The 57,671-nt window shown below is 59.7% G+C and carries 51 protein-coding genes (2 of these 51 cut by a window edge); 34 read left to right on the plus strand and 17 right to left on the minus strand.

From position 1 onward, the window contains the following. The 13 genes from GHO32_RS02800 to GHO32_RS02860 all read left to right on the plus strand — a co-directional run. Positions 1-646: the 3' portion of an ABC transporter substrate-binding protein gene (locus GHO32_RS02800; protein WP_153334338.1), read on the plus strand. 323 nt of this gene lie to the left of the window's left edge; the window shows 646 of its 969 coding nt (coding positions 324-969); its start codon lies off the left edge, out of view; the stop codon is at positions 644-646. A gap of 53 nt (positions 647-699) precedes the next feature. Further along, on the plus strand, positions 700-1,551 hold the full coding sequence (locus GHO32_RS02805; protein WP_153334340.1) for a proline/glycine betaine ABC transporter permease: 852 nt from the start codon (positions 700-702) through the stop codon (positions 1,549-1,551). Then, on the plus strand, positions 1,548-2,378 hold the full coding sequence (locus GHO32_RS02810) for a glycine betaine/L-proline ABC transporter ATP-binding protein (RefSeq protein WP_371924522.1): 831 nt from the start codon (positions 1,548-1,550) through the stop codon (positions 2,376-2,378). Before GHO32_RS02805 ends, GHO32_RS02810 begins: the two co-directional genes overlap by 4 nt. Positions 2,379-2,395: 17 nt before the next feature. Beyond that, entirely contained in the window at positions 2,396-3,940 is a 1,545-nt protein-coding gene (gene hutH, locus GHO32_RS02815) for a histidine ammonia-lyase (RefSeq protein ID WP_153334345.1), read from the plus strand. 20 nt (positions 3,941-3,960) lie between these two features. Beyond that, complete coding sequence (gene hutI, locus GHO32_RS02820) at positions 3,961-5,160, plus strand: imidazolonepropionase (protein ID WP_153334347.1); 1,200 nt, start codon at positions 3,961-3,963, stop codon at positions 5,158-5,160. 11 nt (positions 5,161-5,171) lie between these two features. After that, the gene (hutG, locus tag GHO32_RS02825; RefSeq protein ID WP_368668426.1) at positions 5,172-5,978 is read left to right on the plus strand and encodes an N-formylglutamate deformylase; all 807 of its coding nucleotides are present in this window, start codon (positions 5,172-5,174) and stop codon (positions 5,976-5,978) included. A gap of 236 nt (positions 5,979-6,214) precedes the next feature. Next, complete coding sequence (gene pip / locus GHO32_RS02830) at positions 6,215-7,186, plus strand: prolyl aminopeptidase (RefSeq protein ID WP_048386416.1); 972 nt, start codon at positions 6,215-6,217, stop codon at positions 7,184-7,186. Next, positions 7,183-7,620: a D-aminoacyl-tRNA deacylase gene (gene dtd / locus GHO32_RS02835; protein ID WP_153334349.1), complete on the plus strand. Its 438-nt coding sequence runs from the start codon at positions 7,183-7,185 to the stop codon at positions 7,618-7,620. Before pip ends, dtd begins: the two co-directional genes overlap by 4 nt. 288 nt (positions 7,621-7,908) lie before the next feature. Next, positions 7,909-9,597: a glucan biosynthesis protein G gene (locus GHO32_RS02840; RefSeq protein ID WP_178113835.1), complete on the plus strand. Its 1,689-nt coding sequence runs from the start codon at positions 7,909-7,911 to the stop codon at positions 9,595-9,597. Continuing rightward, entirely contained in the window at positions 9,590-12,142 is a 2,553-nt protein-coding gene (mdoH, locus tag GHO32_RS02845; RefSeq protein ID WP_153334353.1) for a glucans biosynthesis glucosyltransferase MdoH, read from the plus strand. Before GHO32_RS02840 ends, mdoH begins: the two co-directional genes overlap by 8 nt. A 304-nt stretch (positions 12,143-12,446) precedes the next feature. Continuing rightward, entirely contained in the window at positions 12,447-13,244 is a 798-nt protein-coding gene (locus tag GHO32_RS02850; protein ID WP_048366741.1) for a transporter substrate-binding domain-containing protein, read from the plus strand. A gap of 109 nt (positions 13,245-13,353) precedes the next feature. After that, positions 13,354-14,313 (plus strand): amino acid ABC transporter permease, encoded by a 960-nt coding sequence (locus tag GHO32_RS02855; protein ID WP_371924553.1) that lies wholly within the window; start codon positions 13,354-13,356, stop codon positions 14,311-14,313. Continuing rightward, complete coding sequence (locus GHO32_RS02860) at positions 14,306-15,040, plus strand: amino acid ABC transporter ATP-binding protein (protein WP_048366739.1); 735 nt, start codon at positions 14,306-14,308, stop codon at positions 15,038-15,040. Before GHO32_RS02855 ends, GHO32_RS02860 begins: the two co-directional genes overlap by 8 nt. 81 nt (positions 15,041-15,121) lie before the next feature. Here the strand turns inward: GHO32_RS02860 and GHO32_RS02865 are convergent, their stop codons facing one another. The 10 genes from GHO32_RS02865 to ubiE all read right to left on the minus strand — a co-directional run bounded on the left by GHO32_RS02865 (position 15,122) and on the right by ubiE (position 22,961). Continuing rightward, positions 15,122-16,687 (minus strand): methyl-accepting chemotaxis protein, encoded by a 1,566-nt coding sequence (locus GHO32_RS02865; RefSeq protein ID WP_153334355.1) that lies wholly within the window; start codon positions 16,685-16,687, stop codon positions 15,122-15,124. Between the two features lie 234 nt (positions 16,688-16,921). After that, entirely contained in the window at positions 16,922-17,632 is a 711-nt protein-coding gene (locus GHO32_RS02870; RefSeq protein ID WP_368668428.1) for a 16S rRNA (uracil(1498)-N(3))-methyltransferase, read from the minus strand. Beyond that, positions 17,629-18,441: a twin-arginine translocase subunit TatC gene (gene tatC / locus GHO32_RS02875; RefSeq protein ID WP_048366736.1), complete on the minus strand. Its 813-nt coding sequence runs from the start codon at positions 18,439-18,441 to the stop codon at positions 17,629-17,631. The genes GHO32_RS02870 and tatC overlap by 4 nt, the downstream gene beginning before the upstream one ends. 4 nt (positions 18,442-18,445) lie before the next feature. Beyond that, the gene (tatB, locus tag GHO32_RS02880) at positions 18,446-18,862 is read right to left on the minus strand and encodes a Sec-independent protein translocase protein TatB (protein ID WP_153338213.1); all 417 of its coding nucleotides are present in this window, start codon (positions 18,860-18,862) and stop codon (positions 18,446-18,448) included. Positions 18,863-18,872: 10 nt separating this feature from the next. Next, positions 18,873-19,151, minus strand: coding sequence for a twin-arginine translocase TatA/TatE family subunit (locus GHO32_RS02885; RefSeq protein ID WP_048366734.1), 279 nt, complete (start codon positions 19,149-19,151; stop codon positions 18,873-18,875). Between the two features lie 23 nt (positions 19,152-19,174). Next, complete coding sequence (locus GHO32_RS02890; protein WP_153336168.1) at positions 19,175-19,507, minus strand: phosphoribosyl-ATP diphosphatase; 333 nt, start codon at positions 19,505-19,507, stop codon at positions 19,175-19,177. After that, positions 19,500-19,901, minus strand: coding sequence for a phosphoribosyl-AMP cyclohydrolase (gene hisI, locus GHO32_RS02895; protein WP_153336169.1), 402 nt, complete (start codon positions 19,899-19,901; stop codon positions 19,500-19,502). The genes GHO32_RS02890 and hisI overlap by 8 nt, the downstream gene beginning before the upstream one ends. A 62-nt stretch (positions 19,902-19,963) precedes the next feature. Further along, entirely contained in the window at positions 19,964-21,571 is a 1,608-nt protein-coding gene (gene ubiB / locus GHO32_RS02900) for a ubiquinone biosynthesis regulatory protein kinase UbiB (protein ID WP_048366731.1), read from the minus strand. Continuing rightward, entirely contained in the window at positions 21,568-22,191 is a 624-nt protein-coding gene (locus GHO32_RS02905; RefSeq protein WP_153336170.1) for an SCP2 domain-containing protein, read from the minus strand. Before GHO32_RS02905 ends, ubiB begins: the two co-directional genes overlap by 4 nt. Continuing rightward, entirely contained in the window at positions 22,191-22,961 is a 771-nt protein-coding gene (gene ubiE / locus GHO32_RS02910; protein ID WP_048366729.1) for a bifunctional demethylmenaquinone methyltransferase/2-methoxy-6-polyprenyl-1,4-benzoquinol methylase UbiE, read from the minus strand. The genes GHO32_RS02905 and ubiE overlap by 1 nt, the downstream gene beginning before the upstream one ends. Before the next feature lie 110 nt (positions 22,962-23,071). Between ubiE and GHO32_RS02915 the strand changes: the two genes are divergently transcribed. After that, positions 23,072-23,347, plus strand: a complete 276-nt coding sequence (locus tag GHO32_RS02915) for a polyhydroxyalkanoic acid system family protein (protein WP_123751062.1) — start codon at positions 23,072-23,074, stop codon at positions 23,345-23,347. Positions 23,348-23,477: 130 nt separating this feature from the next. Further along, positions 23,478-24,221 carry a phasin family protein gene (locus GHO32_RS02920; RefSeq protein WP_153336171.1) on the plus strand — a complete coding sequence of 248 codons (744 nt, stop codon included), beginning with the start codon at positions 23,478-23,480 and terminating at the stop codon, positions 24,219-24,221. A 98-nt stretch (positions 24,222-24,319) separates the two neighbouring features. Here GHO32_RS02920 and GHO32_RS02925 read toward each other — a convergent pair whose 3' ends face one another. The 6 genes from GHO32_RS02925 to GHO32_RS02950 all read right to left on the minus strand — a co-directional run bounded on the left by GHO32_RS02925 (position 24,320) and on the right by GHO32_RS02950 (position 31,769). After that, a complete protein-coding gene (locus tag GHO32_RS02925) occupies positions 24,320-24,697 on the minus strand; it encodes a gamma-butyrobetaine hydroxylase-like domain-containing protein (protein WP_153336172.1) in 378 nt (125 codons plus the stop codon). Between the two features lie 69 nt (positions 24,698-24,766). After that, positions 24,767-26,101: an ATP-dependent protease ATPase subunit HslU gene (hslU, locus tag GHO32_RS02930; protein ID WP_153336173.1), complete on the minus strand. Its 1,335-nt coding sequence runs from the start codon at positions 26,099-26,101 to the stop codon at positions 24,767-24,769. A 68-nt stretch (positions 26,102-26,169) separates the two neighbouring features. Beyond that, complete coding sequence (hslV, locus tag GHO32_RS02935) at positions 26,170-26,700, minus strand: ATP-dependent protease subunit HslV (RefSeq protein ID WP_048366724.1); 531 nt, start codon at positions 26,698-26,700, stop codon at positions 26,170-26,172. A 205-nt stretch (positions 26,701-26,905) separates the two neighbouring features. Then, positions 26,906-27,601, minus strand: coding sequence for an SPOR domain-containing protein (locus GHO32_RS02940; protein ID WP_123751065.1), 696 nt, complete (start codon positions 27,599-27,601; stop codon positions 26,906-26,908). 1 nt (position 27,602) lies between these two features. Then, positions 27,603-29,339 (minus strand): arginine--tRNA ligase, encoded by a 1,737-nt coding sequence (gene argS / locus GHO32_RS02945; RefSeq protein ID WP_153336174.1) that lies wholly within the window; start codon positions 29,337-29,339, stop codon positions 27,603-27,605. A gap of 210 nt (positions 29,340-29,549) precedes the next feature. After that, on the minus strand, positions 29,550-31,769 hold the full coding sequence (locus GHO32_RS02950) for a primosomal protein N' (RefSeq protein WP_262125979.1): 2,220 nt from the start codon (positions 31,767-31,769) through the stop codon (positions 29,550-29,552). A gap of 224 nt (positions 31,770-31,993) precedes the next feature. Here GHO32_RS02950 and rpmE point away from each other — a divergent pair, with 224 nt between their 5' ends. The 4 genes from rpmE to GHO32_RS02970 all read left to right on the plus strand — a co-directional run bounded on the left by rpmE (position 31,994) and on the right by GHO32_RS02970 (position 36,020). Next, positions 31,994-32,218: a 50S ribosomal protein L31 gene (gene rpmE / locus GHO32_RS02955; protein ID WP_048366720.1), complete on the plus strand. Its 225-nt coding sequence runs from the start codon at positions 31,994-31,996 to the stop codon at positions 32,216-32,218. Between the two features lie 5 nt (positions 32,219-32,223). Next, positions 32,224-33,060, plus strand: a complete 837-nt coding sequence (locus tag GHO32_RS02960) for a thermonuclease family protein (RefSeq protein WP_153336175.1) — start codon at positions 32,224-32,226, stop codon at positions 33,058-33,060. Positions 33,061-33,230: 170 nt separating this feature from the next. Beyond that, positions 33,231-34,499 carry a malic enzyme-like NAD(P)-binding protein gene (locus tag GHO32_RS02965; RefSeq protein WP_048366718.1) on the plus strand — a complete coding sequence of 423 codons (1,269 nt, stop codon included), beginning with the start codon at positions 33,231-33,233 and terminating at the stop codon, positions 34,497-34,499. Between the two features lie 204 nt (positions 34,500-34,703). After that, a complete protein-coding gene (locus tag GHO32_RS02970; protein WP_178113831.1) occupies positions 34,704-36,020 on the plus strand; it encodes a lipase family protein in 1,317 nt (438 codons plus the stop codon). Positions 36,021-36,091: 71 nt separating this feature from the next. Here GHO32_RS02970 and GHO32_RS02975 read toward each other — a convergent pair whose 3' ends face one another. Further along, on the minus strand, positions 36,092-38,515 hold the full coding sequence (locus tag GHO32_RS02975; RefSeq protein ID WP_371924558.1) for a penicillin-binding protein 1A: 2,424 nt from the start codon (positions 38,513-38,515) through the stop codon (positions 36,092-36,094). Between the two features lie 207 nt (positions 38,516-38,722). On the opposite strand from GHO32_RS02975, the gene pilM reads away from it, so the two are divergent. From pilM to gspD, 15 genes are all read left to right on the plus strand, one after another. Then, positions 38,723-39,694, plus strand: coding sequence for a type IV pilus biogenesis protein PilM (pilM, locus tag GHO32_RS02980; protein WP_368668429.1), 972 nt, complete (start codon positions 38,723-38,725; stop codon positions 39,692-39,694). Then, entirely contained in the window at positions 39,694-40,260 is a 567-nt protein-coding gene (locus GHO32_RS02985) for a PilN domain-containing protein (protein ID WP_048386385.1), read from the plus strand. Before pilM ends, GHO32_RS02985 begins: the two co-directional genes overlap by 1 nt. Next, positions 40,260-40,871 carry a type 4a pilus biogenesis protein PilO gene (locus GHO32_RS02990; RefSeq protein ID WP_123751072.1) on the plus strand — a complete coding sequence of 204 codons (612 nt, stop codon included), beginning with the start codon at positions 40,260-40,262 and terminating at the stop codon, positions 40,869-40,871. The genes GHO32_RS02985 and GHO32_RS02990 overlap by 1 nt, the downstream gene beginning before the upstream one ends. A gap of 5 nt (positions 40,872-40,876) precedes the next feature. Further along, entirely contained in the window at positions 40,877-41,407 is a 531-nt protein-coding gene (locus tag GHO32_RS02995) for a pilus assembly protein PilP (RefSeq protein WP_153336178.1), read from the plus strand. A gap of 12 nt (positions 41,408-41,419) precedes the next feature. After that, positions 41,420-42,781, plus strand: coding sequence for a type IV pilus secretin PilQ (locus GHO32_RS03000; RefSeq protein ID WP_153336179.1), 1,362 nt, complete (start codon positions 41,420-41,422; stop codon positions 42,779-42,781). A 4-nt stretch (positions 42,782-42,785) separates the two neighbouring features. Continuing rightward, entirely contained in the window at positions 42,786-43,304 is a 519-nt protein-coding gene (gene aroK / locus GHO32_RS03005) for a shikimate kinase AroK (RefSeq protein WP_048366711.1), read from the plus strand. Positions 43,305-43,397: 93 nt separating this feature from the next. After that, positions 43,398-44,498, plus strand: a complete 1,101-nt coding sequence (aroB, locus tag GHO32_RS03010; RefSeq protein WP_048366710.1) for a 3-dehydroquinate synthase — start codon at positions 43,398-43,400, stop codon at positions 44,496-44,498. Positions 44,499-44,508: 10 nt separating this feature from the next. Further along, a complete protein-coding gene (locus GHO32_RS03015; RefSeq protein WP_123751075.1) occupies positions 44,509-46,086 on the plus strand; it encodes an AAA family ATPase in 1,578 nt (525 codons plus the stop codon). Between the two features lie 332 nt (positions 46,087-46,418). Further along, positions 46,419-50,867, plus strand: coding sequence for a glutamate synthase large subunit (gene gltB, locus GHO32_RS03020; protein ID WP_153335333.1), 4,449 nt, complete (start codon positions 46,419-46,421; stop codon positions 50,865-50,867). Positions 50,868-50,900: 33 nt separating this feature from the next. Then, entirely contained in the window at positions 50,901-52,319 is a 1,419-nt protein-coding gene (locus GHO32_RS03025; protein ID WP_153335334.1) for an FAD-dependent oxidoreductase, read from the plus strand. A 194-nt stretch (positions 52,320-52,513) separates the two neighbouring features. Then, the gene (gene hemE / locus GHO32_RS03030; RefSeq protein WP_153335335.1) at positions 52,514-53,581 is read left to right on the plus strand and encodes a uroporphyrinogen decarboxylase; all 1,068 of its coding nucleotides are present in this window, start codon (positions 52,514-52,516) and stop codon (positions 53,579-53,581) included. 390 nt (positions 53,582-53,971) lie between these two features. Then, a complete protein-coding gene (gene gbpA / locus GHO32_RS03035) occupies positions 53,972-55,387 on the plus strand; it encodes an N-acetylglucosamine-binding protein GbpA (protein WP_256665525.1) in 1,416 nt (471 codons plus the stop codon). 82 nt (positions 55,388-55,469) lie between these two features. Then, positions 55,470-56,006 (plus strand): cytochrome b, encoded by a 537-nt coding sequence (locus GHO32_RS03040; protein WP_153335337.1) that lies wholly within the window; start codon positions 55,470-55,472, stop codon positions 56,004-56,006. Between the two features lie 60 nt (positions 56,007-56,066). Continuing rightward, the gene (locus tag GHO32_RS03045) at positions 56,067-56,597 is read left to right on the plus strand and encodes a type II secretion system protein N (protein WP_256665526.1); all 531 of its coding nucleotides are present in this window, start codon (positions 56,067-56,069) and stop codon (positions 56,595-56,597) included. A 9-nt stretch (positions 56,598-56,606) separates the two neighbouring features. Continuing rightward, a protein-coding gene (gene gspD, locus GHO32_RS03050; RefSeq protein WP_153338214.1) for a type II secretion system secretin GspD crosses the window boundary here: on the plus strand, positions 56,607-57,671 show its 5' portion. The gene runs 849 nt beyond the window's last position; 1,065 of the gene's 1,914 nt are visible here — the first part of the coding sequence; the start codon lies at positions 56,607-56,609; its stop codon lies beyond the right edge, outside the window.

The raw sequence follows: 57,671 nt of genomic DNA on the forward strand, positions 1-57,671 counted from the left end.
CGTCGGCGCTCCGGTGGTGGGCGCAGTCGAAGGTTGGTACGTGCCGCGCTACGTGATCGAAGGCGATGAGAGCCGCAAGATCAAAGCCAGTGCACCGAACCTCAAGTCGATCGCCGATTTGGCCCAGTACGCCTCGGTGTTCAAAGACCAGGAAGAACCGAGCAAGGGCCGCTTCTACAACTGCCCGGCGGGCTGGACCTGTGAGCTGGACAACAGCGCCATGCTCAAGGAGTACGGCCTGGACAACAGCTACACCAACTTCCGTCCCGGCACCGGCCCGGCCCTCGATGCGGCCGTGCTGTCGAGCTACCGCCGTGGCGAGCCGATCCTGTTTTACTACTGGTCGCCAACCCCGCTGCTGGGCAGCGTTGACCTGGTCAAGCTGGACGAGAAACCCGGTGTCGACAAGCACGTAGACATCAAAGTGGGCGTCTCCAAAACCTTCAGCGAGCAAGCACCGGAACTGGTCGCGGTGCTGGAGAAGGTCAATCTGCCGATTGATCTGCTTAACCAGAACCTGGCCCGCATGAGCAAAGAACGCATCGATTCGGCAACACTGGCCAAGCTGTTCCTCAAGGAACACCCGGAAGTCTGGCATGCCTGGGTCGATGAAGACGCTGCCAAAAAAATCGAAGCGGCGCTATGAAAGCGGACGCTGTAGCTGTGGATAACGTCCCTTTCATTTGATCGAGAGTCTTTATGTTTCCTGAACGTTTTACATTCTCTGTAGCGGACTGGGTCAACGGCTGGGTTGACGCGCTGGTGACCAACTATGGCGATGTGTTCCGGCATATTTCCGATACCTTGCTGTGGGCCATCGTCAACCTCGAAACCGTGCTGCGCATGGCGCCGTGGTGGCTGGTGCTGGCCATCGTTGCGGGCATTACCTGGCACGCAACACGCAAGGCAACGACCACGGCGGTGATTGTCGGCTTGCTGTTTTTGGTGGGTGCCGTGGGCTTGTGGGACAAGCTGATGCAAACCTTGGCATTGATGCTGGTGGCTACCATGATTTCGGTGCTCATCGGCATCCCGCTGGGCATTCTGGCGGCGCGCAGCAATCGCTTGCGCGCAGTGCTGATGCCGGTGCTCGACATCATGCAAACCATGCCCAGCTTCGTGTATTTGATCCCGGTGCTGATGCTGTTTGGTTTGGGCAAAGTGCCGGCGATTTTCGCTACCGTGATCTACGCTGCGCCGCCGCTGATTCGCCTGACTGACCTGGGCATTCGCCAGGTCGACGGTGAAGTCATGGAAGCCATCAACGCCTTTGGCGCCAACCGCTGGCAGCAACTGTTCGGCGTGCAACTGCCGCTGGCGATGCCGAGCATCATGGCTGGTATCAACCAGACCACGATGATGGCGCTGTCGATGGTGGTGATCGCTTCGATGATTGGCGCCCGTGGCTTGGGCGAGGACGTGCTGGTGGGCATTCAAACGCTCAACGTCGGCAAAGGGCTGGAGGCCGGGCTGGCAATCGTGATTCTGGCGGTGGTGATCGACCGCATTACCCAGGCGTATGGCCGCCCACGGCATGAGATGAGCAAATGAACATGACCACGCCTTCCAAAATTGAAGTCAAAAACGTGTTTAAGATTTTTGGCAACCGCTCCAAAGAAGCGCTGGCCTTGATTCAGCAGCACAAAACCAAAGACCAGGTACTGGCCCAGACCGGCTGCGTGGTGGGGGTCAATGACCTGTCGCTGAGCATCGGCACCGGTGAGATCTTCGTCATCATGGGGCTGTCGGGCTCGGGCAAATCGACCTTGGTGCGTCACTTCAACCGCCTGATCGACCCCACCAGCGGCGCAATCCTGGTGGACGGCCAGGACATCCTGCAATACGACATGGAAGCCCTGCGCCAATTTCGTCGCCACAAAATCAGCATGGTGTTCCAGAGCTTCGGTTTGTTGCCGCACAAGAGCGTGCTCGACAACGTGGCCTACGGCCTCAAAGTGCGCGGCGAAAGCAAAGCCCTGTGCGCCGAGCGCGCCTTGCACTGGATCAACACCGTGGGCCTCAAGGGCTACGAAAGCAAATACCCGCACCAACTGTCGGGCGGCATGCGCCAGCGTGTGGGGCTGGCCCGGGCCTTGGCCGCCGACACCGACATTATCTTGATGGACGAGGCGTTCAGTGCCCTCGACCCGTTGATCCGCGCCGAAATGCAGGACCAGTTGCTGGAGCTGCAAAAGACCCTGCACAAAACCATCGTGTTCATCACCCATGACCTCGATGAAGCGGTGCGTATCGGCAACCGGATTGCGATTCTCAAGGACGGGCGGCTGATTCAAGTGGGCACGCCCAAGGACATTCTTCATTCCCCGGCCGATGATTATGTGGACCGTTTTGTTCAACGCCGTGCCGTGGCCGTTTAGCGTTAGAAAGGTGAGCGATGAGTAACGTACAGAATGAAGCAACAGTGATCGACGCCGTGATCATCGACAACGCCCGCCTGCGCTGGCAAGACGTGGTCGCGGTTGCCCGGCATGGCGCGCGGCTGGAGCTGTCGGCGCAGGCCTGGGCGCGCATCGACAACGCGCAGGCCATCGTGCAGCGCATTGTCCAGAGCGGCGAACGTGCCTACGGCATCAACACCGGCCTGGGCGGTTTGAGCAACGTTTCGTTGCAGCACGAGCAACTCAGCGCCCTGTCACGCAACACCTTGCTCAGCCATGCCTGCGGCGTCGGCCCGGCACTGAGCAATGAACAGACCCGCGCGATCATTTGCGCGGCGGTCATTCAATACAGCCAGGGCAAATCCGGCCTGCACCGCCAGGTGGTCGAAGCACTACTGGCGCTGCTCAACCACCAGATCACCCCGCAAGTACCGTCCCAGGGTTCGGTGGGCTATTTGACCCACATGGCGCACATCGGCGTCGGCCTGCTGGGCGTGGGCGATGTCAGCTACCGTGGGCAGATCGTCCCCGCGCAGCAAGCGTTGGCCGCCGAAGGCTTGAGCCCGGTGCAATTGGGTGCCAAAGACGGCCTGTGCCTGGTCAATGGCACGCCGTGCATGACCGGCCTGAGCTGCCTGGCGCTGGCCGACGCCGCGCAGGTGTTGCAATGGGCCGATGTGACCGGCGCCATGAGTTTTGAAGCGCTGCGTGGCCAGATCGACGCCTTCGACCCTGAGATCCTCGCGCTCAAGCCCCACGCGGGCATGCAGCAGGTTGGCCGCCACGTGCGCCGCTTGCTGGCCGACAGCGAAGTCATCGCCAGCAGCAAAGGCGTGCGTACCCAGGACGCCCTGAGCTTGCGCTCCATCCCGCAGGTGCATGGCGCTGCACGGGACCAGTTCAATCACTCGGTGGTGCAGATCGAGACCGAGCTCAACTCGGTCAATGACAACCCGATGGTGCTGGGCACGCCCGACGCCTACCGGGTGGTCAGCCAGGCCAACCCGCACGGGCAGTCCGTTGCACTGGCCGCCGACGGGCTGGCCATCGCCATGGCCGAAATCGGTTCAATTGCCGAGCGCCGGCTCGACCGTCTGATCAACCCGCATGTCAGCGACCTGCCGGCATTTTTGGTCAGCCAGCCGGGCGTCAACTCGGGAATGATGATCACCCAGTACGTCGCCGCCTCGCTGTGCGCGCAAAACCGCCAGTTGGCGCAACCCGCCGTGCTCGACAACTACGTGACCTCGGCCCTGCAGGAAGACCACTTGAGCCTGGGCACCAATGCCGCGCTCAAGCTGTTGCAAGTGCTGGAGAACGCCACGCAGGTGCTTGCCATCGAGTACTTGCTGGCCGCGCAGGCGTTTGAGTTCCATCAGCCCAAGCACTTCGGTGCCGGTACCCAAGTGGCCTGGCGCTTACTGCGCGAACACGTAGCGCCTTACGATCAAGACCGCTGGCTGGCCCCTGACATTGCCAAGAGCGCGGCGATCCTCAAAGACCCGCGCGCGTTGCAGCCACTGGCCGCTTACCTGGCGTGAGTCATCAAGGGAGTGATGCAATGAAAACGCTTTGGCAACACTGCAATGCCGCGACCATGGCCAATGGCGCGTATTCAATCATCGAAGACGCCGCCATCGTGACCCGCGAGGGCTTCATTGAGTGGATCGGCCCGCGTCAGCAGGTCCCCGCTGGTGAATACGGCCACACCATCGGCCTGGACGGCGCGTGGGTCACGCCGGGGCTCATCGACTGCCACACCCACACGGTGTTTGGTGGCAACCGCAGTGGCGAGTTTGAGCAGCGTCTGCAAGGCGTGAGCTATGCCGAAATCGCCGCTGCCGGGGGCGGCATCGCCAGCACCGTGCGCGCCACCCGTGCCGCCAGCGAAGACGAGTTGTTCGCCAGCGCGCGTCAGCGGTTGCTGAATGTGCTGCGTGACGGTGTGACCACGGTCGAGATCAAGTCCGGTTATGGCCTGAGCCTGGAGAGCGAGCGCAAAATTTTGCGGGTGATTCGCCGTTTGGGCGAAGAATTGCCGGTGACGGTGCGTAGCACCTGTTTGGCGGCGCACGCTTTGCCGCCCGAGTACAAAGACCGGGCAGACGATTACATCGAGCACATTTGCGCGCACATGCTCCCCGCACTGGCCGCCGAAGGGCTGGTAGACGCGGTGGATGCGTTCTGCGAGTACCTGGCGTTCTCGCCGGAGCAAGTCGAGCGGGTGTTCAAGGTGGCGCAGCAACTGGGCTTGCCGGTCAAGCTGCATGCCGAGCAACTGTCGTCGCTGCATGGCTCAAGCCTGGCGGCGCGGTATCAGGCGTTGTCGGCGGACCATCTGGAATTCATGACCGAAGAAGACGCTGTTGCCATGGCTCAATCCGGGACCGTCGCCGTGCTGTTGCCGGGGGCGTTCTACTTTTTGCGCGAAACCCAGTTGCCACCCATGGAGGCCCTGCGCAAACACGGGGTAAAAATCGCCATCGCCAGCGACCTCAACCCCGGCACGTCGCCGGGCCTGTCGTTACGCTTGATGCTGAACATGGCCTGCACCCTGTTCCGCATGACCCCCGAAGAGGCGCTGGCAGGCGTGACTCAGCACGCCGCCACGGCCTTGGGCCTGGGCGACAGCCACGGCTCGCTGGAACCCGGCAAAGTGGCCGACTTCGTCGCCTGGAACATTGATCGCCCGGCAGACCTTGCGTACTGGTTGGGCGGGGATCTGGACAAACGCGTCGTGCGCAACGGCGTTGAGCTTTAGGAGAACAGGCTGTGGATAAGGTTCTGACATTCAAACAAGGCCGCGTGCCGTTGCTGATCAGCATGCCCCACGCGGGCATAAAACTGACCCCGGCGGTGCAGGCGGGCTTGATCCCCGCAGCGCAAAGCCTGCCGGACACGGACTGGCACATCCCCGCGCTGTACGAATTTGCCGCAGAACTGGGGGCCAGCACCTTGGCGGCCGAGTATTCGCGGTTTGTGATCGACCTCAACCGCCCCGAAGACGACGCGCCCATGTACGTGGGCGCGACCACCGGGCTGTTCCCGGCCACGCTGTTTGACGGCGTGCCGCTGTTCCAAGAAGGGCAAGCGCCATCCAGGCAAGAGCGCGCGACTTACCTGGAACGCATCTGGCGGCCGTATCACCAGACCTTGCAGCAAGAGCTCAAGCGCCTCAAAGAGCAGTTTGGCTACGCGTTGCTGTTTGATGCGCACTCCATTCGCTCGCATATCCCGCACTTGTTTGAGGGGCGTTTGCCGGATTTCAACCTGGGCACGTTCAGTGGCGCCAGCTGTGCGCCGCAACTTGCGGGTGATCTTGAGGCTATCTGCGCCGAACACCCTGCTTATCGTCATGTGCTCAACGGGCGCTTCAAGGGTGGCCACATCACCCGGCATTACGGCAGCCCGGCGGACAACATCCATGCCGTGCAACTGGAATTGGCCCAAAGCACCTACATGGAAGAGTTCGAACCCTTCACCTACCGCGAAGACCTGGCGGCGCCGACGCAGGTGGTGCTCAAGCAATTGCTGACACGGATGATCGAGTGGGGTCAGGAGCGCTACGTGAAGGATTGATGGTCTGAAACCTGTGAGGTGGGAGCGGGCTTGCTCGCGATCCAGGCAACGCGGTCCGGCAGGCAGGTCGCGTTGATCCTTTTGCGAGCAAGCCCGCTCCCACAGGATTCTGTCCGGTCTTCAACAGGATTTTTATAACCCCATGCTCATTACGCCAATCGGGTTTATGATGCCAAACGGCACTATTTCTTGAAGTCCCCACCAGGGATGACCTCAACCCTCCCGCGGAGTGTGTAATGCAGACCTTGTTCCCGCAGATCAAACCCTACGCCCGGCACGATCTTGCTGTTGATGGGCCGCATGTCTTGTATGTCGACGAAAGCGGTACGCCCGACGGCCTGCCGGTGGTCTTTGTGCACGGCGGGCCGGGGTCGGGATGTGACGCCAACAGCCGCTGTTATTTCGATCCGGGCGTGTACCGCATCATTACCTTCGATCAGCGCGGCTGCGGGCGTTCGACTCCGCATGCCAGCCTGGACAACAACACCACGTGGGATCTGGTCGCGGACATGGAGCGGATTCGTCTGTTTCTGGGCATCGACAAGTGGGTACTGTTTGGCGGCTCCTGGGGCTCGACCCTGTCGCTGGCTTACGCGCAAAGCCATCCGGATCGGGTCCATGGCCTGATTCTGCGCGGTATCTTTTTGGCCCGCCCGCAAGAAATTGAATGGTTCTACCAGGCCGGTGCCAGCCGTCTGTTCCCGGATTACTGGCAGGACTACATCGCGCCGATCCCGCCGGAGGAGCGCGACGACTTGCTCGGTGCCTTCCACAAGCGCCTGACGGGCAATGACCAGATCGCGCAAATGCATGCAGCCAAGGCCTGGTCGACCTGGGAGGGCCGCACCGCGACGCTGCGCCCCAACCCGCAAGTGGTTGAGCGCTTCTGCGACCCGCACCGGGCGCTGTCGATTGCCCGCATCGAATGCCATTACTTCACCAACAGCGCGTTCCTTGAGCCGGATCAACTGATCCGCGACATGCACAAAATCGCCCATTTGCCGGGCGTGATCGTGCATGGCCGCTACGACGTGATTTGCCCGCTGGACAACGCCTGGGAGCTTCACCAGAACTGGCCGGGCAGCGAACTGCAAGTGATCCGCGAAGCCGGCCACGCAGCCTCTGAGCCCGGAATCACCGATGCCTTGGTACGGGCTGCCGAGCAAATGGCTCGCAGCCTGCTCAACTTGCAGCCGGACGAAGCATGAAGGGCCTGCTGCAACGCGTAAAAGGTGCGCGGGTAGAGGTGGGCGGGGAAATTGTCGGTTCGATCGATCAGGGTTTGCTGGTGCTGTTGGCCGTCGAACCCGACGACACCGAGGCCCATGCGGCCAAAATGCTGCACAAGCTGCTCAATTACCGGGTGTTCAGCGATGCCGAGGGCAAAATGAACCTGTCGCTGAAGGATATCGGCGGCGGCTTGCTGCTGGTGTCGCAATTTACCCTGGCCGCCGACACCAAAAGCGGCTTGCGCCCCAGCTTCTCCACAGCGGCGCCACCCGCAATGGCCGAGGCGATGTTTGAGCACGTCCTGGCCGAAGCCAAACGCCTGCATCCGATGGTCGAATCAGGCCGTTTTGGCGCCGATATGCAGGTGCATTTGGTCAATGACGGCCCTGTGACATTTCTGTTACAGATCTAAAACCTTGAAAATCTGTGATTTCGTCAGAAAACATTAAGTTTTAGTTAGAAATACTTGGCGACAATAGATGCGTTGTAACGCGGGCTACTAGATAATCCCCGACTACCATAGAGACTAATCCGACACGTCAGGGGAATCATTCTTCCATACGACGGTCGGAACAGTGCTCGCCAACCCGGCATTTAGATCGCTGGCCGTTGGTTTCATCATCTGTTTTCGGCGAGGTTGCTCGTGATTGTTAGTCCATTAAATGCACCAAAAAGGTCTGCCAAGCGGTTACGCAACGCACTGGTGACGGGCTCTGCGCTCTTTTGCTTGCTCGGTGCGGGTCAACTGTGGGCCTTCAGTCTGGATGACGTAGCGGTTCAGGCTAAAGCCCTGGCCGAACAGAAATACCAAGCGCCGCGCAGCAATCTGCCAAACGAATTCCGTGACATGAAATTCGCGGACTATCAAAAGATTCAGTTCAAGCGCGAGAAGTCCCAGTGGGCGGGTGACAAGACCCCGTTCAAGCTGTCCTTCTATCACCAGGGCATGCATTTCGACACGCCGGTGAAAATCAACGAAGTGACCGCCGACAAGGTTGAAGAGATCAAGTACGACCCGAGCCGTTTTGATTTCGGCGACGTCAAATTCGATCCTAAAGCCACCGAGAACCTCGGCTGGGCCGGTTTCCGCGTCTTGTACCCGATCAACAAGGCTGACAAACAAGACGAAATCATGACCATGCTGGGCGCGAGCTACTTCCGCGTGATCGGCAAAGGCCAGACTTACGGCTTGTCGGCTCGTGGCATGGCGATTGATACCGCGCTGCCATCGGGCGAAGAGTTCCCGCGCTTCACCGAGTTCTGGGTTGAACGCCCAAAACCTAACGACAAACACCTGGTGATCTTCGCCTTGCTGGATTCGCCACGGGCGACCGGTGCTTACCGCTTCATCCTGCGCCCTGGCGTAGACACGGTGGTGGACGTGAAGGCGCAAATGTATCTGCGTGACAAAGTGGGCAAGCTGGGCATCGCTCCGCTGACCAGCATGTACCTGTTTGGTGCGAACCAGCCCTCCAAAGTCCTCAACTACCGCCACGAGCTGCACGACTCGTCGGGCCTGGCGATCCATGCCGGCAACGGTGAGTGGATCTGGCGTCCGCTGAACAACCCGAAACACCTGTCGGTGAGCAACTTCGCCGTTGAGAACCCGCGCGGCTTCGGCTTGCTGCAACGTGGCCGTGACTTCAGCCAGTTTGAAGACCTCGACGACCGCTACGACAAGCGTCCAAGCGCCTGGATCGAGCCACAAGGTGACTGGGGCAAGGGTTCGGTTGACCTGGTAGAAATCCCGACGGCTGACGAAACCAACGACAACATCGTTGCGTTCTGGAGCCCGGGTACTCTGCCAGAGCCAGGCAAGCCATTTGATTACGCTTACCGCCTGCACTGGACCCTGGACGAAGCAGCACTGCACCCGGCTGACAGCGCCTGGGTTAAACAAACCATGCGTTCGACCGGTGACGTCAAGCAATCCAACCTGATCCGTCAGCCTGACGGCAGCGTGGCTTACCTGGTGGACTTCGAAGGCCTGGCGCTGGCCAAACTGCCTGCTGATGCGCCTGTGCGCAGCCAGGTGAGTGTGGGTGACAACGCCGATCTGGTTGAAAACAACCTGCGTTACAACCCGGAAACCAAAGGCTGGCGCTTGACCTTGCGCTTGAAAGTCAAAGACCCGAGCAAGTCCACGGAACTGCGTGCGGCACTGGTCCAGGATGTTGAGCAAACTCCGGCAACCGTGGCCAAGGCTGAGAAAGTGGCGGCCAAGGTGCACGAGAAGAAAGAGCCAAAAGAAGCAAAAGCCAAGGACGCCAAGGATGCCAAGGGCACCCCGGCGCCTGCCGCCGAAGCTGCCCCTGCCACCCCAGAGCCGGTGAAGACTGAAAAAGTACTGACCGAGACCTGGAGCTATCAGTTGCCAGCCGATGAGTAATGCTCACTCTCAGCCAGTCTCGCTTGGCGAGTACCTGGCCCATCTGCCACTGAACGATGAGCAGCGCGCCGAACTGGCGAGCTGCACCTCGTTCGCCGAGTTGCATGAACGGCTGTCTGCGCGCCCGGACATCGACACCGCCGAGGCCGCCCAGGCTTCGGTGGCTTCGCGTCTGAACCTGAGCACGGCCCAAGCACTTGAGGACGCAGAAATGCTCGCCCTCGATGCCAGTGGCCGGGTGATGCTCAAGGCCACCCCGCCTATTCGCCGTACCAAGGTGGTCCCCGAGCCATGGCGCACCAATATTCTGGTGCGGGGCTGGCGCCGCCTGACCGGGCGCAGCAACCCTGCGTTGCCGAAAAAAGACGAAAATGTGCTGCCCAAGGCCCGCTGGCGTACGGTGGGTTCGATCCGCCGTTACATCCTGCTGGTGCTGATGCTGGGTCAGACCATCGTCGCGGGCTGGTACATGAAAGGCATCATGCCGTACCAGGGCTGGTCATTTGTTGACCTCGAAGAAGTACTCCACCAGCCGTTGCTGCAAACCGCACAACAAGTGCTGCCGTACGCCTTGCAGACCAGCATCCTGATCCTCTTCGGAATTTTGTTTTGCTGGGTGTCTGCGGGCTTCTGGACCGCCCTGATGGGCTTCCTTGAACTGCTGACCGGGCATGACAAGTACCGCATTTCTGGCGCCAGCGCTGGCGATGAGCCGATCCCTGAGCAAGCGCGTACAGCGTTGGTGATGCCGATCTGTAACGAAGACGTCACCCGTGTGTTTGCGGGCTTGCGGGCAACGTTTGAATCGGTGGCTGCCACAGGCGACCTGGACCGCTTTGACTTCTTTGTCCTGAGCGACAGTAACGACCCCGATATTTGTGTCGCAGAACAACAGGCCTGGCTGGATGTGTGCCGCGAGACAGAAGGCTTCGGGCGGATTTTCTATCGCCGTCGTCGCCGTCGTGTGAAGCGTAAGAGCGGCAACCTCGACGACTTCTGCCGTCGTTGGGGCGGTGATTACAAGTACATGGTGGTGCTCGACGCCGACAGCGTCATGAGCGGCGAATGCCTGACCAGCCTGGTGCGCCTGATGGAAGCCACGCCAGACGCAGGCATTATCCAGACCGCGCCACGGGCGTCGGGCATGGACACCCTGTATGCACGCATGCAGCAGTTTGCAACGCGCGTATACGGCCCGCTGTTCACCGCCGGTTTGCACTTCTGGCAGTTGGGTGAATCCCATTACTGGGGCCACAACGCGATCATCCGCATGAAGCCGTTTATCGAGCACTGCGCCCTGGCGCCGTTGCCGGGCAAGGGCGCGTTTGCGGGGGCGATTTTGTCCCACGATTTCGTTGAAGCCGCGCTGATGCGCCGTGCCGGTTGGGGCGTGTGGATCGCTTACGACTTGCCGGGCAGCTACGAAGAACTGCCGCCGAACTTGCTGGATGAACTCAAGCGTGACCGCCGCTGGTGCCACGGTAACTTGATGAACTTCCGTCTGTTCCTGGTCAAAGGCATGCACCCGGTGCACCGTGCGGTGTTCCTGACCGGCGTGATGTCCTACTTGTCGGCCCCGTTGTGGTTCTTCTTCCTGCTGCTGTCGACGGCCTTGCTGGCGGTCAACACGCTGATGGAACCGCAGTACTTCATGGAGCCTCGCCAGCTGTATCCGTTGTGGCCACAATGGCACCCGGAAAAGGCGGTCGCGCTGTTCTCGACCACCATCGTGTTGCTGTTCCTGCCTAAACTGCTGAGCATCATCCTGATCTGGGCCAAGGGCGCCAAAGAGTTCGGCGGCAAGTTCAAGGTCACCGTGTCGATGCTGCTCGAAATGCTTTTTTCGATGCTGCTGGCGCCGGTGCGCATGATCTTCCACACCCGTTTCGTTCTGGCTGCCTTCCTGGGCTGGGCCGCGACCTGGAACTCGCCACAACGTGACGACGATTCCACGCCGTGGAGCGAAGCGGTACGCCGTCATGGCCCGCAAACCCTATTGGGTGCTGCGTGGGCCTGCGTGGTGTTGTGGCTGAACCCGAGCTTCCTGTGGTGGCTGGTGCCGATTGTCGGCTCGCTGATGCTGTCGATTCCGGTGTCGGTGCTTTCCAGCCGGGTTAAGCCGGGCCTCAAGTCGCGTGACGAAAAGCTGTTCCTGATTCCTGAGGAATACGCGCCGCCGCGTGAGTTGTCGGCGACCGAGGAGTACACCCACGAGAACCGCTACCACGCGCTTCACGATGGCTTTGTACGGGCCGTGGTGGACCCGCAGCAAAATGCCCTGGCGTGCGCCTTGGCGACCTCGCGTCACCGTGAAGCCGAGCCGATCGAATGGCTGCGCGCCGAGCGCGTGCGTCATGCGATCAAGGTCGGCCCGAACGGTTTGAACAACAACGAGCGTATGGCTTTGTTGAGCGACCCGGTGGCGTTGGCCCGTCTGCACGCGTTGGTGTGGACCGACGGCCACGAGGACTGGCTCAAAGCCTGGCGTGATTCGGTGGCCGCCGATAACCACGCACCGTTGCTGGCGTTGCAGCCAGCGGCGTGATCCAAAGCACAAACCCCACGAAAGTGGGGTTTGTGCTTTTGTAGTCCCAGCCTTTGGCTGCGAAGGGTTGCGGAGCAACCCGTTCCCCTGAACACCCACACATCTCATCGCAGCCTTCGGCAGCGACTACGGGGTTGGTTTTTACGCCCCGCCTGTCGTGCTTTTAACGCGCAAAACTCGTCTCAAAACCTTCTGTGAGTTAGCATCCGTCCCCGAATGGGTGAGTGCCCGGCTTTGTTGGCTTTATCAAGCAAACCCGCCGCAGGCCAACACCTTTATTGAGTCGGTTGAGGGGAGGTTGATGATGAAGAAGTTTCTGACGAAACTGCTGTGCGGCGCCACTGCATTACTGGCAGTCAGCGCAGCCCATGCAGGCGCCATTGACGACGCGGTCAAGCGCGGCACGCTGAAAGTCGGTATGGACCCAACGTACATGCCGTTTGAAATGACCAACAAGCGCGGTCAGATCATTGGTTTTGAAGTTGACCTGCTCAAAGCCATGGCCAAGTCCATGGGCGTCAAGCTGGAACTGGTATCAACGGCCTACGACGGTATCATCCCGGCCCTCATGACCAACAAGTTCGACATGATCGGCAGCGGCATGACCCTGACCCAAGAACGCAACCTGCGTCTTAACTTCAGCGAACCCTTCATTGTTGTGGGCCAAACCCTGCTGATCCGCAAAGAGCTGGCAGACAAGGTCAAGTCCTACAAAGACCTCAACGATCCACAGTACCGCCTGACCTCCAAAATCGGCACCACGGGTGAAATCGTCGCGCGCAAGCTGATGTCCAAAGCCCAGTACCACGGCTACGACAACGAGCCAGAAGCGGTGCTGGACGTGGTTAACGGCAAGGCAGACGCGTTTATCTACGACGCGCCTTACAACGTTGTAGCGGTCAACAAGTTCGGCAACGGCAAGCTGGAGTTCCTCGACAAGCCGTTCACCTACGAGCCGTTGGCGTTTGGTCTGAAGAAAGGCGACTACGACAGCATCAACTACATCAATAACTTCCTGCACCAGATCCACGAAGACGGCACCTACGATCGCATCCATGACAAGTGGTTCAAAGACACCGCTTGGCTCAAAGACATGGAATAAGGCTGTTAAACCATTCGTGAACTTGCTCGCGCCTGCACACCACCTGTAGGAGCGGGCTTGCTCGCGATGGCGGCCTCCCTAGCGACACAAAACGTGGAACCTGAAAGTGATCAAACAAAAGAAAGCCCAGTGGCCATGGCACGTTTTGACCGTGCTAATCCTCATCGGTCTGGCGGGGGCGCTGTATTACGCCACCTCGCTGATGTCCTACGAGTGGCGCTGGAACCGAGTCCCGCAGTACTTCGCCTATCAGGCCGAAGAAGCTCAGCGGGCCGCTGAAACCTCCACCGTGATTGAAGTGATACACAACGGCGGCAAAGCCGAAGTTGTACTGCGCGGCGACGATGGCGCTGAACAGCGTCTGACCGTTGCTGACAACAGCCTGCAATTGGCTGAGGGCGACGATGTCGCTGAAGGCGATGTGATCGGTGTGAACCGACATTGGGCTGCCGGGCCGCTATTGCTGGGCCTGTGGACCACTGTCTGGCTGTCGCTGGTGTCTGGCGTGCTTGGGTTGCTGATCGGGCTGGCCACGGGCCTGTGCCGGCTGTCAAACAACCCGACCCTGCGTGACCTGTCGACGTTGTACGTCGAGCTGGTACGCGGTACGCCGTTGCTGGTGCAGATTTTTATCTTTTACTTCTTTATTGGCACCGTACTGAACCTGTCCCGCGAATTTGCCGGCATTGCCGCGCTGTCGCTGTTCACTGGCGCGTACGTGGCCGAAATCATCCGCGCGGGCGTCCAGTCTATCGCCCGTGGGCAAAACGAAGCGGCACGCTCGCTGGGCCTCAACGCCAGCCAGTCGATGCGCTACGTGGTCCTGCCGCAAGCGTTCAAACGGGTGCTGCCGCCGTTGGCCGGGCAATTTATCAGCCTGGTCAAAGACACCTCGCTGGTGTCGGTGATTGCGATTACCGAGCTGCTCAAAAGTGGCCGTGAAGTCATCACCACCTCGTTCTCGCCGTTTGAAATCCTGTTCTGCGTGGCGGGCCTGTACTTGTTGATCAACCTGCCGCTGTCGCACTTCGCCAGCCGGCTTGAGCGGAGGCTCGCGCAAAGTGATTGAAGTTCGCGAACTGGTAAAAGTCTTCGACACCCGCGGGCACATCGTACGCGCGGTCGACAACGTCACCACCAAGGTCGACAAGGGCGAAGTGCTGGTAGTGATCGGCCCGTCCGGCTCCGGTAAATCGACCTTTCTGCGCTGCCTCAATGGCCTGGAAGAGTTCGACTCGGGCTCTGTCAGCATTGATGGCGTAGACCTGGCCGACCCGAAAACCGACGTCAACGCCTACCGGCGCGAAGTTGGCATGGTGTTCCAGCATTTCAACCTGTTCCCGCACATGACCGTGCTCGAAAACCTCTGCCTGGCGCAGAAAGTCGTGCGCAAGCGCGGCAAGGCCGAGCGTGAAGCCAAGGCCCGTGCGCTGCTGGAGAAAGTCGGGATCGGGCAGAAGGCCAACGAGTTTCCGTCACGCCTGTCGGGCGGCCAGCAACAGCGTGTGGCCATTGCTCGTGCGCTGGCGATGGAACCCAAGGTCATGTTGTTTGACGAGCCCACCTCGGCACTCGACCCGGAGATGGTCGGCGAAGTGCTCGACGTGATGAAGACCCTGGCCCTGGAAGGCATGACCATGGTCTGCGTGACCCACGAAATGGGCTTTGCCCGTGAAGTGGCGAACCGCGTGCTGTTTTTTGATCACGGCAAACTGCTGGAAGACTCTGCCCCGGAAGACTTCTTCAACTCGCCAAAAGACCTGCGCGCCCAAGCGTTCTTGCGCCAAGTCTTGTAACGCCAAACCCCGTAGGATCGAGCTTGAATCGCGATCTTTTAAACAATCAAAAGATCGCGAGACAAGCTCGCTCCTACCGGTTCAGACCTTAAATCGCCCCACCAACGTCTGCAGATGCGTGCCCAGGCGCGCCAGCTCAATGCTTGACGCGGCGGTTTCTTCGCTGGCGGCGGCTGTTTGATCCGACACATCACGCACATTCAGCACGCTGCGGTTGATCTCTTCCGCCACGGCACTTTGCTGCTCGGCGGCAGCTGCAATTTGCTGGTTCATGCCCTGAATAGCAGACACGGTACGGGTGATGTTGCTCAGCGACTGGCCCGCAGTACGGGTCAGTTCGACGCTGTTGTCGGTGAGGGTACGGCTGCTGTCCAGGCGACTTGAGACCTGCTGTGTGCTGCTTTGCAGGCCGGCAATCAGTTCTTCGATTTCCTCGGTTGATTGCTGCGTGCGTTGCGCCAGGCTGCGCACCTCGTCGGCCACCACCGCAAATCCGCGCCCGGCTTCACCGGCCCGTGCCGCCTCAATGGCCGCGTTCAGGGCCAGCAGGTTGGTTTGCTGGGCCACCGACTTGATCACGTCCAGCACGCTGCCAATCTTGTCGCTTTCGCGCTTGAGGTGATCCATAGCCTCGGTGGAGTGCGCAACCTCTACGGCGAGCTTCTCGATCTGGGCAATGGCTTGTGCAACCACCGTGTCGCCTTCGTGGGCCTGCTGGTCGGCAGCACCGGCCGCTTCGCTGGCTTCTTCGGCATTGCGCGCCACTTCTTGCACCGTCGCGGCCATTTCGTTCATGGCAGTAGCCACCTGATCGGTCTCGACTTTCTGGCTGTTAACCCCGGCGCTGGTTTGCTCGGTGACGGCAGACAGCTCTTCCGCGGCGCTGGCAATCTGGGTGACGCCATCGCGAATCCCGCCAATCAGCTCACGCAGGCCTACGGTCATGTTCTGGATGGACTTCTGCAATTGCCCCAGCTCATCACGGCGCTCAGTTTTGGTGTCATGGGACAGGTCACCGGCGGCGATGTAATCAACGGACTTGAGCGTGCGTTGTAGCGGCACCACGATCTGACGGGTGATGATCCAGGCCGCAATGATCCCGATCACCAACGCCAGCACGGCACAACTGACCAGCAGCGTTCTGGCCTGCTGGCTGTCTCTGTCACGCTTGGCGGTTTGCAGTGCCGAGAGCTTTTGGCTCAGGTCGATCAGGTTATTGCCTTGCAGGTGCATGCGCTCCAGCGCCTGATCGGTATTTTTACCTTGCGCCAGGTCATCGAAGGCCCGTTTGTACTCGGCGGCTGCACTGATCTGCTGATCGACCAGCGCCAGGTCTTCAGGCATGGTCAGTTGCTTGCGCGAGGCGACCAGAATGGTGTCCAGCTCGCGCAGGCGCTCATCCACCTGGTGCTGGGCATCGGCCTGCTGGGTGAGTTGATAATCGAGCCGCGCAATGCGCAGGTCTTTGGTCAGTCCGATGATCCTGGAGATGCTGGCCAGTTTGTCGCCCCGTTCAATCACCGACGCCAGGCCATTCCAGCCGGCGGCGGCGATCAACACGGTCAGAACCAGCACCAGGCCGAAACCCAGGCTGAGTTTACGATTGACGCTCATATTGCCGAGTAGGTGGGCTAATCGACGGTACATGGTGCTGCTCCTTTAAGGACCTGGATCGAGAGACGCAAAGTTGTCCGTTGCTTTGCGGTGCTCGTGACTTCACAGCGCATCGGCGTACCGGTAGATAACTGTAGGACGGCTGTCGAATATGTGATCCAGGTCGCAAGAAGTGGCCTATTGCCATACAGGCGGCGAGACCGCTCGATAGCCTCGTAGTCGCTGACGAGGAACGAGGTTGCGAAACGGCCGCAGAGATTAGTGGGCTTAGAACAGCCGGGCGAGGAGGGCGGTGACGGCGGTTTCTACCCGCAGGATGCGGGCGCCAAGTTGTACCGGTTGCAACCCGGCGTTGACCAGCAGGTCGATCTCGTAAGGGATCCAGCCACCTTCCGGGCCGATGGCCAGGGTGACGGCTTCGCTCAGGCCGCGTGGGCAGTCGGGGTAGTTGCCGGGGTGGGCGACCAGGCCCAAGGTGCCGTCGGCCATGGCCGGCAGGCGGTCTTCGACAAACGGTTTGAAGCGCTTTTCGATGATGATTTCGGGCAGCACGCTGTCGCGGGACTGTTCAAGGCCCAAGATCAACTGTTCGCGTATGGCCTCGGGCTCCAGAAACGGGGTTTGCCAGAAGCTCTTTTCAACCCGGTAACTGTTGACCAGCACGACCTTGGGCACGCCCATGGACGCCACCGTCTGAAGTACCCGACGCAACATTTTCGGGCGCGGCAGGGCCAGCAGCAGGGTCAGCGGTAGCTTTTGCGGCGGGGGCTGGTCGAGGCTGAGGATCACCAACTCGGCCTCTTTGGCCTCAAGGCGCACCAGCTCGGCACTGCCCATCAAACCACCAATCCGCCCCACGCGCAGGGTGTCGCCCACCGCTGCCCGGTGCACGTCCTGCATGTGGGTCAGGCGCCGGTCGCGCAGGATCACGCGGTCGGCAGCAGTGAAGTCAGCCTCTTCGAGGAGCAGCAGGTTCACGGCTGCGGTGCTGGCGGTTGGGCGTTGCTATCGCTGTCAGCCGGCTCTTCTTCGTCGCCGCGCTTGTTTTTGCTGATCAGGCTGCCAAACAGAATGCCGATCTCAAACAGCATCCACATCGGCACGGCAAGCAGCGTCTGCGAAAAGATGTCCGGCGGGGTCAGGATCATGCCGACCACGAAGCAGCCGATGATCACGTACGGGCGGATCTTGCGCAGGTATTTGACGTCGACGATGCCGATCCAGACCAGCAGTACCACAGCCACCGGAATTTCAAAGGCCACGCCAAAGGCAAAAAACAGGGTCATGACGAAATCAAGGTAACTGCTGATGTCGGTCATCATGGCCACGCCTTCAGGGGTCGCGGCAGCAAAGAACTTGAACACCAGCGGGAAGACCAGGAAGTAGGCAAACGCCATACCGGCATAGAACAAAAAGATGCTGGAGATCAGCAGCGGTACGGCAATGCGCTTTTCATGCTTGTACAGGCCCGGCGCAATAAAGCCCCAGATCTGGTGCAGGATCACCGGAATGGCAATAAACAGCGAGACCATCATGGTCAGCTTGAGCGGCGTGAGGAACGGCGAGGCCACGTCGGTGGCGATCATCGTGGCGCCCACCGGCAGGTATTCACGCAGCGGCGTGGAGACCAGGGTGTAGATTTGCTGCGTAAAGGCAAACAAGGCGATGAAGATCAGAAAAACCGCCGCAATACAGCGCAACAAACGGGTACGCAGCTCGGTCAGGTGCGAGACCAGCGGCATTGGCTGGTCGTGTTCGGGCTGCTCGTTTTTGGAGGAGTCGCTCATGCGCTTAGGGGGCTCGCGGTGGCAGGGTTGGGTCGTGTGGCGCAGGCCCGGCCTCGGTTTCGCTCAGGCTGGTCGGTGCCGGGCTGACAGGCTCCGGGTGAGGCTGCGGGGCCACAGGCGCGACTTCGGGGGCTGCCACGGGCTCTGTGGGCGCCACGGGCGGCACCGTCGGCTGGAGCGGGGCCAAGATCTTCTTGGCTTCCTCTTCCATCGACAAGATGTGTTCGTTGTGCAACTGGCGACGAATCTCGTCAGCGCCGATTTCACGTTCAACTTCCTGTTTGATCGCATTGAAACTGCGTTTCAAGCGTCCGATCCACAGGCCGGCGGTGCGTGCAGCACCCGGCAGGCGCTCGGGGCCCAGCACCACGAGGGCAACCAGGCCGACAAGCAGCAGTTCACTGAAGCTGATACCGAACATGGGTTTTGGCTCACACGTCTTTGCGGGTCGGCTCTTCGACTTTTTGTGCCTGCACGTCGATGGTGTGCGGCTCATTCAGGGTCGAAGTGGTGTGCGGTGTCGGTGCGGCAGTTGGCTGCGCAGGAGGAACCACGGGTTCTGCAGGCTTTTCGTCGTCGTTCATGGCTTTGCGAAAGCCTTTGATCGACTCGCCCACGTCGGTGCCCAGATTTTTCAGTTTTTTGGTGCCGAAGACCAGGACCACGACTACCAGAATGACGATCCAGTGTTTCCAGTCAAAAATGCCCATGCTGTGCTCCTTGAAAAAAGGGTTTAGGCGGAAGGCCGGGAGGCTTTTTCCACGTGTCCGGAAGTGCCGATGCGGCGCTCCAGTTCATCCAGTACCGCCTGAGGATGCTGGCCCAGCTGGGCAAGCATGATCATGCTGTGGAACCATAAATCAGCCGTTTCGTAGATAACATCGCTGCAGTCACCGCTGATGGCAGCATCTTTGGCGGCAATGATGGTTTCGACCGACTCTTCGCCGACTTTCTCCAGGATCTTGTTCAAACCCTTGTGGTACAGGCTGGCGACATAGGAGCTGTCTGGCGAGGCGCCTTTGCGTGCTTCGAGCACCTGGGCGACGCGGTTCAGGGTGTCAGTCATGGGAGTGGCCTGCGTGATAAATGGCGTTCGGGTCTTTAAGCACCGGATCAACGGTCTTCCATTCGGCGTTTTCATAAACGCGATAGAAGCAGCTTTGACGGCCGGTATGGCAAGCGATGTCGCCGATTTGCTCAACCATCAGGATGATCACATCAGCGTCGCAGTCCAGGCGAATTTCATGCAGTTTTTGCACGTGGCCTGATTCTTCACCTTTGCGCCACAGTTTGCCACGCGAGCGTGACCAGTAGATGGCACGGTTTTCTGCCGCGGTCAGGCTCAGGGCCTCGCGGTTCATCCAGGCCATCATCAGCACACGTCCGGTTTTATGGTCTTGGGCAATTGCCGGCACCAGGCCATCGTTGTCCCATTTGATCTCGTCCAGCCAGTCTTTCATGTTTGACTCCGCACTCGCGATGCCCACAGTTTGCCAGCCTCTCTCAAGAGTGACCAGAATTCCTACGATCGGCGCACGATCAGGTAAAGGCCCACCACCAGCAGGATACCCGCCGGCCAGTAACCGATGCTGCCCAAGGGGCCGACAGTTGCCAGCAAGGCACCCGCAACCACATGCCCGGCGCCGAGCAGGCGCAAGAACCAGCCGTCACGGGGCTCACGCACCGCCAGCGGCTGGTTTTTGGCGTGAGGTTGCGACATACGTTCTAGCAAGTCGCGGGTCATGCCCGCCAGATGCGGGATCTGCTCGACCTGACTGTGCAGGTTGCGCAGCAGGGTTTTGGGGCTGACGCGCTCGCGCATCCAGCGTTCAAGGAACGGCTGCGCGGTGCTCCACAGGTCGAGGTCGGGATAGAGCTGGCGGCCCAGGCCTTCGATGTTGAGCAGGGTTTTTTGTAACAAAACCAACTGCGGCTGGACTTCCATGTTGAAGCGCCGAGCAGTCTGGAACAGGCGCATCAGCACCTGACCAAAGGAAATCTCTTTGAGCGGCTTCTCGAAAATCGGCTCGCACACGGTGCGGATCGCTGCCTCAAACTCGTTGAGCTTGGTGTTCGCCGGCACCCAGCCCGAGTCGATGTGCAGTTGGGCCACACGCCGGTAATCCCGCTTGAAGAAGGCAAACAGGTTGCGCGCCAGGTAGTCCTGGTCTTCGGGGGTCAGGCTGCCGACGATACCGCAGTCGATGGCGATGTATTGCGGGCTCCACGGGCTGACCGTGCTGACGAAAATGTTGCCGGGGTGCATGTCGGCATGGAAAAAACTGTCACGAAACACTTGGGTGAAGAAGATCTCGACCCCGCGTTCGGCCAGCAGCTTCATGTCGGTGCGCTGGTCGGCCAACGCCGCCAGATCGGTGACTTGCAGCCCGTAGATGCGCTCCATGACCAGCACTTTGGGGCGGCACCAGTCCCAGTAAATCTGCGGCACGTAAAGCAGCGGCGAACCTTCGAAGTTGCGCTTGAGTTGGCTGGCGTTGGCCGCCTCGCGCAGCAGGTCGAGTTCGTCGTAGATGGTTTTTTCGTAATCGCTGACCACGTCTACCGGGTGCAGCAGGCGCGCGTCGGCGCTCAAGCGCTCGGCGGTCTTGGCCAGAATAAACAGCCAGGCCAGGTCAGAACCGATAATCGGCTTGAGGCCCGGGCGGACGACTTTGACCACCACTTCTTCGCCGGTCTTGAGCTTGGCGGCGTGCACCTGGGCCACCGAGGCCGAGGCCAGCGGCTCAATGTCAAAACGGCTAAAGACTTCGCTGATTTTGGCGCCGAGCTGTTCTTCGATCAGCTTGACCGCCAGTTCCGGGTCGAACGGCGGAACGCGGTCTTGCAACAGCATCAACTCATCGGCGATGTCCGGTGGGAGCAAGTCGCGACGGGTCGACAGAATTTGCCCGAACTTGATAAAGATCGGTCCTAAGTCCTGCAAGGCCAGACGCAGGGCTGCGCCCCGGCTCAGCTCCAGCTTTTTACGCGGGAACCAGCGCCACGGCAGGGCATAGCGCAGCGACAACAGCCACCACGGCAAGGGCAGGGCAAACAGCAGGTCATCCAGGCGGTAACGAATGACGACGCGCTGGATGCGAAACAAACGGCGTATGGCAAGCAGCTTCATGCGTGATCGCTGGGCTTGAGGGATCGGCTGAGGCGCTCAAAGCGTGCCTCCAGACGGTCCAGGTCGAGTTTAAGTCGGTCGATTTGCTCAAAGCGCGCTTGCGCTTCACGTTCGCCGACCAAGGTGCGGGCTTCTTCGCTCAGGTATTCGGCCAGGTTCTGGTTGAGGCTGGCGAAACCTTGCTGGTACCAGTTGGCGCGGCTGCGCAGGTGGCCGCCGATCAACGCCGTAGGCACAGGGCCGAGCCAGCGTGAGAGTTCGTACTCCCAGTCCAGCTCAAGGTCTTGCAGCACGGCGGCCAGCGCCATCAGCGCGGCGCTGTCGCCTTCGAGGTCGACCTGCGGGCTGTGCAACACCGCGCTTTTGTCTTTGCTCAAGGCCAGGCGCAGCAGGGTCGACGTCGGGGCACGCAAGGTGCAGTCGGCGTCGGCAGCCCACTCAGCGGCCAGCAGCAGGCCTTCATCGCTGGGCAGGATAAACAGCTGAACCTTCGGGCTGCTGCCGCGCACCGCAATGACCTTACCGGTCAACGGGCGCAAGCGTGCCAAGGCCGTGCTGTCCAGGCGCAATACCCGGTTAACGCCGGTTTCGACGCTGGCGAGAAGGCCGCGCAGCAACATCAGGGTTTGATGCCGCGGTGCAGTGCGACGATACCGGAGGTCATGTTGTGATAGGTCACGCGGTCAAAACCGGCCTCGACCATCATCGACTTCAGCGTCTCCTGGTTCGGGTGCATGCGGATCGACTCAGCCAGGTAGCGGTAGCTGTCGGCATCGTTGAGCACCAGTTTGCCGACCATGGGCATAAAGGCGAACGAGTAAGCGTCGTAGACCTTGGACATCAGCGCGTTGGTCGGCTTGGAGAACTCCAGCACCAACAGGCGGCCGCCCGGCTTGAGCACACGCAGCATGGAGCGCAGCGCGTCTTCTTTGTGGGTCACGTTACGCAGGCCAAAGGCAATGGTCACGCAGTCGAAGTGGTTGTCCGGGAACGGCAGCTTTTCGGCGTCGGCCTGAACGAACTCGATATTGCCGGCAACGCCTTTGTCCAGCAGGCGATCACGGCCTACCTTGAGCATCGAGGCGTTGATGTCGGCCAGTACCACGTGGCCGGTCGGGCCCACCAGTTGCGAGAACTTGCGCGCCAGATCGCCCGTACCGCCAGCGATGTCCAGCACCTTGTTGCCAGGGCGTACACCCGACAGCTCGATGGTGAAACGCTTCCACAGACGGTGCATGCCGCCCGACAGAACGTCGTTCATCAGGTCATATTTACCGGCCACGGAGTGGAAAACCTCGGCGACTTTGTCGGCCTTTTGGCTTTCCGGCACGTTCTTGAAGCCGAAGTGAGTGGTGGGTTCGGCATCGCTGCCTTTGCGCTGATCAGTCATATCGCTGTCACCAGAAGAGAATGCTGGCCATTCTAATCCCGGTAGCCGGCTTTGTCTTGGCGAGGGTCAATGTAAGTATAGTGATCGACTTTTTTACGAGGAAAGCAGCAATGGCAAACATCAGTGTTGAGCGCACTCACACCCTGGGTCTTGAGCAGGCACGGGTCAAGGCCCGGGAAGTGGTGGGTAAGCTGCAATCTCAGTACGGGCTGAGCCCTGAGTGGTCGGGCGACAAGGTGACCCTGAAGCGTTCCGGGGTCGAGGCCCAACTGGAAGTGGATGAGCGGCGGGTCAAAGTGGACGTGAAACTGGGCATGTTGATGTCGGCGATGAGCGGCATGATCCAGTCAGAAATTGAACGCTCGCTGGACAAAGCCTTGGCATAAACCTGTTTTAAACCTGCCTTGAAACTAGGCGGATTAAGGTCTAAACCTGTTACAGGTGAACATGTTGTTCACCTTGATGACGCGGCGCTTAGACTCAAAGACGTCGCGACTGAACATTGAGGGGAACACAATGGCTGCAAAGAAACCGGCTGCACCTGCAAAAGAAAGTCACTCATGGACCGGCAAGATAGAAGAGTACTCGCGCAAGATCTGGTTGGCAGGCCTTGGGGTGTACTCAAAGATTGATGCCGATGGCAGCAAGCTGTTTGACAGCCTGGTCAAAGACGGCGAAAAAGCTGAAAAGCTGGCCAAGAGTGCAGGCAACAAGTTTGTCGATGAAGCCAAGGCAACCACCTCATCCGCGCGCTCACGGGTTGAAGATGTGAAAGACCTGGCGCTGGAGAAGTGGAGCGAATTCGAAGAGGCTTTCGATAAACGCCTGAGCAGCGCGATCTCCCGTTTGGGCGTACCGAGCCGCGAAGAAGTCAAAACCTTGCATGCGCAAGTTGATGTACTGACCAAGCACATCGAAAAACTCACCGCCGCCGCAGCAAAGGTCGCCGCTACCAAAGCCACGCCTGCAAGCAAGCCCTCGCCAGCCAAAGCGACAGCCGCCAAGCCAGCCGTTAAGCCTGCCGCGGCCAAACCTGCTGCTGCCAAGCCAGCGGCCGCTAAACCAGCCGCCAAGCCTGCAACGGCTAAACCGGCAGCCAGCGCTGCGGCTAAACCAGCGGCAAAACCTGTTACCAAAGCCCCCGCCAAGCCAGCCGCAAAACCGGCAGCCAAGGCAGCGGCCAAACCCGCCGCTAAAAAACCGGCGGCGGTCAAAAAACCAGCCGAAGTGAAGGCCCCGGAGCCAACCACCCCATCCTGAGTTGCCCACATCCAACCTGTAGGAGCGAGCTTGCCTCGCGATCTTTTGATCTTTAAAAAGCTCGCGAGACAAGCTCGCTCCTACAGTTGACCAGGGTGCTACAACATCAGCTTTACAACCGATTCCGAAGGGTCGCGGGACTTACCGGCGGCTTTGAGTTCGGCCAGGTAGTCCTGCCACAACTCATCCTGGCGTTTCCCCAGTTGGTACAGGTACTCCCAGGTAAACAGCCCGCTGTCATGGCCGTCATCGAAGGTCAGCTTCAGGGCGTATTGGCCTGCGGGTTCGATCTTGAGCAAACCGACATTGATTTTGCCGAATTGCAGAATGGGCTTGCCGTGGCCCTGCACCTCTGCGGACGGCGAATGCACGCGCAGCAGTTCGGCCGGCAGGTGGTACTCCTCGCCAGACGGGTACGTGAGGGTCAGGGTTTTTGAGGCTTTGTGCAGGTTGATGGCGCTGGGGATCATGGTCATAACCTTTTGGTCTTCACACAAACACGAAGCCGCTGTCGCAGGCTGCGACAGCGGCTACAGGTGCCCGGCTTACAAGATGTAGCGCGAGAGGTCTTCGTTCTTGGCCAGTTCGCCCAAGTGGCTGTTCACGTACTCGGCGTCAATACGAATCGGCTCTTCGTTCTGAGCGCTGGCGATGTCACCGGCACTGAACGATACCTCTTCGAGCAGGCGCTCCAGCAGCGTGTGCAGACGACGAGCACCGATGTTTTCGGTTTTCTCGTTAACCTGCCAGGCAATTTCCGCCAGACGCTTGATGCCTTCAGGCTGGAACTCAATGTTCAGGCCTTCAGTTTTCAGCAGTTCGCGGTATTGCTCGGTCAGCGAAGCGTGCGGCTCGCTGAGGATGCGTTCGAAGTCTTCCGGGGTCAGCGCCTTGAGTTCGACACGGATCGGCAGACGGCCTTGCAGCTCAGGCACCAGATCGCTTGGCTTGCTCAGGTGGAACGCACCGGAGGCGATAAACAGGATGTGGTCAGTTTTGACCATGCCCAGCTTGGTGTTGACGGTGCAGCCTTCGATCAGCGGCAGCAGGTCGCGCTGCACGCCTTCACGGGATACATCGGCACCGCCGACGTTGCCGCGTTTGGCAACCTTGTCGATTTCGTCGATGAACACGATGCCGTGCTGTTCAACGGCTTCCAGGGCTTTGGCCTTGAGTTCTTCGTCGTTGACCAGGCGGCTGGCTTCTTCGTCACGCACCATTTTCAGGGCTTCTTTGACTTTCAGCTTGCGGCTCTTGCGCTTGCCTTTGCCCATGTTGGCAAACAGGCTTTGCAATTGGTTGGTCATTTCTTCCATGCCTGGCGGCGCGGAAATATCGACACCGGCCCCGTCGGCCACTTCGATTTCAATTTCCTTGTCGTCCAGCTGGCCTTCACGCAGGCGCTTGCGGAACAGCTGACGGGTGTTGGAGTCCTGCGGTGTTGCCGCCTCTTCGCCAAACGTGCGGGCAGGTGGCAGCAGTGCGTCGAGAATGCGCTCTTCAGCGGCATCTTCAGCGCGGTGGCGGACTTTAACGATTTCTTGCTCGCGCAGCAGTTTGATCGCCGCGTCAGCCAGATCACGGATGATCGACTCAACGTCACGGCCTACATAGCCCACTTCGGTGAATTTGGTGGCTTCAACCTTGATGAACGGTGCGTTGGCCAGCTTGGCCAGACGGCGCGCGATTTCGGTTTTACCGACACCGGTCGGGCCGATCATCAGGATGTTTTTCGGGGTGACTTCAACGCGCAGCTCTTCAGGGAGCTGCATGCGGCGCCAGCGGTTACGCAAGGCGATTGCAACGGCGCGCTTGGCGTCGTCCTGGCCGATGATATGGCGGTTGAGTTCGTGGACGATTTCGCGGGGAGTCATGGACATAATAATTGGCGTTCCTCTAGCTGAAGTCAGGTGCATACACGGGCCAGCGAACTGGCCCGGCAGGGGGCTTACTCAGCGAGGTCCTGCTCCTCAATAGTGATGTTGTGGTTGGTGAACACGCAGATGTCGCCAGCAATCCCGAGAGCGGTCTCGGCGATTTCGCGGGCCGGCAGGTCGGTTTTCATCAGCAGGGCGCGGGCTGCCGCCTGGGCAAAAGCACCGCCAGAACCCATGGCGATCAAGCCGTCTTCGGGCTCAACCACGTCGCCGTTACCGGTGATGATCAAGGACGCGTCTTTGTTGGCGACGGCCAACATGGCTTCCAGGCGGCTCAGCGAGCGGTCGGTACGCCATTCTTTGGCCAACTCGACAGCGGCGCGAACCAGATGGCCCTGATGTTTCTCAAGCTGGCCTTCAAAGCGTTCGAACAGGGTGAATGCATCGGCAGTTGCACCGGCGAAACCGGCGATTACCTGGCCGTGGTACAGGCGACGGACTTTTTTCGCGTTGCCTTTCATCACGGTGTTGCCAAGAGAAACCTGGCCGTCGCCAGCCATAACGACTTTGCCGTGGCGGCGAACTGAAACGATGGTGGTCAAGGGAGAGTCTCCACGCAGCGGGGCGAAAATGCCTGATGGAGATACATATGGGGGTTGTAGCGCGTATTTCAACAGCGGGAGGGGAATGCGGATGAATGGAGTGAGAGATTTGGCGCCGACCTTGTGGGAGCGGGCTTGCTCGCGATGATGCCATCGCGAGCAAGCCCGCTCCCACAGGGTTCATGCCCCGGCGGGAGCGCAGGTGTTAGCGGCGCTGCTGCAACAACAGGTTGTTGAAGCCGCCACCGGCCAATTGCTTCTGGGCCACGGTCAGTTGTTCGCGGTTGCTGAACGGGCCGACCAGTACCCGGTACCAGGTTTCGTCTTTCACCGTGCCCGACTCTACCGAAGCGGTTTGGCCGAGCAGGATGATTTGGGCGCGCACTTTGTCCGCGTCAGCCTGTTTGCGGAACGAGCCCGCCTGCAGGAAGAACTTGGTTGTCGACGGCGCTTCCTTGACCACCGGTGGTGCCGGCGGTGGCGTCAGGCCGTTCAGGGCCGCTTGTGCCCGCACGGTGTCGATTTTTGCCGCTTCAGCCGGTGTCACCGGCGCCAGAGGGGCCGTTGGCTGCGCAGGTGGGGTCTTCTCCGGCACGGCTTCTGGCGGCACGATCACTTCTGACTCGGGCAGCAAGGTATAAAAGTCGTACTTGGGCTTGACCGGCTGAGTCGGGCTCGGCGGCGTCTTGTTGGCTTCAGCCGCTTGCGAGGTCTTTTGCGCCTCTTGCTTGACCCGTTTGACGTCGTCGCCCTTACCCGGCTCGAGCTTCATCAAAAACACGATAAAAGCGCCGACGGTGAGGCCGATGGCCAGCCACAACCAGCCCGGAATCGGCTTTTTGGCTGGCGCCTGATACCGGCTGGCGCCTCGCTTGGGTGCAGGTTTTTTCTTGGCGGCCAACTTACATGCGCTCCAGAGTTTCCAGGCCCAGCAATTCCAGGCCTTGCTTGAGGGTCAGGCCGGCCAGGGCTGCCAGGCGCAGACGGCTTTGTTTTTGGGGCTCGTCTTCGGCATTCAGGATCGGGCAGTTCTCGTAGAAGCTGGAGAACAGACCGGCCACTTCGTACAAGTAGGTGCACAGTGTGTGTGGCGTGCCTTTTTCAGCAACGTTGTTTAGCACTTCACCGAATTGCGCCAGTTTTGCGGCCAATTCCTGCTCTTGTGGCGCCGCCAGGACGATGTGCCCCGGTACTTCGTCGAAACGCTTGCCCAGTTTGCGGAACACGCCCGCAACACGGGTGTAGGCATACAGCAGGTAAGGTGCGGTATTGCCTTCAAAGTTCAACATCAGATCAAAGTTGAAGCTGTAATCGCTGGCGCGGTGCTTGGACAAGTCCGCGTATTTCACCGCGTCGATGCCGACCACCTTGGCGATGGCGCGCAGTTCTTCTTCGGCCAGCTCAGGGTTCTTCTCTTTCACCAGGGTGTAGGCACGTTCCTGAGCCTCGGTGAGCAAGTCGATCAGTTTTACCGTGCCACCGTCGCGGGTCTTGAAAGGGCGGCCATCAGCGCCGTTCATGGTGCCGAAGCCCATGTGTTCCATTTCCATCGGGTGGGTCACAAAACCGGCTTTGCGTGCCACGGCAAACACTTGCTGGAAGTGCAGGGCCTGACGCTGGTCGACGAAGTACAGGGCGCGGTCGGCCTTCAGTACACCGCTGCGGTAGCGGATGGCTGCCAGGTCGGTGGTGGCGTACAGGTAGCCGCCGTCTGCCTTGACGATAATCACCGGCAACGGCTCGCCTTCGGCGTTTTTGAACTCGTCGAGGAACACGCACTGCGCGCCGTTACTCTCCACCAGCATGCCTTTGGCTTTGAGGTCGTTGACCACGTTGATCAGGTCGTCGTTGTAGGCGCTTTCGCCCATCACGTCGTCCATGGTCAATTTAACGTTCAACAGTTCGTAGATTTTCTGGCAGTGCGACAGCGAGATGTCTTTGAACTTGCTCCACAGCGCCAGGCAGTCCGGGTCACCGGCTTGCAGCTTGACCACCAGGCTACGGGCGCGGTCGGCAAACTCAGGGGACTCATCGAAGCGCTTTTTGGCGGCGCGGTAGAAGTTTTCGAGGTCAGACAGCTCGTCGCTGGTGATCGGGTTTTCTTCCAGATAGGCCATCAGCATGCCGAACTGGGTGCCCCAGTCGCCCACGTGGTTCTGACGGATCACTTCGTCGCCCAAAAACTCCAGCACCCGTGCCACGCCGTCACCGATGATGGTGGAGCGCAGGTGGCCTACGTGCATTTCCTTGGCCAGGTTAGGCGCGGACATGTCGACAGCGGTGCGCTGGTGCGGGCCGGCTTTGCGCACGCCGAGCTTTGGGTCGGCCAGTGCAGCGTCCAGGCGCGAGGCCAGGGCTTGAGTGTTTTGGAAGAAGTTGAGGAAACCTGGGCCGGCGATTTCGACCTTGCTGATTTGCTCATCGGCTGGCAGCGCGGCAATGATTTTTTCAGCCAGATCGCGTGGCTTAAGGCCTGCAGGTTTGGCCAGCATCATGGCGATGTTGCTGGCGAAGTCGCCGTGGGTTTTGTCACGGGCGTTTTCCACCTGAATCGCTGGCGTCAGGCCTTCAGGCAACACACCTTCTGTGACGAGTTGAGCAAGGGCTTGTTGAATCAGCTGGCGAATGGTGTCTTTCATGGTCTTCTCTTTCGACCGCAAGCGCGGTAGCGCTTCAGTGCGCAGGTGGAAAAACTGGGTATTATCCGTTGCCGGGTCGGCCTTGCCAACCTTAGCAGTCGGGCTTTGTTAAATCCGTAGTCGCTGCCGCAGGCTGCGATGGGGTCAAATCAAAAGCGAAGGCCCTGCGGCCCTTATCGCAGCCTTCGGCAGCGGCTACAGGGACTTGCGTCAATACAAATCAACCGGGTCGACATCCAGCGACCAGCGGACTTGTCTGCCGCTGGGCATTTGTTCAAGGATCAGCAGCCAGTGGCTCAGCAGCCGATGCAGCGGCGCGCGGGCGTTGGCTTGTAAGAGTAGTTGAGCGCGGTAGCGTCCGGCCCTGCGTTCCATTGGCGCAGGCACGGGGCCCAGCAGTTCGATACCGCTCAGGTTCAGCTCGCCCAGCAAACGCTCGGCCTCGCTGCAGGCTTCATCCAGGAACCCTTCGGCTTGCCCCGGCTTGTGCGCTTCGGCGCGCAACAGCGCCAGGTGCGCAAAGGGCGGCAAGCCCGCAGCCCGGCGTTCGCTCAAGGCCTGTTCGGCGAAGGCAAAGTAACCTTGCTCGGTCAGTTGAATCAGTAGCGGGTGGTCGGCCAGGTGGGTCTGGATAATCACCCGGCCCGGCTCTTCGGCCCGGCCCGCACGGCCTGCGACCTGCACGATCAATTGCGCCATGCGTTCGCTGGCGCGGAAGTCGCCCGAGAACAGCCCGCCGTCAGCATCCAGAATCGACACCAGCGTCACCCGTGGAAAGTGGTGGCCCTTGGCGAGCATTTGCGTGCCCACCAAAATGCACGGCTGGCCTTTCTGGATGGTGGCAAACAGCTGGTTCATCGCGTCTTTGCGTGACGTGCTGTCGCGGTCGACCCGCAGCACCGGGTAATCCGGGAACAAAATCGCCAGCCGCTCTTCGGCCCGCTCGGTGCCTGCCCCCACGGGGCGCAAATCCACCTTGGCGCATTGCGGGCAATTGCGCGGCACGCGTTCGACGTAACCGCAGTGATGGCAGCGCAGTTCGCCAGAGCGCTGATGAACGGTCATGCGCGCGTCGCAGCGTTTGCACTCCGACATCCAGCCGCAGTCATGACACAGCAGGGTCGGCGCAAAGCCGCGACGGTTGAGAAACACCAACACTTGCTGGCCCGCCGCCAGCGTCTGGCCGATAGCTTGTTGCATCGGTCCGGAAATACCGCTGTCCAGCGGGCGGCTTTTTACATCCAGGCGCAGGAATCGCGGCTGCTTGGCCCCGCCTGCACGTTCATTCAAACGCAGCAAACCATAGCGGCCGGTGTAGGCGTTATGCAGGCTTTCGAGCGAGGGCGTGGCAGAGCCGAGCACGATCGGGATGTTTTCTTGCCGCGCTCGCACCAGCGCCAAGTCGCGGGCGTGGTAGCGCAGGCCTTCCTGCTGTTTATAAGAACCGTCGTGTTCTTCGTCGATGATGATCAGCCCGGGGTTTTTCATCGGGGTGAACAGCGCCGAGCGCGTGCCAATAATAATGTCGGCCTCGCCGTCGCGGGCCGCCAGCCAGCTTTCGAGGCGCTCGCGATCATTGACCGCCGAATGCACCAGCGCGATACGGGCGTTGAAGCGTTGTTCGAAGCGGGCCAGGGTTTGCGGCCCCAGGTTGATCTCCGGGATCAGCACCAAGGCCTGTTTGCCGGCTTCGAGGGTTTCGCGGATCAACTGCAAATACACTTCGGTTTTGCCGCTGCCGGTCACGCCCGCCAATAAAAAGGCATGGAAGCTGTCGAACCCGGCGCGAATCGCCTCACACGCTGCGCGCTGCTCATCATTGAGCGGCAGCTCGGGCTGGGCCAGCCAGTGTTCATGGCGTGCGCTGGGTGCGTGGCGGCGAATTTCGACCGTCACCAGCTCTTTGGCCAGCAACAGGTCGAGGCTGTCTTTATTCAGCTTTAACTTGCTCAGGAGCTGATGGGCCACGCCGTGCGGGTGCTGGGCGAGAGTGGCCAGGGCTTCGCGCTGGCGCGGGGCGCGGGCAATACGCGGGTCATCCAGCTTGGCGCCGGGGGCGATCTGCCAGAAGCGCTCCTGGCGTGTCTCGGCCAATTCGCCCTGACGCAACAGTACGGGCAACGCCCAGCTCAGCGTGTCGCCCAAGCTGTGCTGGTAATACTGCGACGTCCACAGGCACAGCTTGAACAGCGAGGCGGGCAGCGGTGGCGTGCTGTCGAGCAGGGCGATGGCCGGCTTGAGCTTGTCTGCCGGGACTTCGCTGTGATCGACCACTTCGACCAGAATGCCGATCATTTCCCGTCGCCCGAACGGCACCCGCAAGCGCATGCCAGGCTGTAATTGACTGCGCAGCACGCCCGCAGGCGCCCGGTAGTCAAACAGGCGGCGCAAAGGGGAAGGCAGGGCAAGGCGCAAAATGGCGTCGGGCACGCGGGGCTCTCAAGTGGTCGGCGTTCAATATGGCCGGGAGCCTAGCAGACAACGCGCCCGGAAGCAGGTTCGGGGTGGCTGAAAATCCGTACAAGAAGATCAAGAAACAGCCGACCCCCGGTGCTTGCGTCTGTTTAAAGGTCTGGTATCATTCCCGCCCTAAATTTACGTGCGGTATTCAACAATGGTGTTGAGTGGCGGCACGCTAGCCTGAGGAATACCCCATGAAAGCCGATATCCATCCAGCGTACGAAGTGATCGAAGTAACTTGCAGCTGCGGCAACAAGTTCGAAACTCGTTCTAACCTGTGCAAGCCACTGGGTACTGACGTATGCAACGAGTGCCACCCGTTCTACACCGGTAAGCAAAAAACTCTGGACGTTGGCGGTCGTGTTGATCGCTTCAAGACTCGTTTTGGTGCTTTCGGCGCTAAAAAAGTCGCCGAGTAAGGCACATGACCTTGGCCAGGCTTTTGGGTCTGACCGGGTTAATGAAAAAGGCGTCCCTTGTGGGCGCCTTTTTTGTGCCCGCGATTTGGTATTCCGCTGCTCAGGCGCAAGTGCTGTGCCCGGCGCCGCGTGCGGTGACCTACGCGCAGGTAGAGCGCGTGGTCGATGGCGACTCGCTGCGGCTTAAAGATGGCCGCAGCGTGCGCCTGATCGGCCTCAATGCCCCTGAAACCGGTAAAAAGGGCCGCCCTGACGAGCCGTTTGCCGATGCCGCACGCAAACGCCTGCAAGTGCTGGTCACGCAAAGTGACGGGCGTGTCGGCTTGCTACCGGGGTTGCAGCCGCAAGATCGCTATGGGCGTACTCTGGCCCATGTTTTCGGCGCCAATGGCAGCAATTTCGAAGCGCAGTTGCTGGCCGATGGCCTGGGCTTTCAAGTCGCGCTGGCGCCTAACGTTGAACTGCTCGATTGCCAGCAGGCCGCCGAGCAGCGTGCGCGTGCTGCCTCGCTCGGCTTGTGGCGACAATCGCCGGTGCTGGCCCCGCAGCAGATCAGCCGTTCGGGCTTCGCGCTGGTGAGCGCCAACGTCACCCGGATGCAGCGAAACCGTGGCGGGTTGTGGATTGATCTGCAAGGCGGGGCGGTGGTTCGCATTGCCCCCGAGTACTTGCACAACTTCGATCAGGCAGTGCTCACCCGCTTGCAGGGCAAGCAAATCGAGGTGCGCGGCTGGGTGCTGGACCGTGCCCAACGGGGTGGTTTGAAATCAGGGCAGGCGCGCTGGATGCTCTCACTGACCCATCCGGGAATGATAAAAACCATTTCGAATGTAAAGTTGTAGACAATTTTATATTTAAATTGTGGACATTCAGCCCTTCTAGGTCGCGGCTCTTGGCCCAAAGTCGTAGGGTAAAGCCCTTGACACTGCTGACTGGTCAGTCTTGTCGGGACTTTACGACACGCGTATGCTCGGCGGTCCGTCGTCCAACAGAAAAAAAGCGGAATGCCTATATGTCTGATTTGAAAACCGCCGCTCTCGAATATCATGCCCAGCCCCGCCCGGGGAAACTGAGCGTCGAGCTCACCAAACCTACTGCGACTGCCCGCGATCTAGCGCTGGCATACAGCCCGGGTGTAGCCGAGCCAGTGCGCGAAATCGCCCGCGATCCTGAGCTGGCCTACAAGTACACCGGCAAGGGCAACCTGGTCGCCGTAATTTCTGATGGCACCGCAATTCTGGGCTTGGGCAACCTCGGCCCGTTGGCGTCCAAGCCGGTTATGGAAGGCAAAGGCGTGCTGTTCAAGCGCTTTGCCGGTGTGGATGTGTTCGACATCGAAGTCGACGCCGAAAGCCCGCAGGCTTTCATCGATACCGTTAAGCGTATTTCCATCACCTTCGGCGGCATCAACCTCGAAGACATCAAGGCACCTGAGTGCTTTGAGATTGAGCGCGCTCTGATCGAGCAGTGCGACATTCCGGTTTTCCACGATGACCAGCACGGCACCGCGATCGTGACCGCGGCCGGCATGATCAACGCCCTGGAAATCGCTGGCAAAACCCTGCCAGAAGCCAAGATCGTGTGCCTGGGCGCAGGCGCAGCGGCCATCTCCTGCATGAAGTTGCTGGTGAGCATGGGCGCCAAAATCGAAAACATCTACATGATCGACCGTACCGGCGTGATCCACTCCGGCCGTGACGACCTGAACCAGTACAAAGCGGTGTTCGCTCACGCGACCGAAAAACGCACCCTGGATGACGCCCTGCAAGGCGCTGACGTGTTCGTAGGCCTGTCCGGCCCGAACCTGCTGAGCGCTGAAGGCCTGAAGTCCATGGCGGCCAACCCGATCGTGTTTGCGTGCTCCAACCCGGACCCGGAGATCTCTCCGGAACTGGCTCACGCCACCCGTAGCGACGTGATCATGGCCACTGGCCGTTCGGACTACCCGAACCAGGTCAACAACGTACTGGGCTTCCCGTTCATCTTCCGTGGTGCTCTGGACGTTCGCGCCAAGCGCATCAACGAAGAAATGAAAATCGCAGCGGCCAACGCACTGCGTGAACTGGCCAAACTGCCAGTGCCACAAGAAGTGTGCGACGCCTACGGCGGCATCAAACTGGAATTCGGTCGTGAGTACATCATCCCGAAACCAATGGATAAGCGCCTGATCACCTTGATCTCCGATGCCGTGGCTAAAGCCGCTATCGAGACCGGTGTGGCCACCCTGCCGTACCCGAAACACTACCCGCTGAAAAGCGTGGATGACGTCTTCAACGGCTAAGCCCGCGTAACGTCAACTAAAAGCCCCGGCTCGAAAGAGCCGGGGCTTTTTGCGTTAAGGGGGGGCTGAAAGCGATTGTTTCTCTGCTAAATCATTTCTTATGTATTTCAAGAATATTCCTACATCTATCACCGGCACTATCCGTTAGCGTCAGCTCTCCATTTTTGACACCTCCCCATGACGCCCGCTGATATGCAGACACCTGTGCCCGTTTCCCAGAGTACCCGCCTTCAATTGGTCGATGAACAGGACCCGCGTCACCGCGATGGCCTGGACGCCACAGGGCGCGGAGCAATCGGCGGAGTAATGCGTGCTCAAAGCCTCATGTTATCGGGCGCGGGCCAGCAATGTGCCCTGAACCGCTACCAATTGGCCTTGGTGGCCGCGCACGGCGCCGGCATCCTGGAGCCTGCTGCGCAGGGGCATCAGGATTATCGCCCGCTGTACCAGGACGTGGCCTATTCACAGCGTTTTCAACGGGTACCGGAGTCGTGCGATCAGCTGTTTATGGCCCACACCCCTGAACTGTTGCTGATCGCCATTCGCGATCCGCGCCCGGCGACGACCTTTTTTGGGGAGGACGATCTTGAGCCAGTGCCCTTTGAAGAGGGGCAAGGCCGCGTGCACCGAGGCTTTTACCACGCCGCCAAGCGCCTTTATGAGCGCGTGAGTACGTGCCTGAATAACGGCTTCGGCGGGCATAAAGTGCTGATGTGCGGGCACGGCGTGAGTGGCGCCATCGCGCTGATCCTGGGCCAGATGCTGCGTCACCGTGACGTGCAGCTTTATACCTACGGCGCGCCTCGTGCGGGTGATGCAACCTTTGTTCGGGCGGCGCAATCGCTGGCGCATTACCGCATGGTCCACCATCACGACCTGTTGCCCAGCCTGCCGGGCAGCTGGATGAACACCCGGCTGTCGACGTATCACGGGCACGCCACGCTGGGCTTTAACCATGGGTTGCCTGAGCTGGGTGTGTTTGTGGCGGGCCTTGGCGCGTTGACCGGCGAGCTGTATCAGCATCACGGGGCCTTGCGCCACTTCATGCCGTTGGTGTCCGGGCAGGAGGGGTCGCACCTTATGTGGGCACCCACGAGCGATATCGTGACCCAGCAGGCGGTGAGTCGTTTGGTGTTCGAGAAGCTGCGTGACAGGCCCGAGTGCGACGGGATGGTTGGTGTCGACCTTGGGGAGTCGTTGGGGGTAGACAGCTATGTGGCGGGCAGTTGGGCTGCATTTCAGCGTTCACAAGCCGCATTGGAGGCTCGTGAACCTGAAGTCACAGAAGCTGAAGTGAGGGCGGTTGATCTAGCGTTTGAGCATATTGGCCAGCAGCTGCGTAGCTGTTATCAGGCCGTGGTGAGCGAGGTGGATGCGCATCCGCATGAGCAAGAACGCATGATCAACCTGTTGATGCGCGAGCTGAGCCGGCTCCACATCACCCGCCAGCGCTTGTACGACATGAGGCTCAAGGTGCCAGGCGTGGCTGAGGTGTATGGCGACTGTGCCCAGCAGTCCTAAACAAAAGGGGGCTAGCTGCAAGCGGCATGTAACGTGCCGCTTGCAGCTAGCCCCCTTTGACGCTCTCTTCGTCAGAAGAGATCTATTGGCGCCCCGTCTTCTGCTGGCAGCGGGCTGCCCGGTGCCGGGGTGCTGCCCAGTTCGCTGTTGGTCGGCGGTGTGTCTTCGCTTTTGAACAGTTCGAAGTAGGCGCCCGGTGTGCCCGGTGAGGCAATGCGGCCGCTGGCCGGGTCGATGCGCAGGCTGAGGATGCCTTCCGGTTCGGCCTGGGTGTGCGCAGGTTTGCCTTTGAGCGCGCCGCCCATGTAGCTCATCCAGATCGGCAAGGCCACGGTGCCACCGTACTCGCGACGGCCAAGGCTCACGGGCTGGTCGAAACCGGTCCATACGGTGGTCACGTAATCGGCGTTGTAGCCCGAGAACCATGCATCTTTGGACTCGTTGGTGGTACCGGTTTTGCCTGCCAGATCGGTACGGCCCAGCGCCAGGGCGCGGCGGCCAGTGCCGCGTTTGATCACGTCCTGCAGCATGCTGGTGAGGATGTAAGTGGTGCGCCCGTCAACGATACGCTCAGCGACGGCCTGGGTTTCTGCGGTGGGCAGGCCGGGCGCGGCGTTGATGGTGTCAATGGTCAGCGCGGCGGCCTCTGCAGGCACGTCTTTGCTGGCGTTTTTCGGAACGCTTGGCGGGTTGGCCACGAACAGGGTTTCGCCGTTGCGGCTTTCAATCTTGTCGATCAGGTACGGCGTGATTTTGTAACCGCCGTTGGCAAAGGTGCTCCAGCCAGTGGCGATTTCCATCGGCGTCAGGGTGGCGGTACCCAGGGCCAGCGACAGGTTGCGCGGCAGGTCCTGCTTGTTGAAGCCGAACTTGCTGATGTAGTCGATGGTGCGGTCGACACCCAGGCTTTGCAGGGTACGGATCGAGACCAGGTTGCGCGACTTGTACAGCGCTTCACGCAGCGGGATCGGGCCGAGGAAGGTGTTGGTGTCGTTCTTCGGACGCCAGACCTTGTCCAGGTACTCATCGACAAACACGATCGGTGCGTCGTTTACCAGGGTGGCGGCGGTGTAGCCGTTATCCAGGGCGGCGCTGTAAATGAACGGTTTGAAGCTGGAGCCTGGTTGGCGCTTGGCTTGGGTGGCACGGTTATAGTTGCTTTGCTCGAAGGCAAAACCACCCACCAGTGCACGAATGGCGCCGTTGTCCGGGTCTAGGGATACCAGCGCGCCTTGCACGTCAGGGACCTGGCTGAATTTGTAGGTGCCATTGGCTTGCGCTTGCAGGCGAATCAAATCGCCAACTTGGGCCACATCCGAAGGCTGCTTGGGCATCGGGCCCATGCTGTTGGTGTTAATGAACTTGCGCGCCCATTTCATGCTGTCCCACGGGACGTGAGCCTCGCCGTTACGGGTCAGGACTTGCAGGCCGTCTTTGTCGACCTGGGTCACGATGGCCGGCTCAAGCCCGCTGATGGTGCGCTGCTTGGTCAGCTCCTGAGCCCAGGCCGACGGGGATTTACCGGCAAAGCGTGCTTCAGGGCCGCGATAGCCGTGGCGCTGGTCGTAGACCATCAAGCCGTCTTCAACCGACTTGTTGGCCAGCTCTTGCAGGTCGCTTGGGACCGTCGTGGTGACACGATAACCTTCGGTGTAGGCCTCGCTGCCATAACGGCCGACCATTTCGGCACGGGCCATTTCAGCGATATAAGGCGCGTTCACTTCTGGCGTCGGCACGTGGTAGCTGGCGTTCACCGGTTCGGCAATCGCGGCTTCATAACTGGCCTGGTCGATTTTGCCCAGCTTGTACATGCGGCCCAAAATCCAGTCGCGGCGTTCTTTACTGCGCACCGGGTTGGCCAGCGGGTTGAAGCGCGAAGGGGCTTTTGGCAGACCGGCAATCATGGCCATCTGCGCCAGGCTCAGGTCGCGAATCGACTTGCCGTAGTAAACCTGCGCAGCAGACTCGATGCCGTAAGCGCGGTTACCCAGGTAAATCTTGTTCACGTACAGCTCAAGGATCTCGTCCTTGGTCAGTTCGCGCTCGATTTCCAGAGCCAGCAGGATTTCGTTGGTTTTGCGTGAAAAACTCCGCTCACTGGTGAGGAAATAGTTCTTCGCCACCTGCATCGTGATGGTGCTGCCACCCGATTGTATGTGTCCGCTTTTTACCAACTGGCTGGCGGCACGCATCAGGCTGCTCGGGTCGACCCCGTAATGATTGGCGAAGTTGTCATCTTCTGCCGAAAGCAGTGCATTGATGAAATTGGGCGGAATGTCGGCGAACTTGATCGGAGAGCGGCGCATTTCGCCAAACTCTGCAATCAATTTCCCGTCGCTGGTGTAGACCCGCAAAGGAATCTGCAACTGGATGCTTCTCAACGACTCTACGGACGGCAAGCCAGGACTAAGATAGAGAAACGCGCCGCTGAGCACGAGCAAAAGCCCGCAGACCACGGCAACGAAAGACCACCCGAAAAACTTCAGCAGACGAATCAAGGCTTTTGGATTTCCAGATTAAGAAATGGGTTTGCACGTCAGGGTAGTGCGCATGCTGCGCCGGGTCGACGATGCGGAAAAAAACGCCCGGCATTATAAGCATTTTTCGGCTGCCAGCGTCATGGGCCGCATGTCAGAACGGGTTATGAACGGATCTCATTTTTTACCCTCCGTAAGTCACGGAATGCATTAGGGAAAATCACAGTGCCCGGATATTTTTGTAAAGCCCGCCAGCGGTATGTGGGTGTCGACATTGGCTCGCACACGATAAAAATTGTCGAATTGAGCCGTTCAAACGGCCCCTTCCAGCTGGAGGCCTATGCGGTTGAACCGCTGCCCGCCACGCTCATGGACGATCAGACCAGCGCCGAGCCGAAAAGTGTCGCCCAGGTGCTGCTCAAGGCGCTGGGTGCCGCTTCGGTGTCGGCGCGCGAGGCGGTGGTGGCGCTCCCGGACACGCACGTCATCTGTAAATACCTTGAGGTGGACGCCGGGCTCAGCGACGACGATCTGGAGCTGTACGTACGGCTAGAGGCCGAGCAATACATTCCGTATGCACTGGACGAAGCAGCCCTGGATTTCGATGTGTTGGGGCCTTCACCGAACAATCCGGAAAAACTGCAAGTGCTGTTGGTGACGTGCCGCCAGCACACCTTGGCGTGGTACGAGGCGGTGCTGAGCCAGGCCGGGCTAAAGGCGCGGGTGGTCGCGGTTCAGGCCCATGCGCTGGCGCGTGCGATTGAAGGTGCGACACTGTTGGGTGATGAGACGCAACTGCCGGCCACCGTGGCCGTCATCGACGTTGCGGGCCACACCACGCTGCTCAGTGTCGTTCACCAAGGGCAGGTGCTTTATGCCCGGGAGCTGTTGTTTGGCGCCGATACGCTTGAAGGTGACGCCTTCACGACGGGCGCGCTGGAGCAGGTTAAGCGTGGGCTTGAGCAATACGCCGAATCAGTTGCCGCGCCCGCCGTGCAATCGCTTTGGTTAGCGGGGCCAATCGGCGCCCGCAGCGGCCTGAGTGCCTGGTTTGAGGCCCGCCTCGGGCTGCCCGTGAACGTTGCCAACCCGTTTTCGCAAATGACCATTAGCCCTTTGGTTACACCTCAAGCCTTGCGTTGCGATGCCCCGATGTTGTTGACTGCCTGCGGTCTGGCCTTGAGGGGGTTTGATTAATGGCGAGCATCAACTTACTGCCGTGGCGCACCCTGTTGCGAGAAAAACGACGTAAGCGTTTTGTAGTCGTACTGATCGCACTGTCAGCGGTGGCGGTAGGCGGGTTGTTTGTGATCGACCACTTTATTGACCGGGCCGTCGAGCGACAGCTGGCGCGCAACGACTTGATCAGAAGCTCGATGGTGCAACTGGATGGTCGTGCCGAGCAGATCGATCAGTTGAAAGTGCGCCGCGAACAATTGCTTGAGCGCATGCAGACCATCGAAACGCTACAGGGCAACCGGTCTGACAGCGGGATCATTTTGGAGCAGCTGGCGCGCAGCTTGCCCAAGGGCGTGTTTTTTACTGACGTAAAAATGTCTGACCAGACCCTTGTGATCACCGGGGTGGCGCAATCCAACAGCCTCGTTGCCGAGTTGATGCGCAACCTTGACGCCTCGCATTGGCTTGAAGCGCCGGTGCTGATCGACGTGCAGGCAGGTCCCAGCCCAAGCGAAGGGCCGCAGCGCTTGTTCCAAATGAGCGTGCGCCAAACGCGGCATGCCCACACCGGCGCCCAGTTCTGATGGTTGCTCACTGGTTGGCGCGCCTGAGCCATTTTGATCTGCGAGACCTGAACGTTGAGCGTGTCAGCAATGGCTCGTTCAGGCTCAAGGCCGTGGTTGTGTTGGTGTTAGTGAGTGCAGTGCTGGTGATGGGCTACGCGCTGATGCTACGGGCGCCGCTTAACCAGCTTGCTCAGCAGCGTGACGCCGAAGTGATGCTGCATGGCGAATTTGTTGCCAAGGCCGCTCAGGTCGCGAGCCTGGAAGCCCAGTTGCTGTCGATGCATGAGCTTGAAGCGGCGTTCAGCGACGTCTTGAAGCAACTGCCCGGTCAGGCCCAAGTGCCCGGCCTGCTGGACGACATGTCTCGTCTCGGCCAGACCAGCGGCTTGCAGATCGAGCACATTCAGTGGTCGCCCGAGGTGCTGCAACCGTTCTACGCCGAACTGCCGTTAAAGCTGGTGCTGATTGGCGGCTATCACGACCTGGGGCATTTCGTCAGCCAGTTGGCGGGCCTGCCGCGCATTGTCACCCTGCATGACTTCACCCTCACCCCACTCAACGAGACAAACGACGGCCAATTGCGCATGACGCTGCTGGCCAAGACCTACCGCACCTACGATCAAGGATAGATCCCATGAGTGTTGGCTTTCGGCTACTCGGAGCCTGCTGTCTGGCGGGCCTGACGGGCTGCGATCACGCGCAAAACCTTGCGCAACTGCAAGCATCATTACAGGCAGTTCCGGCAGGCCCGGTCGCCATTATGGCGGCTGTACCGCGTGTCGAGCCTCCCGCGGTGGTGGCGTATGCAGCGGCGGGGTTGCGCAGCCCTTTTCAGGCGCAACTTGACGGTGGAGCAGGGCGTTGGCAGCCCAGCCTGCTGGTGGCCGAAGAACTGGACAGCGACCGCCCCCGGCATTTTCTGGAGGGGCTGGCCCTTGAGCAGTTCGAGATGGTCGGCACGTTTTCCAATGAGCACGGGGTCAACGCCCTGTTGCGCGCCAATGGGCTCGTGCACCATTTGAAGGTAGGCGATTACCTGGGGCGCAATAACGGGCAGGTTGCCTCGATCAATCGCGCACACGTTGAAGTGTTTGAAGTGATTTCAGATGGTCAGGGCGGCTGGCTGGAAAGGTCCCTGAGCATCCCTTTAAAGCAGCAGTCTTAACGGATAAACACCATGAAAAGGATTTTCCCGGTCTGTGCACTGGCGCTATGGAGTGCGCTGAATTCGCAGACAGCGCTGGCCATCGTCCAGCATCAACCCCCGTTATCAGCAAAACCCGCTGTTGTGGCGCCGCCCCCGGTGTATGTCGGGGAAAAGGTCTCGCTGAACTTTCAGGCCATTGAAGTGCGCACGGTGTTGCAGTTATTGGCCGAATTTACCCGGTTCAATCTGGTGGTCAGTGATGCGGTGCAAGGCAGCATTACCCTCAATTTGCAGGAGGTGCCGTGGGATCAGGCGCTGGACCTGGTGCTGGCCAGCAAAGACCTCGGTAAGCGTCTCGAAGGCAACGTGCTGTTGATTGCCCCCGCAGAAGAAATCGCCGCCCGTGAGCGCCACGAGTTGGAGGCGCACAACCAGCGGGCTGATCTGGCGCCGTTGCGACGCGAATTGGTGCAGGTCAATTACGCCAAGGCCAGTGACATCGCCAAGCTGTTCCAGTCCGTTACCTACGGCCAGGACGGCATGGGCCTTCGCGGGTCTATCACCGTGGATGAGCGCACCAATAACATCATCGCGCTGCAGTCGGACGAGCAGTTGGCCGAACTGCGGCGCATCGTGGCGCAACTGGACGTGCCGGTTCGCCAAGTCATGATCGAAGCGCGCATTGTGGAAGCCGGAGTGGATTTCGAACGCCATCTGGGGGTGCGTTGGGGTGGCACCTTGAATGCGGGGGGCAATTGGAGTGTCGGCGGCACTGGCCCTGGGGCGGGTGAGGTGAGTGCACCCTTTGTCGACATGGGCGTCAGGGGCAATACTTCGGGCCTGGGCATCGCCTTTATCAGCAATAACGTCTTGCTGGACCTTGAGTTGAGCGCCATGGAAAAAACCGGCAATGGCGAAATTATCTCTCAGCCCAAAGTGGTCACGTCCGACAAAGAGACCGCCAAAATCCTTAAAGGCACCGAAATTCCTTACCAGGAGTCCAGTGCCAGCGGCGCTACCTCTGTGTCATTCAAGGAAGCCTCCCTGTCGCTGGAGGTGACCCCGCAAATCACCCCGGACAACAGCGTCATCATGGACGTGGTGGTGACCAAGGACGAGCCGGACTACATGAACATGGTCAATGACGTGCCGCCGATCAAAAAGAACGAGGTCAACGCCAAGGTGCTGGTCAAAAATGGCGAAACCATCGTAATCGGCGGAGTTTTCTCAAATACTCAAAGCAATGTGGTAGATAAAGTGCCATTTTTGGGCGATCTGCCGTATGTTGGCCGACTTTTCCGTAAAGACGTTGTTCTGGAAAAAAAATCCGAGCTGCTGGTGTTCCTTACTCCGCGTATTATGAGCAACCAGGCGATTGCTGTGAGTCATTGATTCTGTGCGAAATTTGATTCTTGTTGGGCCCATGGGGGCTGGTAAAAGCACCATCGGACGTTTGCTGGCCAAAGAGCTGCACCTGCCATTTAAAGATTCCGATAAGGAAATTGAAGTGCGCACCGGTGCCAATATCCCGTGGATTTTCGATAAAGAAGGCGAGCCAGGCTTTCGTGATCGCGAGTCGGCCATGATCGCCGAGCTGTGCGAGGCCGATGGCGTGGTGTTGGCGACGGGCGGCGGTGCGGTGATGCGCCCCGAAAACCGCAAAGCGTTGTGGGCGGGCGGGCGCGTGGTGTATTTGCATGCATCGGTTGAGCAGCAGGTTGCCCGCACCGCGCGCGATCGCAATCGGCCCTTGCTGCGCACCGCCAACCCCGAGAAAACCCTGCGCGATTTGCTGGCCATGCGTGACCCGCTTTATCGAGAAATCGCCGACCTGGTGGTAGAAACCGATGAGCGGCCGCCACGAATGGTGGTTCTGGATATTCTCGAGCGGCTGGGGCAGCTGCCTCCCCGTTAAAGTGCGCCACGAAATGCGTTATCCTCGGCGCCGACCATGACCGCTCAGCGGCATGCCATCACTTGATAATTGCGAAACAAGGCACGGGGTTTCATGCAGACACTGAAGGTTGATCTAGGCGAGCGTAGTTACCCAATTCACATTGGCGAAGGTTTGTTGGATCAGCCCGAGTTGCTGGCCCCGCATATCGCTGGCCGCCAAGTGGCGATTGTGACCAATGAAACCGTTGCGCCACTCTACCTCGAGCGTCTGACGCGCAGCCTCGCGCAGTATTCTGTGGTGCCGATCATCCTGCCGGATGGCGAAGCGCACAAAAACTGGGAAACCCTGCAGCTGATCTTTGATGGCCTGCTCACTGCCCGTCATGACCGTCGCACCACCGTGGTCGCCCTGGGCGGCGGCGTAGTGGGTGACATGGCCGGTTTTGCGGCGGCGTGCTACCAGCGCGGCGTCGATTTCATTCAGGTGCCGACCACCTTGCTGTCCCAGGTCGACTCATCAGTCGGCGGCAAAACCGGTATCAACCACCCGCTGGGCAAGAACATGGTGGGCGCGTTCTACCAGCCCAACCTGGTGCTGATCGATACCCAAACCCTCAACACCTTGCCCGAGCGCGAGCTGTCGGCAGGCCTGGCAGAAGTCATCAAGTACGGGCTGATCTGCGACGAGCCGTTCCTGACCTGGCTTGAAGACAACATGGATGCCCTGCGCGGCCTTGATCAACAGGCCCTGACCGCAGCGATTTACCGTTCATGCGAGGCCAAGGCGATCGTTGTGGGCGCTGATGAACGCGAGTCGGGTGTGCGCGCTACGCTTAACCTGGGCCATACATTTGGCCACGCGATCGAAACCCACATGGGCTATGGCGTGTGGTTGCATGGCGAAGCGGTGGCAACTGGCACCGTGATGGCGCTGGAAATGTCTGCACGTCTGGGCTGGATCACTGACGCCGAGCGTGACCGCGGGATTCGCCTGTTCGAGCGCGCCGGTTTGCCGGTGGTGCCGCCTGCTGAAATGAGCCCGGCTGATTTCATGCAGCACATGGCAGTTGATAAAAAAGTGATCGACGGTCGTATGCGCCTGGTGCTGTTGCGTCGCATCGGTGAAGCGACAGTGACCGACGATTATCCACAAGAGGTTCTACAAGCCACGCTGGGTGCGGATTACCGCGCGCTGGCTCAGCTTAAAGGTTAATAAGATCCCGATGACTAGTTTGCATGCCGACGAGGCGTTCCTCGGTCACTTCCAGCTGACCCATGACCCGTTCGCCCCTCGGGTGCCGGGTTTCAAGTTTTTCCCTGCACAGCGCAAGCCCGTGCTGGGGCAATTGCACCACCTCGCCCGTTACAGCCAGTTGCTGCTGGTGGTGACCGGCCCTGAAGGCAGCGGCAAGACCTTGCTGCGCCAGGCACTGGTGGCCAGCACCAACAAGCAGTCCGTTCAGAGCGTGGTGGTGTCGGCGCGCGGTGCGGGCGATGCGGCAGGTATTTTGCGCCAGGTGGCACAAACCCTGAACGTGGCCCGGCCTGAAGTCGACGCGATCCTCAAGCAAGTGGTGCAATTGGCCCTCACCGGCCAAGAAGTCTACTTGCTGGTCGATGATGCCGAGCAGCTCGACGACTCAGCCCAGGAAGCCTTGCTGGGCCTGGCCGCCGGTACGCCGGAAGGCCGTCCGCATGTGTTCCTGTTCGGCGAGCCATCGATGATTGCCGGGCTTGAGCAGCTCAGCGGCGAGGAAGAACGCTTCCACGTCATCGAATTGCAGCCCTACACCGAAGAAGAAACCCGCGAGTATCTGGCTCAGCGCCTTGAAGGTGCAGGGCGCGGAATCGAACTCTTTAGCGCTCAGCAGATCTCAGATATACATGAGAGCTCTGGAGGCTGGCCTGGCATCATCAATCAGGTCGCCCGCGATGCAATGATCGAAGCCATGATTGCCAGCCGTTCAGCGGTCAAGCGTCCAAGTATGGGGTTCAAAATGCCGAAGAAGCACGTATTGGCCATTGGTGCCGTTGTGGTCGTGGCGGTTGCCGCAGCTGTGTTGATTCCTGGCCGGGGCAAAACGCCGACCGCGCCAAATGCTGAACAGGGGCAATTGCCGCTGGGTCAGGCCGCGCCGAAAAATGGCGCCAACCCGTCGATTGATTTCGCCGGCTCTTCCCAGCCGATGCCATTGCCGCTGGTTGGCCAATCGCAACCGGTGATGCGTGGCCCGCTGGCTGAAGCCGCCGGTGGTATTAGCGAAGGCGACGATGGCGGTGCGCCTGCGGTCGACGGCGGTGTGGCCAACCCGCCAACTGTCACCACCACCGCGCCACCGGTGGGCGTGCCTTCTGGCCCGGCTCCGGCGCCTGCACCGCGTCCAACACCAGCGCCTGCGGTGGCTGCGAGCAAACCTGCACCTGCGCCAGCCGCCAAGCCTGCTCCGGCCCCGGCTCCCAAGCCTGCGGCCAAACCCGCTGAGAAGCCGGTGACCGTGGCCAAGGCTGCACCGGGCGGTAGCTGGTACGCCAGCCAACCGGCCAGCAACTACGTGGTGCAGATCGTCGGCACCAGCTCTGAAGCGTCAGCGCAAAATGTGGCCAAAGAGTTGGGTGGCGAAGCCCGTTATTTCAAGAAATCCTTGAACGGCAAGCCGCTGTATGTCGTGACTTACGGCAATTTCCCGAGCCATGCCGCCGCCACTGCGGCAATCAAGAACTTGCCAGCGAAGACGCAGGCTGGTAAACCTTGGCCTCGCACTGTCGCCAGCGTCCAACAAGAACTGGCAGCAGCTCGCTGATGAGCCGGCGACCTTACCCAGGTCGCCGTTCTAGTCCATCAAATTATTCGCCCAGCATGCGACTTAATCGAGTCGCATGCGTTGTGGTGTCTGCGCCGTGCGGCGGTCAACATCAAAAATGTTTTGACTAGCACGAGCAATCGCTTTAAACCTTCATCAATGCGACATAAATTTACGGTTAATCGCCGCTTAATTTGTGGGTCTTTGCGACGGTGTGTAAAATGGCCACCCTTTTGCTACCGCTAAGCTGGCGTACGTTCAGCGCGGAAAGCAGGTGGTTGAATTAAAAAGAAATTTGCCCCTTTTTGGGGCAGCCTGGTGAGAAAGTGTCTATGAAAGCAGGTCTGTACCACCCCGATGAATTCAAGGATAACTGTGGTTTCGGCCTGATAGCCCATATGCAGGGCGAACCCAGTCATACCCTATTGCAAACCGCCATTGAGGCCCTGACCTGCATGACCCACCGCGGTGGGATCAACGCAGACGGCAAGACCGGTGACGGTTGTGGCCTGCTGATTCAAAAGCCCGATCAGTTCTTGCGTGCAGTCGCCAAAGAACAGTTCGGCACTGATTTGCCCAAGCAATATGCGGTCGGCATGGTGTTTTTTAACCAGGACCCGATCAAGGCCGAAGCGGCCCGCGCCCACATGAACCGCGAAATCCTCGCGGCGGGCCTGCAATTGGTGGGCTGGCGCAAAGTCCCGATTGATACCAGCGTGCTGGGTCGTCTGGCGCTGGAGCGTCTGCCACAAATCGAGCAAGTGTTCATCGCAGGCGACGGCCTCAGCGATCAGGACATGGCGATCAAACTGTTCAGCGCCCGTCGCCGTTCCTCGGTGGCCAACGCAGCGGACACCGATCACTACATCTGCAGCTTTTCTCACAAGACCATTATCTATAAAGGCCTGATGATGCCGGCGGACTTGACCGCCTTCTATCCAGACCTGAGTGACGAGCGCCTGCAAACTGCCATCTGCGTGTTCCACCAGCGCTTCTCCACCAACACCCTGCCGAAATGGCCGCTGGCTCAGCCATTCCGCTTTCTCGCCCACAACGGCGAGATCAACACCATTACTGGCAACCGCAACTGGGCGCAGGCCCGTCGCACCAAGTTTGCCAATGACCTGATCGGCGACCTCGACGAGCTCGGCCCGCTGGTTAACCGCGTGGGTTCTGACTCCTCCAGCATGGACAACATGCTTGAGTTGATGGTCACCGGCGGCATTGACCTGTTCCGTGGCGTGCGCATGTTGATTCCACCGGCATGGCAGAACGTTGAAACCATGGACCCCGACCTGCGGGCGTTCTATGAATACAACTCCATGCACATGGAGCCGTGGGACGGCCCGGCGGGCGTGGTAATGACCGACGGTCGTTACGCGGTCTGCCTGCTCGACCGTAACGGCCTGCGCCCGGCGCGCTGGGTCACGACCACCAACGGCTACATCACCATCGCCTCCGAAATCGGCGTGTGGGATTACAAGCCTGAAGACGTGATCGCCAAAGGCCGCGTTGGCCCTGGGCAAATCCTTGCGATCGATACCGAGACCGGCCAGGTGCTGGACACCGACTCCATCGACAACCGCTTGAAGTCGCGCCACCCCTACAAACAGTGGCTGCGCAAGAATGCCCTGCGCATTCAGGCCACCATTGAAGACAACGACCACGGGTCTGCGTTTTACGACGTCGATCAGCTCAAGCAATACATGAAGATGTACCAGGTCACGTTCGAAGAGCGCGATCAGGTGCTGCGCCCACTGGGCGAACAAGGCTATGAGGCCGTGGGCTCGATGGGTGACGACACGCCAATGGCCGTGCTGTCCCAGCGTGTGCGCACGCCGTACGACTACTTCCGCCAGCAGTTCGCGCAGGTTACCAACCCGCCGATCGACCCGCTGCGTGAAGCCATCGTCATGTCGCTGGAAATCTGCCTCGGCGCCGAGCGCAACATCTTCCAGGAATCGCCGGAGCACGCCTCGCGCGTCATCCTCAGTTCGCCTGTGATCTCGCCCGCCAAATGGCGTTCGCTGATGAACCTCGACCTGCCGGGCTTTGAGCGTCAGATCATCGACCTCAACTACGACCAGTCGATCGGCCTTGAAGCCGCTGTGCGCAACATCGCCGACCAGGCCGAAGAAGCCGCGCGTGCGGGCCATAGCCAGATCGTCTTGACCGACCGTCATATCGCGCCGGGCAAGCTGCCGGTCCACGCCTCGCTGGCCGTGGGCGCTGTGCACCACCGCCTGACCGAAAAAGGCCTGCGCTGCGACAGCAACATCCTGGTCGAAACCGCGACCGCTCGCGACCCGCATCACTTTGCCGTGCTGATCGGCTTCGGCGCCTCGGCGGTGTACCCGTTCCTGGCCTACGAAGTGCTGGGCGACTTGATCCGTACCGGCGAAGTGCTGGGCGACCTGTACGAAGTGTTCAAAAACTACCGTAAAGGCATCACCAAAGGCCTGCTCAAGATCCTCTCGAAGATGGGCATCTCGACCATCGCGTCCTACCGCGGTGCGCAACTGTTCGAAGCCATTGGCCTGTCCGAAGAAGTCTGCAACCTGAGCTTCCGTGGTGTGCCAAGCCGCATCAAGGGCGCGCGTTTTGTCGACCTTGAAGCCGAGCAAAAACTGCTCGCCGCTGAAGCCTGGAGCCCGCGCAAAGCCATCCAGCAAGGCGGTCTGCTCAAGTACGTACACGGTGGCGAGTATCACGCCTACAACCCGGACGTGGTCGCCACCCTGCAAGCGGCTGTGCAACAGGGCGACTACAGCAAGTTCAAGGAATACACCGCCCTGGTCGACAAACGCCCGGTGTCGATGATCCGCGATCTGTTCCAGGTCAAAACCCTCGACACGCCATTGGCCATCGACGAGATCGAACCGCTGGACTCGATCCTCAAGCGTTTTGACTCGGCCGGTATCTCGCTCGGCGCCTTGTCGCCAGAAGCGCACGAAGCCCTGGCTGAAGCCATGAACCGCTTGGGCGCCCGCTCCAACTCCGGTGAAGGCGGTGAAGACCCGGCGCGTTACGGCACCATCAAAAGCTCGAAAATCAAACAAGTGGCCACCGGCCGTTTTGGCGTCACGCCGGAATACCTGGTCAACGCTGAAGTGCTGCAAATCAAGGTTGCTCAAGGCGCCAAGCCGGGTGAGGGCGGGCAACTGCCAGGCGGCAAGGTCAACGGCCTGATCGCCAAGCTGCGTTATGCCGTGCCCGGCGTGACCCTGATTTCGCCACCGCCTCACCACGACATCTACTCCATTGAAGACTTGTCGCAGCTGATCTTTGACCTCAAGCAGGTCAACCCTAAAGCGCTGGTCTCGGTGAAGCTGGTAGCTGAAGCGGGTGTAGGCACCATCGCCGCTGGCGTGGCCAAGGCGTATGCCGACCTGATCACCATCTCCGGCTACGACGGCGGTACCGGTGCATCGCCGCTGACCTCGATCAAATACGCGGGTGCGCCGTGGGAACTGGGCCTGGCGGAAACCCACCAGACCCTGCGCGGCAACGACCTGCGTGGCAAAGTGCGGGTGCAGACCGACGGCGGCCTGAAAACCGGCCTCGACGTGATCAAGGCGGCGATCCTGGGCGCTGAAAGCTTCGGCTTCGGCACCGCGCCAATGATCGCGCTGGGCTGCAAATACCTGCGTATTTGCCACCTCAACAACTGCGCGACCGGTGTGGCCACACAGAACGAATCGCTGCGTAAAAACCACTACATCGGCACCGTCGACATGGTGGTCAACTTTTTCACCTACGTGGCCGAAGAAACCCGCGAGTGGCTGGCCAAGCTGGGCGTGCGCAGCCTTGAAGAGCTGATCGGGCGTACCGACCTGCTGGACATCCTGCCGGGCGAAACCGCCAAGCAGCACAACCTCGACCTCACGCCGTTGCTGGGCAGCGACCACATCCCGGCTGACAAGCCGCAGTTCTGCCAGGTTGACCGCAACCCGCCGTTCGACCAAGGCCTGCTGGCCGAGCAGATGCTCGACATGGCCCGCTCGGCGATCAACGACCTGAGCGGTGCCGAGTTCGACCTCGACATCTGCAACTGCGACCGTTCGATTGGTGCACGGATCTCGGGTGAAATCGCCCGCGCTCATGGCAACCAGGGCATGGCCAAGGCGCCGATCACGTTCCGCTTCAAAGGCACTGCCGGTCAGAGCTTTGGTGTGTGGAACGCCGGTGGTTTGAACCTGTACCTGCAAGGCGACGCCAACGACTACGTGGGCAAAGGCATGACCGGCGGCAAGCTGGTGATCGTGCCGCCTGCGGGCAGCGTCTACAAAACTCAGGACAGCGCCATTGTCGGCAACACCTGCCTGTACGGCGCCACCGGCGGCAAGCTGTTTGCCGCAGGCACCGCAGGCGAGCGTTTCGCCGTGCGTAACTCCGGTGCCCACACTGTAGTGGAAGGCACGGGCGACCACTGCTGCGAATACATGACGGGCGGCTTTGTCTGCGTATTGGGCAAAACCGGTTACAACTTCGGCTCAGGCATGACCGGCGGTTTCGCCTACGTGCTGGATCAGGACAACACGTTTGTCGACAAGGTGAACCACGAGTTGGTGGAGATCCAGCGTATCAGCGGCGAAGCGATGGAAGCCTATCGCAACCACCTGCAACACGTACTGGACGAATACGTTGAGGAAACCAACAGCGAGTGGGGCCGTAATCTCGCGGAAAACCTCGATGATTACCTGCGTCGTTTCTGGATGGTCAAGCCTAAGGCTGCCAGCTTGAAAACGTTGCTTTCCAGCATCCGTGCCAACCCGCAGTGATATGCGCCTGAAGAGTGTGATGAGGTTTTAACAATGGCTGAACGTCTGAGTAACGACTTCCAGTTCATCGATGTCGGGCGCAAAGATCCGAAGAAGAAACTGTTACGTCAACGCAAAAAAGAGTTCGTGGAAATCTACGAACCCTTCAAACCCCAGCAGTCGGCCGACCAGGCCCACCGCTGCCTGGGGTGCGGTAACCCGTACTGTGAATGGAAATGCCCTGTGCATAACTTCATTCCCAACTGGCTCAAGCTGGTGGCCGAGGGCAACATCCTCGCCGCCGCTGAACTGTCGCACCAAACCAACACCCTGCCCGAAGTGTGTGGCCGGGTGTGCCCGCAAGACCGTCTGTGCGAGGGCGCTTGCACCCTCAACGACGGTTTTGGCGCGGTGACCATCGGTTCGGTCGAGAAGTACATCACTGACACCGCCTTCGCCATGGGCTGGCGCCCGGACATGTCCAAAGTGGTGCCGACCGGCAAACGCGTGGCAATCATCGGCGCCGGGCCTGCGGGCCTGGGCTGCGCTGACGTGCTGGTGCGTGGCGGGGTGACCCCGGTGGTCTTCGACAAGAACCCGGAAATCGGCGGTCTGCTGACCTTCGGTATCCCGGAGTTCAAGCTGGAGAAAACCGTACTGAGCAATCGCCGCGAAGTCTTCACCGGCATGGGTATCGAGTTCCGCCTCAATACCGAAATCGGCAAAGACATCAGCATGGAAGAACTGCTGGCCGATTACGACGCGGTCTTCATGGGCATGGGCACCTACACCTACATGAAAGGTGGTTTTGCCGGTGAAGACTTGCCGGGCGTGCACGACGCGCTGGACTTCCTGATTGCCAACGTCAACCGCAACCTGGGCTTTGAAAAGTCGCCGGAAGATTTCGTCGACATGAAAGGCAAAAAGGTCGTGGTGCTGGGCGGTGGTGACACCGCTATGGACTGCAACCGGACCTCGATCCGCCAGGGCGCCAAATCGGTGACCTGTGCGTACCGTCGTGACGAAGCCAACATGCCCGGTTCGCGCAAAGAGGTTAAAAACGCCAAGGAAGAAGGCGTGAAATTCCTCTACAACCGTCAACCGATTGCGATTGTCGGTGACGGCAAAGTTGAAGGCGTGAAAGTGGTCGAGACCCGTCTCGGCGAGCCGGACGCCCGCGGCCGTCGCAGCCCTGAGCCGATTCCGGGTTCTGAAGAGATCATCCCGGCAGACGCCGTGATCATCGCGTTCGGCTTCCGCCCGAGTCCGGCGCCGTGGTTTGAGCAGTTCGACATCGCCACCGACAGCCAGGGCCGAGTGATTGCGCCTGAGCAGTCGCAGTTCAAGCACCAGACCAGCCACCCGAAGATCTTTGCCGGTGGCGACATGGTGCGCGGTTCTGACCTGGTGGTGACGGCGATCTTTGAAGGCCGCACCGCGGCAGAAGGGATCATGGACTACCTGGGCGTTTAACCAAAATCCTGTAGGAGCGAGCTTGCCTCGCGATCTTTTGATCGTTTAAAAGATCGCGAGACAAGCTCGCTCCTACAGCAAACAGTGCATCACCCCCGCGTCAAATCGCCCCGATAGATAAAAGGCACGGCTCTTGCCGTGCCTTTTGCGTCTGTCTCTGAGAAAATGCCCCCACTTTTTTTCCGGATGCAGACATGACTGATCTCAAGAATGACCGTTTCCTTCGCGCTTTGCTCAAGCAACCCGTAGACGTAACGCCTGTCTGGATGATGCGTCAGGCCGGCCGCTACTTGCCGGAATACCGCGCCAGCCGCGCCAAGGCCGGTGACTTCATGAGCCTGTGCAAGAATGCTGAATTCGCCTGTGAAGTCACGCTGCAGCCTCTGGACCGCTTCCCTCAGCTGGACGCGGCCATCCTGTTTTCCGACATCCTGACCATCCCTGATGCCATGGGCCAAGGCCTGTATTTTGAAACCGGCGAAGGCCCGCGCTTCAAAAAGGTCGTCAGCACCCTGGCCGATATCGAAGCCTTGCCGATCCCGGATCCGCAAAAAGACCTCGGCTACGTGATGAACGCGGTCAGCACCATCCGCCGCGAACTCAACGGCCGTGTGCCATTGATCGGTTTCTCGGGCAGCCCGTGGACGCTGGCCACTTACATGGTCGAAGGCGGTTCGTCCAAAGACTTCCGCAAAACCAAAGCCATGCTCTACGACACGCCGCAGGCCATGCACTTGCTGCTCGACAAGTTGGCGCAGTCGGTCACTTCGTACCTCAACGGCCAGATCCTCGCGGGCGCGCAAGCGGTGCAGATTTTCGACACCTGGGGCGGCAACCTGTCGTCCGCGGCGTATCAAGAGTTCTCGCTGGCTTACATGCGCAAAATCGTCAGCGGGCTGATCCGCGAGCACGAAGGCCGCAAAGTGCCGGTGATCCTGTTCACCAAAAATGGCGGCCTGTGGCTGGAAAGCATTGCTGATGCCGGCGCCGATGCGCTGGGCCTGGACTGGACCTGCGACCTGGGCGAAGCCCGCCGCCGCGTGGGCAATAAAGTGGCCCTGCAAGGCAACATGGACCCCACCGTGCTGTACGCGAACCCCGAGGCCATCCGCACCGAGGTTAAACGCATTCTCGCCAGTTACGGCAATGGTTCGGGCCACGTGTTTAATTTGGGCCACGGTATTACCCCGGAAGTGAAGCCTGAACACGCCGGGGCGTTTATCAGCGCCGTGCATGAGTTCTCGGGGCAATACCACGAGTAAGTGCAGTTTTTGGAAGTGATCCTCGCTAAAACGCCCGGTTAATGCCGGGCGTTTTTTTATGCGTGAAAACAAAATAATTCAGATTTTACTTATATATATTTGGGAATAGTCCTACATATAAAATAATCAGAATAAGTAAAATTTCCCACCCTGATTTCGGGCGGCCATGAATTATTTAAACCTTTCAGGCTGTCGTGTAGGAAGTTTCTTAGTTTTTTGTAGTTGCCCGTGGTAGGGCTCTCTCTGTCATATCTCGTTGTTTATATCGCGGTGCGTTTAACAGAGAGCGCGTGTATTTATCTTTTGAATTAAAAATAGAATGAGGGTCATATGGCTATTGCACTTTCAACGTCGCGAAATTTGATGCTGTGCGCATCATCCTTAACGCTGATGGCTACCCTGTTTACGGCTCAACAAGCAGCCGCCCACGGTTACATGAACTCCCCGCCATCGCGGGCTTATGCGTGCCAGCAAGGGCTGAACATCGATTGCGGTCAGGCCCAGTATGAGCCACAGACTGTCGGCGAAGCCCCTAAGGGGTTTCCTGAGTTCGGCCCGGCCGATGGCAAGATCGCAAGCGGTGGCCATTCCAGCTTCGCGGCACTGGACGCCCAGTCTGCCAACCGCTGGCACCTGACTGAAATCAAGGACCACAACATCGAGTTCAGCTGGTTCTACACCGCTGCCCATAAAAGCACGCGCTGGCAGTATTTCATCACCAAAGCTGGCTGGAACCCCAACTTGCCGATCTCCCGCGACAGCTTTGAGCTGACGCCGTTCTGCCAGGTTGAAGGTGGCGGTGGCGTGCCTATTGATGGCCCTGCGGGCGGTACAGGCCAGGCCAAAGACAAACACAGCTGCTCGATCCCGTCAGACCGCAGCGGTCACAACATTATTCTGGGTGTCTGGACGGTTGATGACACCGCGGCATCGTTCTATGACGTCGTGGATGTCAATATCACTGCGCAAAGCGCAGACCCGGATGGCTGGAAAAACGTCGGTTCGATCTCGCAAACCCAAACACTGCAGCCAGGTGACTCGGTCAAGGCACGTGCCTTTACCGGCAGTTCCGAGAGCGATGAATACAGCTTCGGCGTCACCATTGAGAAGCCAGAAGAAGGCCAGCCGGCCAACTGGTCCTACAAATTGGCAGAAACCGTTAACGCGGCGAACAAGCCTTTGGTACGTGCAGGCGTGCGTAATGAAAACGGTGACATTGAGCCGATCAAAGGCGCAAACACCCTTTACGTGAAGCCCGAGAGCGGCGTTACCCGCTACGAGATGCAGACCGTGATGGTGCCAGATCCGGGTGCCTACCTGCACCTGCATGATGTGGCGCCGGAGTACGTGCTGGACAAAGGCAAGGGCACTGTTGGCTTTACGGTAATGACCAACAAAAATGTCACGCTGGAAGCCACGGTGTTCAACGCCACCCACAAACAGGTGGGCTACACCAAGCAAACCGTCAGCGCCACTACCTCGCCGGTCAGCATTGCGGTGATCAGCGCGCCGGGCGAGCACTCCTTGAAGCTCATTGCGACCAGCCAGGATGGTCGTGAGAACTTCCAGGACCTCAAGTCGATCGACCTGACCGGCGAAGGCGGTGCTCAGGAATATGACTTCGTGTTCCCTGAAGGCATTGCCGGTTACAAGGCGGGCACGTTGGTGCTTCAACCTAAAAACGACAAAGTCTATGAGTGCCGACCGCTTCAGAATGCGGGCTTCTGCGTTCAATACAAACCAAGTGCCAATGGTTTCGAACCAGGCATTGGTGCGAGCTGGAACATGGCGTGGACTGAGAAGTAACACGCGGTGATGACGGCCGGATCGTTAATCGCGATCCGGCCACGTTTACTTTTGACGTGATGGCGAAAAGCACAAGAGGTATATGGCTATTAACAGTGGTGAGCTTACCAATGAAACTTCCTACACAACAGTGCAGAAATGGCTGCATGGTATTTCTGCGTTGATTATCGTGTGGTTGATGTTTTCAGGTTTTTATATCGCGTTGGGGCCAGTGTCAGACACATTTAAAAGTGCCATCAGCGCGTTTAATGTATCCACGGGTGCAGTATTTATTCCTTTGTTTTTATTCAGGATGTATGTGTCGTTCGGCAAATGCTGTTCAGGGCTGATCACGTCAAAAAGCTTTGTTCAGTGCTTGGCTTTTTTTGTACACGCAATGATGTACTTGGCGACAGCGATCATTTTGATCTCGGGAGTCCTGATGATGGATCGAGATATCAATATATTCGGTTTTTTTTCGATTCCCTCTTTGATCGATAACTCGGCGCATCTTGAAGGGTTCGCCTCTATTCATGACGTGGCCTGTCTGGGTCTGACTCTGTTGTTCATCCTGCATGTAGCGGCAGTGATCAAGCACCAGTGGGTGGGGCAGTCGGTCATCAAACGTATGTTCTCTTGATTTCGCAACGAGGCTGCTTGGCTGTGTTGCGGGCATTGCAGGCACACCGATGAAAAGATTTTGAACAGGCTCGATGGCGCTCTGAACCGCTATTTCCCGGTCTTGCTGGGCGCGCTTTTACTGGGTATACCGCTGGGTTACGGCACCTATTTAGCCTGGCAAGAGTGGTTATACCGCCAGGCACTGGCCGTGCCGGTTATTGCCCCGGCTCGCCCGGCGCCCGCGCCTGCGCTTGAGCCTTTTCAGCCAGAGGCCATCGCCAGCGTGCTGGGCCTTGCGCCTGAAGGCGCATTGGCACACAGCGCCGAGCCGCTGGAGCTGCGAGCCAGTCTTGTGTCCAGCCATGGCGCGTCGCAGGCGTTGTTGGCGGGCAGCCAGCAAGTACGCTTTTACCGCGTCGGTGAACGGCTACCGGGGGGCAGCGTGTTGCGGCGGGTCGAGGTGTCGCATGTGGTGTTGTGGCGCAACAACCGCGAAGAGCGCCTGCTGCTCAAGCCGCCCAGTCGCCATGTTTTACCCGCCAGCCAAACGCCCGCCACACCGGCCCAGGCAACCTCCCTTTATCTGCGGCCCCTTGCCGAACAACCTTAGAGAAGCATCATGACCAGGCCCAACGTGTTCGGCATCGGCCGTCTTTTACTGTGTAGCGTTGTGCTCAGCACCGCGCTAGTGCAAAGCGAGGCGCTGGCCGATGAACCGTATTGGCAATTGGCAATGAAAGACGCCGAGCTGCGCGAAATCGTGCAGGAAATGTCATCGGTACTGGGCGCCACCATCGTGCTCGACCCTCGGGTGCAGGGCCGCATCACTGTCATGTCTGAAGCGCCGCTGGACCGTGAAGGGGTGCGCGAGCTGTTTTACGCGGTACTGGATGCCCACGGTTTTGCCGTGGTCGATCAAGGTGATCGTTTATTGATCATTCCCGCCGCTGAGGCCAAAGCCCGCGCGGGCAACCCGGATGGCTCCGATCAGGCCTTTGTCACCCAGGTCATCGAACTTAATGCCAGCGTCGCGGCTGACGTGGCGGGGCTGCTGCGGCCCTTGGTATCGACCAACGGGTATGTCGGGCCTTCGGCGTCGGCCAATGCGTTGATCATTACTGACACCGCCTCCAATACCCGGCGTATTGCCGAGCTGGTTCGCCAACTGGATGGCGGCACGCGGCATGACTATTCGGTGGTCGAGTTGCGCCATGCGCAGGCCAGTGATGTGGCCAAGGTCATGCAGCAGTCGCTGGGCAAAAAAGCTGAAGGGCCGAGCAGCCAGGTGATTGCCGATGCGTCGGCCAACCGGCTGGTCATTCTGGGCAACAAGCCGGTGCGTGAACGCTTGAGCAAACTGGCGCACTCGCTGGACACAAAGCCGACGCAACAGTCCGAAAACTCACGGGTCATTCGTCTTCGCCACAGTGATGCCAAGCAATTGGCCGAGGTGCTCGAAACCGTTGCTCAGGGAATGCAACAAGACACCGCGCTGGCCGGTGCCACGCAAAAGGCTTCGACAAGCGAGGTCATGGTGGCCGCCGATGAAGGCCAAAATGCGTTGGTGATCATGGCCGATCCGGCGAAAGTGCGTAGCCTGGAAAGCATCGTGCGCCAGCTCGATCAGCCGCGCTCGCAGGTGTTGATCCATGCTGCCATCGTCGAGATATCCGGCGACATTGTG

Origin of the sequence: Pseudomonas sp. FSL R10-2189 (assembly GCF_009600325.1) — a bacterium.
Lineage (GTDB): Bacteria > Pseudomonadota > Gammaproteobacteria > Pseudomonadales > Pseudomonadaceae > Aquipseudomonas > Aquipseudomonas helleri.

What these genes read in the sequence shown, in the direction of transcription:
- GHO32_RS02805 (WP_153334340.1), top strand. Translation starts at nt 700, where the DNA reads ATGTTTCCTGAACGTTTTACATTCTCTGTAGCGGACTGGGTCAACGGC.
- GHO32_RS02810 (WP_371924522.1), top strand. Translation starts at nt 1,548, where the DNA reads ATGAACATGACCACGCCTTCCAAAATTGAAGTCAAAAACGTGTTTAAG.
- hutH (WP_153334345.1), top strand. Translation starts at nt 2,396, where the DNA reads ATGAGTAACGTACAGAATGAAGCAACAGTGATCGACGCCGTGATCATC.
- hutI (WP_153334347.1), top strand. Translation starts at nt 3,961, where the DNA reads ATGAAAACGCTTTGGCAACACTGCAATGCCGCGACCATGGCCAATGGC.
- pip (WP_048386416.1), top strand. Translation starts at nt 6,215, where the DNA reads ATGCAGACCTTGTTCCCGCAGATCAAACCCTACGCCCGGCACGATCTT.
- dtd (WP_153334349.1), top strand. Translation starts at nt 7,183, where the DNA reads ATGAAGGGCCTGCTGCAACGCGTAAAAGGTGCGCGGGTAGAGGTGGGC.
- mdoH (WP_153334353.1), top strand. Translation starts at nt 9,590, where the DNA reads ATGAGTAATGCTCACTCTCAGCCAGTCTCGCTTGGCGAGTACCTGGCC.
- GHO32_RS02850 (WP_048366741.1), top strand. Translation starts at nt 12,447, where the DNA reads ATGAAGAAGTTTCTGACGAAACTGCTGTGCGGCGCCACTGCATTACTG.
- GHO32_RS02865 (WP_153334355.1), bottom strand. Translation starts at nt 16,687, where the DNA reads ATGTACCGTCGATTAGCCCACCTACTCGGCAATATGAGCGTCAATCGT.
- tatC (WP_048366736.1), bottom strand. Translation starts at nt 18,441, where the DNA reads ATGAGCGACTCCTCCAAAAACGAGCAGCCCGAACACGACCAGCCAATG.
- tatB (WP_153338213.1), bottom strand. Translation starts at nt 18,862, where the DNA reads ATGTTCGGTATCAGCTTCAGTGAACTGCTGCTTGTCGGCCTGGTTGCC.
- GHO32_RS02885 (WP_048366734.1), bottom strand. Translation starts at nt 19,151, where the DNA reads ATGGGCATTTTTGACTGGAAACACTGGATCGTCATTCTGGTAGTCGTG.
- GHO32_RS02890 (WP_153336168.1), bottom strand. Translation starts at nt 19,507, where the DNA reads ATGACTGACACCCTGAACCGCGTCGCCCAGGTGCTCGAAGCACGCAAA.
- hisI (WP_153336169.1), bottom strand. Translation starts at nt 19,901, where the DNA reads ATGAAAGACTGGCTGGACGAGATCAAATGGGACAACGATGGCCTGGTG.
- ubiB (WP_048366731.1), bottom strand. Translation starts at nt 21,571, where the DNA reads ATGAAGCTGCTTGCCATACGCCGTTTGTTTCGCATCCAGCGCGTCGTC.
- GHO32_RS02905 (WP_153336170.1), bottom strand. Translation starts at nt 22,191, where the DNA reads ATGTTGCTGCGCGGCCTTCTCGCCAGCGTCGAAACCGGCGTTAACCGG.
- ubiE (WP_048366729.1), bottom strand. Translation starts at nt 22,961, where the DNA reads ATGACTGATCAGCGCAAAGGCAGCGATGCCGAACCCACCACTCACTTC.
- GHO32_RS02915 (WP_123751062.1), top strand. Translation starts at nt 23,072, where the DNA reads ATGGCAAACATCAGTGTTGAGCGCACTCACACCCTGGGTCTTGAGCAG.
- GHO32_RS02920 (WP_153336171.1), top strand. Translation starts at nt 23,478, where the DNA reads ATGGCTGCAAAGAAACCGGCTGCACCTGCAAAAGAAAGTCACTCATGG.
- GHO32_RS02925 (WP_153336172.1), bottom strand. Translation starts at nt 24,697, where the DNA reads ATGACCATGATCCCCAGCGCCATCAACCTGCACAAAGCCTCAAAAACC.
- hslU (WP_153336173.1), bottom strand. Translation starts at nt 26,101, where the DNA reads ATGTCCATGACTCCCCGCGAAATCGTCCACGAACTCAACCGCCATATC.
- argS (WP_153336174.1), bottom strand. Translation starts at nt 29,339, where the DNA reads ATGAAAGACACCATTCGCCAGCTGATTCAACAAGCCCTTGCTCAACTC.
- rpmE (WP_048366720.1), top strand. Translation starts at nt 31,994, where the DNA reads ATGAAAGCCGATATCCATCCAGCGTACGAAGTGATCGAAGTAACTTGC.
- GHO32_RS02960 (WP_153336175.1), top strand. Translation starts at nt 32,224, where the DNA reads ATGACCTTGGCCAGGCTTTTGGGTCTGACCGGGTTAATGAAAAAGGCG.
- GHO32_RS02965 (WP_048366718.1), top strand. Translation starts at nt 33,231, where the DNA reads ATGTCTGATTTGAAAACCGCCGCTCTCGAATATCATGCCCAGCCCCGC.
- GHO32_RS02985 (WP_048386385.1), top strand. Translation starts at nt 39,694, where the DNA reads ATGGCGAGCATCAACTTACTGCCGTGGCGCACCCTGTTGCGAGAAAAA.
- GHO32_RS02990 (WP_123751072.1), top strand. Translation starts at nt 40,260, where the DNA reads ATGGTTGCTCACTGGTTGGCGCGCCTGAGCCATTTTGATCTGCGAGAC.
- GHO32_RS02995 (WP_153336178.1), top strand. Translation starts at nt 40,877, where the DNA reads ATGAGTGTTGGCTTTCGGCTACTCGGAGCCTGCTGTCTGGCGGGCCTG.
- GHO32_RS03000 (WP_153336179.1), top strand. Translation starts at nt 41,420, where the DNA reads ATGAAAAGGATTTTCCCGGTCTGTGCACTGGCGCTATGGAGTGCGCTG.
- aroB (WP_048366710.1), top strand. Translation starts at nt 43,398, where the DNA reads ATGCAGACACTGAAGGTTGATCTAGGCGAGCGTAGTTACCCAATTCAC.
- GHO32_RS03015 (WP_123751075.1), top strand. Translation starts at nt 44,509, where the DNA reads ATGACTAGTTTGCATGCCGACGAGGCGTTCCTCGGTCACTTCCAGCTG.
- gltB (WP_153335333.1), top strand. Translation starts at nt 46,419, where the DNA reads ATGAAAGCAGGTCTGTACCACCCCGATGAATTCAAGGATAACTGTGGT.
- GHO32_RS03025 (WP_153335334.1), top strand. Translation starts at nt 50,901, where the DNA reads ATGGCTGAACGTCTGAGTAACGACTTCCAGTTCATCGATGTCGGGCGC.
- hemE (WP_153335335.1), top strand. Translation starts at nt 52,514, where the DNA reads ATGACTGATCTCAAGAATGACCGTTTCCTTCGCGCTTTGCTCAAGCAA.
- gbpA (WP_256665525.1), top strand. Translation starts at nt 53,972, where the DNA reads ATGGCTACCCTGTTTACGGCTCAACAAGCAGCCGCCCACGGTTACATG.
- GHO32_RS03040 (WP_153335337.1), top strand. Translation starts at nt 55,470, where the DNA reads ATGGCTATTAACAGTGGTGAGCTTACCAATGAAACTTCCTACACAACA.